A 57671-nucleotide genomic window follows, 5' to 3' on the forward strand; every position below is an offset into this window, starting at 1 on the left:
GTAGCCGCTGGCGCGCTCGAGAACGACTCGACGCTTCTTCTGGGCGTTGACCGCCCGCTTCACGCGTGCCACGTGAATACTCCTTCTCTGCTTGACGCAGTGCTTGCTGCTGCTGGCTTACCGGAGACCCGGCTGCTCAGCGAATCGCTGATGGGTGGGGGTCCCGGCTCACTTGCCGAGGAGCTTCTTGGCCTTCTTGGCGTCCGGCTTGGCGAGCTCGACGTCGTTCGCGATGGAACGCATCTTCTTGCTCGACTTGTGCTCGAGCAGGTGGCGACCGCCGGCCTGCTCACGCATGACCTTGCCGGTGCCGGTGAGGCGGAAACGCTTCTTCGCACCGCTGTGCGTCTTCATCTTCGGCATGGGGGCCGATCTCCTTCGTGTTGCGTGCGCCAGTGGACGCACGTGGTGTGTCGTGCCGGTGGCTCGAGACTGGGCTCGCGCCTCCGGCGGGTCACCGCCCGCCGATCACTCGGCGGCGGCGGTGGCCTCGTCGGTCTGCGGGGCCTGGGCCTCCGGCTGCTCGCCGGACGCGGCCGGCTCGCTCGCGGGGCGCTGGTCGTGCTGCTCGCGGGAGCGACGCTGCTCGGCCTTGGCCTCCGCCTTCTTCTTGGTCGGGCCGATCACCATGATCATGTTGCGGCCGTCCTGCTTCGGGGCCGACTCGACGAAGCCGAGCTCGGCGATGTCGTCGGCGAGACGCTCGAGCAGGCGGCGACCGAGCTCGGGACGCGACTGCTCGCGACCGCGGAACATGATCGTCACCTTGACCTTGTCGCCGGCCTTGAGGAACCGCTCGACGTGGCCCTTCTTGGTGCCGTAGTCGTGCGGGTCGATCTTCGGACGGAGCTTGATCTCCTTGATGACCGTGTTGACCTGGTTCTTGCGCGCTTCCCGTGCCTTCATGGCGGCTTCGTACTTGAACTTGCCGAAGTCCATGAGCTTGGCGACCGGCGGCTTGGCCATGGGGGCCACCTCGACGAGGTCGAGGTTCGCCTCCTCGGCCAGACGCAGCGCGTCCTCGACGCGGACGATGCCGACCTGCTCGCCGTTGGGGCCAACCAAGCGCACTTCCGGGACCCGGATGCGCTCGTTGATGCGAGGCTCGCTGATGTGGTGCTCCTAAGTTCGATGAATGGTGTGACCAGACGGGGTGGTGCCTGTCCTGCTGCGACCACAACGAGAAAAGGGCTCCCCGTGTGTGCACGAGGAGCCCAAGGGTCGCGTATGCCGGACGGTCGCCGTCGCGTCACACGGCTCGAGGCGCATGCCGCGGACGGCATCCGGTCGAGCAGACCTTGACCCGGCGACCGTGAGGTCGACGCGGGTGGAAGCGAGCTTCTCTTGCACGTCGTCACCGGCCTCCGCCGGAGCGGGAGCATGGGTGACGGCTGGTCAGTGCTCCATGCTAGCAGTCGTGACGCCGTGCTCCGAATCGGTGGCGGCGCCGCCGCTCGCCCGCCGGCCCGACCTCCGAGTGGTGCGCGACCCGATGAGGCCGGCGACGGCGACGAGGACACCGAGCGCGGACACGACGAGGAACCCCCACTGCCAGCCGCCCTGGTCGATCGCGAAGCCGGCCACGGGGGCGCCGACGGCCGAGCCGGCCGTCATGGCCGACCCGTGCCAGCCCATCATCTCTCCCCGGAACCGCTCCGGGACCTGACGGCTCAGCTGCTCGACCGTCGCCGTGATGGTCGGGGCGCACAGGAAGCCGGACACCGTGATGAGCACGGCGAAGCTCGGCACGCCGACGGCAAGGGCGACGGGGGCGGTCGTGGCCGCCAGCCCACCCAGGAGCCAGAAGACGGAGAAGGACCGGTGCCAGGCGCCGTAGAGGATGCCGCCCACGAGGGACCCGGCGCCCCAGAGCGCGAGGACCCAGCCGATCGAGCCGGTGGCCCCGAAGGAGCGCAGCGCGGCGACGATGCCCACGTCGGTGCCGCTGAGGACCAGGGTCGAGCAGGCGGCGGCGAGGTAGACCGCGGCGACCGGGACCGTGATGAAGCCGCGGACCCGCCGGCTCGGCGCGGGGTCGTCGGGAACGGCCGGGGCGGCGATGGACTCGGCCCGGGCGGCCTCGCCCTGCTCGTCCAGGGCACCGGACTCCCCCGTCGGCCCACGGTCGGCGCCGGCGTCTCCGTGACCGGGCTCCGACGTCAGGCGAGGGTTGACGACCCACAGGACGAGTCCCGCTGCGGCGGAGGCGAGCTCGCACACGAGCAGGGCCCACGCCGTGTCCCAGGACGTCGCGAGCCACACGCCGATGGCGGGACCTGCCATGAACGACAGCTCGGTCGCCGACGAGTCGAGCGAGAGGGCCGTGCGGCGCTGCTCGCTCGGCACCGACCGGATGATGACCTGGCGCAGGATCGAGAAGGTCGGCACGACGAAGAGCCCGGCGAGCGCCGCGAAGGCGACGAGCGGGGCGTAGCCCACCCACGGCGCGATCGACCAGCAGACGACCTGGACCACGAGAGAGGGACCGACGGTGCGGCGCAGGCCGATCCGGTCGAGCAGGCGGCCTCGCCACGGGCCCGAGACGGCGATGGCGACGGTCGACGCGGCGGTGACCAGGCCCGCCGCGCCGTAGCTGCGCCCGAGGGACGACACGACGTGGAGGGTGAGGATCACCCCGCCCGCCCACATGGGCACGCGGATGAGGAAGCCGAGCAGCAGCGCGTTGCGCGTGTCCCGGTTGGCCAGCACCGGCCGGTAGGCCCCCAGATCCATGGCGCCAGCCTGTCACCTCGCGCCGACGGTCCGCACGCGGGTTTGCCGGACGGGACGCGCGGGAGGTGTCGGCCGGCATACTCCCGGGGTCTTGTGACGGCTGGGCGACAGGTGAAGGGTGGGGGCATGGCAAAGACGCCCGGCAGATCAGACCTTCCTGCGGCCCCCAACCCCGCCTCGCCGCAGGACATCCGCAACGTCGTGCTGGTCGGACCCGGCGGGGCCGGAAAGACCGCACTCTTCGAGGCGCTCGTCGCGGCACGTGTCCCCGGTCAGCGCACCGGTACGGGTGACCACGTCCGCACCACGACCCTCACCGCCGCCTCGTTCGAGTCCGGCCCGGTCACCCTCAACCTCCTGGACACCCCCGGCTACCCCGACTTCGTCGGGGACCTCCGCGCCGGTCTCCGGGCCGCCGACGCCGCGGTCTTCGTCATCTCGGGCGCCGACGACATCGACCGACCCGTGTCGCTGCTGTGGCGTGAGTGCGCGGCCGTCGGCATGCCACGAGCGGTCGTCGTGACGCACCTCGACCAGCCGCGCGCCGACTTCGCCGCGACCGTCGAGACGTGTCGTCGCACGTTCGGCGACGCCCGGGCCACGCACTGGCCCGTCGTCGAGGACGGCTCGGTCACCGGGGTCGTGGGCCTGCTGACCGGCGAGACGTCCGACGAGCACGAGGACGCGAGGTCCGCCCTCATCGAGTCCGTCATCGAGGAGTCCGAGGACGCGACCCTGCTCGACCGCTACCTCGAGGGCGAGACCATCGACACCGAGTCGCTGCTCGGCGACCTGCGCACCGCCATCGCGCAGGGAACCTTCTTCCCCATCGTCCCGGTGTCACCGCTCACCGGCGCGGGCGTCGAGGAGCTGCTCGCGATGGTCGAGCAGGCCTTCCCCGACCCGACCGTGCACCCGCTCCCGGCCGTCACCTCACCCGTCGGTGGTCCCGTGTCCGGGGTGGCGTGCGACCCGTCCCAGCCACTCGTGGCCGAGGTCGTGCGCACGACGACCGACCCCTACGTCGGGCGCCTGTCGCTCGTGCGGGTCTTCTCGGGGACGCTGCGGGTCGACGAGACCGTGCACGTCTCGGGTCACCTCGGGGACTTCGTCGGGCACGAGGTCGCCGGCCACCCGGCCCACGACGACGACGAGCGCGTGGGCCCGCTCGCGTCACCTTTCGTCGACGGGCACCGCCCGCGGGGCACCGCCATCGCCGGTGACCTCGTGCTCGTGACCAAGCTGACCCGGGCCGAGACCTCCGACACCCTCTCCTCGGTCGACCGGCCCGCGGTCGTCGCCCCGTGGCTGCTGCCCGAGCCGCAGCTGCCCGTCGCGATCCGCGCCGCGACGAAGTCCGACGACGACAAGCTCGGTGGCGCCCTGCAGCGACTCGTGGCCGAGGACGTGACGATGCGCATGGAGCACTCCCACGAGACCGACCAGGTGGTCCTCTGGACGATGGGCCAGGCGCACGTCGACGACCTCATCGGCCAGCTCGCCGAGCGCTACGGCGTCACCGTGACGGCCGAGCCCTACCGGACCTCGCTGCGCGAGACCTTCGTGCGCCGGTGCTCGGTGCAGGGCCGCCACGTCAAGCAGTCGGGCGGCCACGGACAGTACGCCGTGTGCTCGATCGACATCGAGCCGCTCCCGCGGGGCGCGGGCTTCGAGTTCGTCGACAAGGTCGTCGGCGGCTCTGTGCCGCGCCAGTTCATCCCGTCCGTCGAGAAGGGCGCCCGGCTCCAGCTCGAGAAGGGGCTGCTCACCGGCCACCCGGTCGTCGACGTGCGCGTCACGCTCACCGACGGCAAGTCGCACTCCGTCGACTCGTCCGACGTGGCCTTCCAGACGGCCGCGGCGCTGGCCCTCAAGGAGGCCGCGAACGCCTCGACGATGGCACTGCTCGAGCCGATCGACCGCGTCGACATCACCATCGCCGACGAGTACCTCGGCGCGGTGATGTCGGACCTGCGTGGACGGCGGGGCCAGGTGCTCGGCACCGAGCCGGCCGACGGGATGGGCCCCGAGGGCGGCTGGACCGTCGTGCACGCCGAGGTGCCGCAGGCCGAGCTGTCGCGCTATCCCATCGACCTGCGCTCGGTGTCGCACGGCACCGGGTCGTTCGTGCGCGAGCCGCTGCGCCACGACCTGCTGCCGGCCGACAAGGCCAAGGAGCTGCTCGGGGGCTGAGCGGCGCGAGGACGTGCGAGCACGTGCGAGAACGGAGGAGGGCGGGCGCCGCAGCACCCGCCCTCCTCCGATGCGTCCGTCGGACGTCCGGGTCGTGCGCCTCAGAGGCGGACGACCATCTTGCCGACGTTCTCCCCGCGCAGGACGCCGAGGAAGGCGTCGACCGCGTGGTCGATCCCGTCGCCGAACGTCTCGCGCGATGTGAGCGTGCCCTCCGCGATCCACCCGGCCGCGCGCTGGGCGTACTCGCCGGCGAGGTCCCAGTGGTCGCCGACGAGGAAGCCCGTGATGGTGCCGCGGGTCTGGATGAGGCGCGCCAGGTTGCGCGGCCCCGGGGCCGGCTCGGTGTTGTTGTAGACCGAGATCGCGCCGCAGATCGCGATCCGGCCGCCGAGGCGCAGCGAGCCGATCGCGGCCTCGAGGTGGTCGCCGCCGACGTTGTCGAAGTAGACGTCGATGCCGTCGGGTGCCGCCTCGCGGAGCAGGTCGGAGACACGGCCGTCCTTGTAGTTGAACGCGGCGTCGAAACCGAGGTCGTGCAGGAGGTGGTCGACCTTCTCCTGGGAGCCGGCACTGCCGATGACACGGCTCGCGCCGAGCGCCTTGGCGATCTGCCCGACGACGCTGCCCACGGCGCCTGCGGCGCCGGACACGAAGACGACGTCGCCCTCCTTGATCCGGGCGACGCGCGTCAGGCCGGCGTATGCCGTGAGGCCGGTCATGCCCAGCACGCCGAGGTAGGCGGACGCCGGGGCCACCGACGTGTCGACGACGCGGACGGCGGGGCCGTCGACGACGGCCTCCTCGCGCCAGCCGAGGCCGTGCAGGACGTGGTCGCCGACGGCGACGCCGTCGGCCCGCGACTCGGTGACGACGCCGACCGCGCCGCCGTGCATGGCCTCGCCCAACGCATACGGCTCGGCGTAGGACTTGGCGTCGCTCATCCGACCCCGCATGTAGGGGTCGACCGACATGACCTCGTTGCGGACGCGGACCTGGCCGTCGGCGAGGTCGACGGGCGCGCTCTCGACGAGGGCGAAGTCGTCAGGGGTGGGCCAGCCGACGGGGCGGCTGACGAGCTGGACCTCACGGGGGTTGGTCATCGGGTCTCCTTCTGGGACAGGGGTGCTGGGTCGTTGCGTGTGGCGCCGGCGGTCAGTCGACGACGATCTCGACGGGGATGTTGCCACGCGTGGCGTTGGAGTAGGGGCACACCTGGTGTGCGGTGTCGACGAGCTCACGGGCCAGCTGGGGGTCGAGGCCCTCGGGCAGCTCGACGTGGAGGACGACCCCGAGTCCGAAGCCGGTGCCCGACGACCCGGAGAGGCTGACGTCGGCGGTCACGGCGACGTCGAAGTCCTCGACGCGGCGCTTGCGCGCGACGAGCCCGAGAGCGCTCGCGAAGCACGCGGCATACCCCGCGGCGAAGAGCTGCTCGGGATTCGTGCCGTCCCCGCTGCCGCCGAGCTCGCGGGGTGCGGCGAGCGTGACGTCGAGGCGGCCGTCGGAGGTGACGGCACGGCCCTCACGTCCGGAGGCGGTGGCCGAGGCGACGTACTGGGCGGTCTGGGTGGTGGTGCTCATCGATGCTCCTTGTATTGCCAACAATTAAATTGTGCGCAATTTGATAGTACGCTTGGGTCATGAGCCCGTCCAATCCACCGTCCGCCGCGACCGGCACCCTGAGCCTCGAGCAGCAGATCTGCTACGCCATGCACACGACCGTGCGCGCCTTCGACGCCGTCTACCGCGAGCTGCTGTCGGAGCACGGGCTCTCCTACCCGCAGTACATCGCCCTCATGGCGGTCGGCGAGCACGGGCCGCTCACCGTGAGCCGTCTCGGCGAGCACCTGCGCCTCGACTCGGGGACGCTGTCGCCGCTGCTCAAGCGGATGGAGGCAGCCGGGCTCGTGGAACGCGTCCGCGACCCCGAGGACGAGCGCCGCGTCCTCGTGTCGGCGACCGCCGCGGGCCGCGCCCGCCTCGCGGGCCTCGGCGACCTGCCGCACCAGATCGCGGTCCGCAGCGGGCTCTCGCGGCAGGAGCTGCTGGACCTGCACCGCACGCTCCGCCAGGTCACCGAACGGCTCGACACCGGGGTCTGAACGCGTCCGGGTCGACCGGCAGGGCCACCTCAGGAGGGCAGCACGATCGAGACGGCGTGGATGAGCATCCCGATGAGCCCGCCGACGAGGGTGCCGTTGATGCGGATGAACTGCAGGTCGCGACCCACCTGGAGCTCGACGCGCTCGGCCGTCTCCTTGCCGTCCCAGCGGTCGACGGTGTCGCTGATGATCCTCGTCAGCTCGGTGCCGTAGCGGTCGATCGCGTAGATCGTCGCGTCGCAGATGCGGGTGTCGATGCGCTCGCGCAACGACGCGTCGGCGAGCAGCCGCTCGGCCAGCGCCGCCACCTCGGTGACGGCGCGGGCGCGCACCGGCCCGTCCTCGTCCTCGAGGGCGGCGACGACGACGGCGCGGAGCGAGCCCCACAGCGACATCGCCGTGTCGGCCACCTGCGGGTGCGACAGGACCCGTTCCTTGAGGCGCTCGGCCTTGACCTGCGTCACCGGGTCGTGCTGGAGGTCGTCGGCGAGGTCGATGAGCAGCTTGTCGAGCGCGAGGCGCACGTCGTGCCGCGGGTCGTTGCGGATGTCGGCGAGCCACTTGAGCGCCTCGACGTGGACCTTGCGGGCCACGATGTCGTTGATCGCGTCGGGCACCCACGCCGGAGCACGCTGCGTGATGAGCGACTCGAAGACGTCCTCGTTGTCGACGAGCCAGACGCGGACCTCGTCGAGCGCGAGGTCGACGAGGCCGACGTGCGCCTCGTCGCGCACCACCTGGTCGAGCAGCCCACCGGCCAGGGAGCTGATCGGCTCCTGCGCGAGACGCGGGAGCAGGGCCTGCTCGATGACGGCGCGGACGTCCTCGTCGGGGATGCGGTGCAGCGCGTGGACCGTGACCGTGGCCACCTCGTCGACGAGCCGCTTCGCGTGACCGGGGGCAAGGGCCCACTCGGCCGCCCGCCGGGTGGGCTCGGCGTCGAGCACCCGCTCACGGATGATGTCCTCGCGCATGAAGTTCTCGCTGACGAACTCCTCGAGGCTGCGCCCGATCATCTCCTTCTTGCGCGGGATGAGGGCCGTGTGCGGGATCGGCAGGCCGAGCGGGTGCCGGAAGATCGCGGTCACGGCGAACCAGTCGGCGCAGGCGCCGACCATCGAGGCCTCGGCACCGGCGTTGACGAAGCCGAGCAGGCCGTCGTCGTGTCCGCGGGTGAGGACGTAGACGATGGCGGCGAACACGAGGAGCCCGGTGGCGACGAGCCGCATCTGCCGGAGGTCACGGCGGCGCTGGGCGTCGAGGGCCGGGTCGACGATGAAGCCAAGAGGGCCGCTGGCGCCTCCCGACCGTCCGCTCGAGCGTCCGCCCGACCGCCCGCCGGAACGGCCGGGGCCGGTCGAGGCGTCGCGGGCTGCTGCGGCGCCGCCCGTCGCGGGAGGGACCTCGGGGTCGCGCTCCCGAGTCGCCTGGGGTGTGGTGTCCACGTCCGGCACCTCCACGGGTGATGTGCTCAGCGCGCCGCTTCGAGCGCGAAGGTCAGAGCATCGATCCTCGCACGGGTCTCGCCGTCGGTCGCGATGCGCTCCCCGATCCGTGTCGCGACGGCCCCGACGAGGGCGGCGTCGAGGCCCGGCTCGAGGGTCAGCACGACCCGCAGCACGCCGGCCCCAGCCGGGTCTCCGGCCTCCAGTCGGTGGCTCGTGACCTGCGGCTCGCGCTCGACGGCCGCTCGCACGGCCGCCGCGACATGGGCGTCCCGGTGGCTGGGCTCCCACGCCCGCTCCTGCGCGAGCGCCCACAGCATGCTCGGCCGCAGCACCGTCGCGTGGGACGAGGCGACGTCGACGAGGAGCACGTGGCAGTCCTCGCTGATCGCCGCCTGCGCGGCGGCGGCCGCGCGCACCGGCACGGGCCGGGCGCCGGCGTCCCACGCGGCGAGGCTCTCGAGGGAGGTGAACATCGGCAGCGCCCGCGACCCGTCGGGGGACGTCAGCGTGACGGCGGCCATGTCGCTGCGCGTGTCGACGGCGTGCGCCCCGGAGTCGTCGACCTCCGACGCCACGGCGACGACGGGCACGAGCCAGCGCGCCTGCGCGACGTGCTCCATGACGGCGGTCTCCGCGTCGTCGCCCGGGGTCGCGTGTGCCGCCACCAGCGCCGCGACGAGCGCCGCGTCGGCCGCGCCCGGGTCGCCGGAGAAGCCGTGGGACGGGATCGACTTGCCCTCCCACGCCTGGCCGGCCGAGTCGGCGGGACGACCCTGCTCGTCGTGACGGCCCGAGCCGGGCGCCGGTGTGGTCATGCGCCCGGGCGCCCGGCGACGTCGAGGGCCTCGGGCAGCGTGAACGCGCCGCGGTAGAGGGCCGAGCCGACGATGGCCCCCTCGACCCCGTCGCCGACGAGCTCGCGGATCGTCGCGATGTCCTCGAGGGTGGAGACGCCGCCGCTGGCGACGACCGGACGGTCCGTGCGGGCACACACGTCGCGGAGCAGGTCGACGTTGGGACCCTGGAGCATGCCGTCCTTGTTGACGTCGGTGACGACGTAGCGGGCACAGCCCTCGGCGTCGAGGCGCGCCAGCGTGTCCCACAGGTCCCCGCCCTCGCGGGTCCATCCCCGGGCCGCGAGCGTCGTCCCCCGGACGTCGAGGCCGATGGCGACGCGGTCACCGTGCGTGGCGATGATCGACGCCGTCCACTCGGGGTCCTCGAGCGCGGCGGTGCCGATGTTGACGCGGCGGCAGCCGGTGGCGAGCGCCGCGTCGAGGGAGTCCGTGTCGCGGATGCCACCGGAGAGCTCGACCTGCAGGTCGAGCCGGCCGACGATCGAGGCGATGAGCTCGCGGTTGCTGCCGCGACCGAATGCTGCGTCGAGGTCCACGAGGTGGATCCACTCGGCGCCCTGCTCCTGCCAGCGCAGCGCCGCCTCCCACGGGTCGCCGAACTCGCCACCGCTGCCGGCGACACCCTGGACCAGCTGGACGGCACGGCCACCGGCGATGTCGACGGCGGGCAGCAGCTCGAGATGGGGCTGGTCGGTCATGGCGTCGTGTGCTCCTCGGGTCGTGGTGTGGCCACCCGAGTATGCCGTGGGCCACCTCCCCCGTGCCGTCCGGCCCACGTCGTGGCCGGGTCGACGGGCACCCTCGACCTCGTCGGGGTCGGGTGTCACCTCACGCTGTCGGCGGGGCGGGGTCCACCGGCTCGCCGGACGCCCCGTCAGGACGCGTGTCCGTGCCCGCCGACAGGGCTGGGGGTGCGTCGGCAGCCGCCCCTGCGCCTTCCTCTGCAGCGCTGGGTGCGGCCGCGATCTCGGCCCGGTGACGCCAGAGGACGTAGCCCAGCCCGGCGACGACGACCACGACGACGAGGGCGATGCGCACCGACCACGACAGGTCGAGCAGGGTCGTGACGACCAGCGTGCCGAGCGCCGTGCCCACCGTCGTCGGCAGGCCCGGCTGGCTGCGCCGACGCCTCGGGTAGAGCGCGCCGGACGACGTTCGCCTCGCCGACGACGTGGTCCGCCTCGTCGTGCTCCTCGTCGTCCTGGCCGTGCGCTTCCTGCCCGCACTGCTCGCCGTCTTCCTCGTCGCCACGGGTCCACTCCTCGTCGAGGCCGCGGCCGCCGGTCAGTCGGCGGACGTCGGCACGGTCACAGGTCGCGGACCCAGTTCTCGAGCAGGTGCAGCCCAGCGTCGCCGGACTTCTCGGGGTGGAACTGGGTCGCGCTCAGGGGCCCATTCTCGACGGCGGCGACGAACTTCGCACCGTGGCGCGCCCACGTGACCGCAGGCGCGACGCGGGCGAAGGCGCCGGTGGCCTCGAGCGTCCACTGCTGCACCGCGTACGAGTGGACGAAGTAGAAGCGCTCGTGCTCGACGCCGGCGAAGAGACGCGAGCCCTCGGCGACCTCGACCTCGGACCAGCCCATGTGCGGCACGACGTCGGCCGGGAGCCGCTCGACGGTGCCGGGCCACTCCGCGAGCCCCTCGAGGGGGTGGTCGGAGGGCTCGGTCGAGCCGTCGAAGAGGGCCTGCATGCCGACGCAGACCCCGAGGACGGCTCGGCCGCCGCTGATCCGCCGGCCGATGATGCGGGGACCGTGCGCCGCCGCGAGTCCGGCGATGCAGGCGTGGAAGTTGCCGACACCTGGCACGAAGAGGCCGTCGGCCTCGAGCGCCCGGACGGGGTCGGACGTCAGGGTGACCGTGGCGCCGACGCGCTCGAGGGCGCGCACCGCCGAACGGACGTTGCCGCTGCCGTAGTCGAGGACGACGACGTCGGCGCTCATCGACGACCCACCATCGTCAGAGCGCTCCCTTGGCGCTCGGGATGCCGACGACGCGCGGGTCGGGAGCGATGGCGGCCCGGAGCGCCCGCGCCACGGCCTTGAACTGCGCCTCGACGATGTGGTGCGGGTCGCGGCCGGCGAGGACGCGCACGTGCAGGCAGAGGCCCGCGTTGTAGGCGAAGGACTCGAGGACGTGACGGGTCATCGAGCCGGTGAAGTGTCCACCGATGAGGGCGTACTGCTGCCCCTCCGGCTCGCCCTCGTGCACGACGTACGGACGGCCGGCGACGTCGACGACGGCGTGGCACAGCGCCTCGTCGAGCGGGACGGTGGCGTCACCGAAGCGGGAGATCCCGGACTTGTCTCCGAGCGCCTCGCGCAGGGCCTGTCCGAGGACGATCGCGGTGTCCTCGACCGTGTGGTGCACGTCGACGTCGACGTCACCGGTGGCCTTGACCGTGAGGTCGATGAGCGAGTGCTTGCTCAGCGAGTGGAGCATGTGGTCGTAGAACGGCACACCGGTCGAGATGTCGGACGTGCCGGTGCCGTCGAGGTCGAGCCAGAGCTCGACGGAGGACTCGGACGTCGCACGGCTGATCTTCGCGGTGCGGCTGGTGGGGCTCATGCGGATGGCTCCTGCCGGTCGGCGCTGCTGGGGAGGACGTGGGTGGGAGCGAGGCGGGTCATGGCCTCGAGGAATGCCGTCGTCTCGTGGGGGTTGCCCGCCGTGACGCGCAGGTGGTGGGCGATACCCATGTCGCGGACCAGGACTCCCTCGTCGAGCAGGGCGTTCCACGTGGCCTTCTCGTCGCGGAGTCCGCCGAAGAGGACGAAGTTGCTGTCGCTGGCGACGGGCCGCGCGCCGAGCTCGGCGAGACGGTCGACGATGCGGTCGCGCTGGTGCTTGATGACCTCGACCGTGCCGAGCATGACGTCGGCGTGCTCGAGCGCGATCCGGGCGATCGTCTGCGTCGGGCTGCTCAGGTGGTAGGGCAGCCGCACGAGACGGAGCGCGTCGACGAGCTCCGGGGCCGCGACGAGGTAGCCGAGGCGGCCGCCCGCGAAGGCGAACGCCTTGCTCATCGTGCGCGTCACGACGAGCCGAGGGTGCTCGGCGAGCAGCGTGAGCGCCGATCGCGTGCCGGGGCGGGCGAACTCGGCGTAGGCCTCGTCGACGACGACGACGGCGTTCGGGGCCGCGTCGAGCACGGCACCGATGACGTCGAACGGCAGCGCCGTGCCGGTCGGGTTGTTGGGCGAACAGAGGAAGACGATCGACGGGTCGTGCTCCCGCGCCTGCTGCGCTGCCGACTCCGCGGTGAGGTCGAAGGCATCGGGATCGGTTGCCGCAGAGCGAAGCCCGTCGACCCACGTCGTGCCGTGCGTCTCGCTGATGATGGGGTGCATCGAGTAGCTCGGCGTGAAGCCGAGCGCGACCCGGCCGTGGCCGCCGAAGGCCTGCACGATGTGCGAGAGCACCTCGTTGGAGCCGTTGCCGGCCCACACCTGCTCGGGCGTCACCGACACCCCCGACTGCTTCTCGAGGTATGCCGTCAGCGCCTTGCGCAGGTCGGTGAACTCGCGGTCGGGGTAGCGGTTGAGCGAGGCCACGTCGTCGGCGAGGGCCGCGACGACGGCGTCGACGACGACCTGCGGCACCGGGTAGGAGTTCTCGTTCGTGTTGAGCCGCACCGGCACGTCCAGCTGCGGCGCGCCGTACGGGGTGCGACCCCGCAGGTCGGGACGGAGCAGCCGCTGCACCTCGTCGGCGGCGCTCGGCCGTTCGCTCACCGGGGCACCTCGTCGCCGAACCGCGCCGTCACGGCCTCGCCGTGGGCCGGGAGGTCCTCGGCCTGGGCGAGCGTCACGACGTGGCGGGCGACGTCCCGCAGCGCGGGCTCGTCGTAGTCGACGACGTGGATGCCACGCAGGAAGGACTGCACGGACAGGCCGCTCGAGTGGCACGCGCAGCCGGCGGTGGGCAGCACGTGGTTGGACCCGGCGGCGTAGTCGCCGAGGCTGACCGGGCTGTGCGGACCGACGAAGACGGCACCCGCGTTGCGCACACGGGCAGCGACGCCCGCGGCGTCGCGCGTCTGGATCTCGAGGTGCTCGGCGGCATAGGCGTTGACGACCTCGAGGCCGGCGTCGACGTCGTCGACGAGGACGATGCGCGACTGCGTGCCCTCGAGGGCCTCGGTGACGCGCTCTGCGTGCTTCGTGGCGGGCACCCGGCGCGCCAGGGCACGTCGGGTCTCCTCTGCGAGCTCCTCACTGTCGGTGACGAGCACGGAGGCCGCGAGCGGGTCGTGCTCGGCCTGGCTCACGAGGTCGGCCGCCACGTGGTCGGGGTCGGCGGAGTCGTCGGCGAGGATCGCGATCTCGGTGGGGCCGGCCTCGGCATCGATGCCGATGAGCCCCTTGAGCAGTCGCTTGGCGGCGACGACCCAGATGTTGCCCGGCCCCGTGACGAGCGACACCGGGTCGCACACGACCTGCTCACCGTCGACGTCGCCCCACTGCGGGTCGTCGTCGACGAAGCCGTGCGCGAACATCGCGACCGCCTGGGCGCCGCCGACGGCATACACCTCGTCGACGCCGAGCAGGGCGCACGCCGCGAGGATCGTCGGGTTGGGGTAGCCGGCGAACTCGCCGACGTTCTCGCGCTGCGGCGGCGAGGCGACGGCCAGCGAGCCGACCTCCGCGAGCTGGGCCGGGACGACGTTCATGATGACGCTGCTCGGGTAGACCGCGAGGCCACCGGGCACGTAGAGGCCGACGCGGTCGACGGGGACCCAGCGCTCGGTCACGGTGCCGCCGGGCACGACCTCGGTGGTCGTGTCGGTGCGGCGCTGGTCGGCGTGGACGATGCGGGCGCGACGGATCGACTCCTCGAGCGCGGCACGCAGGTCGGGGTCGAGGCGGTCGAGGGCGGACTGCAGCACGGCCCGCGGCACCCGCAGGTGGGTCGGCCGGACGCCGTCGAACCGCTCGCCGAGGTCGCGCAGTGCGGCGGCCCCGCGATGCTCGACGTCCTCGCAGATCGGCCGCACCTGCTCGAGGGCTGCCGTGACGTCGAACTCGGCTCGTGGCAGGGCCTTGCGCAGGAAGCGCACGTCGAGCGTGCGACCGCGCAGGTCGAGGGAGGACATCATGGGTCACCAGTCTAGAAGGCGTCGCGCGGGGCGCTGACCACTGTCCAGGGTGCGGAGCGAGCGGCGCAGGGACGACCGCTCGGCCTGCCGAATCTTGGACCGGCCCTGACGAAGGTCAGACCAACGACTGACCCGGCGTTCACGGGCGGTCCGCCACGCTCGTGCTGCCGCCGTCCGACCGGGCGAGAGGCGCACAAGCCCACCGACTTCCCGTCCCGACAGGAGAACCCGTGCCCGTCGTCATCCCCCGGCGTCGCATCGCAGCCGTCGTCACCGGCCTCGCCATCGCCCTCGTCCCACCGAGCGTCGCCCTCACGAGCGCCGCCGGCGCGCCGGCCACGACCCTGCCGGTCCCCCACGTCGCCGCCGTGCCGGCCCTCGCCGCGGCTTCCCCGCTGACGGTCTCCCAGGCCATCGGCTCGCAGACCGGTCAGAGCGCCACCGTCCGCGGCTACGTCGTCGGACAGCCGACCGCGACGAGCACCGTCGTGCGGTCGGGCTTCCCCAACGACTACGCGCTCGCCATCGCCGACTCCGCCTCCGAGACGTCGACGAGCCGGATGCTCTACGTCCAGATCCCGTCCGCGTTCCGGTCCTCGTGGGGCCTGCGGAGCAACCCCTCGCTCATGGGACGCCAGCTCGACGTCACGGGTGCGCTGGCCGCGTACTTCTCCCACCCGGGCATGACCTCGACGAGCGCCTTCGCGTTCAGCGGCACGTCGACGACCACGACGACGAGCCCGACGAGCACGACGACGAGCCCGAGCCCCACCGGCACGACGAGCCCCTACGACTCGACGTACTACGCATCGGCCATCGGCAAGTCCGGCTCGGCGCTGCACACCGAGCTGCACCGGATCATCTCGAGCGGCGTCACGACCCTGACCTACGACCAGGTCTGGACCGCCCTCAAGGACACCGACCAGGACCCGAACAACACGAGCAACGTCGTCGAGATCTACTCGGGACGCTCGATCGCCAAGTCCGACAACGGCGGCGGCGTCGACCAGTGGAACCGCGAGCACGTCTGGGCCAAGAGCCACGGCGACTTCGGCACCGTCAACGGCCCCGGCACCGACGTGCACCACCTGCGTCCCGAGGACGTCACGGTCAACAGCACCCGCGGCAACCTCGACTTCGACCTCGGCGGGTCGGCGGTGTCGCAGTGCACCGGCTGCCTCAGCGACGGGGACTCCTTCGAGCCGCGGAACGCCGTCAAGGGCGACGTCGCCCGGATGATCCTCTACATGGCGGTGCGCTGGGACGGCGGTGACGGCTTCGCCGACCTCGAGCCCAACAACCTCGTCGGCAACGGCACCGCGCCCTACATCGGCAAGCTCTCGGTGCTCAAGCAGTGGAACCTGCAGGACCCGCCCGACGCGTTCGAGAAGCGCCGCAACCAGGTCATCTTCGACACCTGGCAGCACAACCGGAACCCGTTCATCGACCACCCGGAGTGGGTCACGGCGATCTACGGCTCCTGACCCGCGCCACGGTGCGGCCGGGGGACGGCCGGCTCACGACGTCTGGTCGATGAGCACGGCCGTCTCCCACGCCCACTGGCGCCACAGGTCGTAGCGGCCGGAACGACCACCGTGGCCTGCGGACATCTCGGTGCGGAAGAGGATCTGCGCCGGGTCGTCGACCTCGAGGTCGGCGTGGCGCAGCGCCGCGACCCACTTGGCCGGCTCGGTGACGTAGACGCGGGTGTCGTCGAGACCGGCCGTCACGAGCAGGCTCGGGTGACGCGTCGGCCGGACGTTCTCGTAGGGGCTGTAGGACTTCATGAGGGCGTACGCCGCGGGGTCCTCGAGGGGGTTGCCCCACTCCTCCCACTCGACGACGGTGAGCGGCAGGCTCGGGTCGAGCACCGTGTTCAGCGCGTCGACGAACGGCACCTGGGCGTGGACGAAGCGGAAGCGCTCGGGCGCGAGGTTGACGACGGCCCCCATGAGCAGGCCGCCGGCCGAGCCACCCTCTGCCGCAAGACGGTCCGGGGCGACGATCCCGGTCTCGACGAGATGGTCCGCGCAGGCGATGAGGTCGGTGAAGGTGTTGGGCTTCGCCTCGAGCTTGCCGTCGTCGTACCACGACCGCCCCATCTCCGAGCCGCCGCGCACGTGCGCGATGGCGAAGACCCAGCCGCGGTCGAGCAGCGAGAGGCGCAGGACCGAGAACCACGGGTCGCTCGAGATGCCGTAGGCGCCGTACGCGTTGAGCAGGCCGGGCGCCGTGCCGTCGGCCGTGACGTCGTGGCGGTGCACGACGGAGATCGGGATGCGGGTCCCGTCGGGCGCGGTGGCCCACTCGCGTCGCTGGCGGTACTGCGCCAGGTCGACGTCGCCGCGCACGTGCTGCTGCTTGAGGAGCGTGAAGGTGCGGGCGCGCACGTCGTAGTCCTCGACGGTGCGGGGCGTGACCAGGGACTCGTGGACCACCTGGAGCGTCGGCGTGTCCGCCTCGGGGTTGACGCCGACGTGGAGCGTGCCGATGGGCTCGCCGACGGCGATGTCGTGGGCCTCCCCCAGACCGTTCGGGGCCGCAGGGTCGCGCAGCACGACCCGCACGCCCGTGCCGCCCTCCCGTCGCAGCGAGACCGCGATGAAGTCGTCGAACCCCTCTGCGCCCGTGACGTACTCGTCGTCCGTCGTGACGCCCAACGGCACCCAGTCGTCGGCCGTCGTGCTCGTCACGGGAGCGGTGGCGAGCTCGAAGTTGACCCGGTTGGCGTTGTGCGTGACGAGCAGCTGGTCGCCGAAGGGCTCGATGTCGTACTCGACGCCCTGGCGGCGCTCGGCCACGACCCTGGGCGTCCCCAAGGGATCGTCGGCGTCGAGGAGGCGGAACTCGCTCGTCGTCTTGGACCCGATGGCGATGATGACGAGCCGGTCGTCGCGCGAGGTGCCCACCCCGACGAAGAAGCGCTCGTCGGTCTCCTCGTGGACGAGCACGTCCTCCTCGGCGGGGGTGCCCACCTCATGGCGCCACACCTGGTACGGACGCCAGGCGTCGTCGACCCGCGTGTAGAAGAAGTGTCCGGCGTCGAGCGACCACGCGAACGAGCCGCCGGTGCGGCGCACGACGTCGTCGAGGACCACGCCGTCCTCGATCCTGCGCACGCGCACGTCGTAGCGCTCGTCGCCGACGACGTCGACGGCATACGCGAGCAGGTCGCCGGACGGCGACACCTCGCTCACGCCGACCGCGAAGAACTCGTGGTGCCGGCCCTCCTCGTTCTGGTCGAGGAGCACCTGCTCACCGGCCGGCGGACCTCCGTCGTCGAGGGTCGGCCGCTGCGGGTGGTCGGCGACGAGCACCCGCGCCTCGACGGCGTACTGCTCCCCCTCGACCGTGCGCGAGTAGTACCACCAGCGGTCGTGGCGCACCGGCACCGACAGGTCGGTCTCCTCGATGCGCGAGCGGAACTCCTCGAAGACCTGCTCGGCGAGCGGACGCAGGTGCTCGGTGCGCTCGGTGGCGTGGGCGTTCTCGGCCGCGAGCAGCTCGCGCACCGCGGCCGAGTCCCGGTCGGCCATCCACGCGTAGGGGTCGTCGAAGCGGTCGCCGTGGTGCTCGCGGGCGACGGGGTCGCGCCGAGCGGTCGGGGGGTGCTGCATCCGCGCAGTCTAGGTCGCGGCGCCGTGCGGCGCGGCCGGTGCCTGAGCCGACCGGGTCGAAGACCTGGTCAGACGGCGCTGGGCGTCAGCCTGACGACGGCGATCCGTCGGCTCACCTTCGCCTGGTAGGCGTCGAAGTCGAAGACCCGGTCGTTGAGCTCGACCCAGAGCTGCTCCCGCTCCGGTCCGGTGACCTCCTCGCCGCGCACCGGCACCACCCGGCCGTCGACCTCCACCGTGCCCGGCCCACCGGCCCGGAGGTTGAGCCACCAGCCCGGCTCCCAGTCGGCGCCGCCGTTGGAGGCCACGACCAGCCAGTCGCCGTCACGTGCGAGGTGGAGGAGCGGTGTCGTGCGGTGCTGCCCGCTCCGGCGCCCGGTCGTCGTCAGCATGAGCAGGTCACCACCTCGGAAGCGGCGCAGCCCGAACCGCCGCACGACGACGTTCATGACCCGGTTGACCCGCACGAACAGTGCTCGCCTCATGCCGTCACGGTAGCCGCGGGCGGACCCGTGCGGGCTGCCGGAACACGACGAACGGCCCGGGATCCGAGGATCCCGGGCCGCACGTGTCGTGGGCGGTCAGTGGATGACGATCTGACCCTTCACGGCCTGCGTGCCGGAGTCGTAGGCCACGGAGCCCGAGGCGGCCGTCACGACGAGGCGGAACGTGTCGTTCCTGCCCTTGTCGGTCACGGTGACGACGGCACGGTAGCCGGCGGTCCCGTCGACCGTGACCGGGGCCGAGAACGTCGCCGTCGTGCCCGTCACGACGAGCCAGTCGAACGTCGTCGCGGCGACGGCGAAGGACGTGCCCGCGAGGCTGTACGTGAACGACCCTGACGGGACGGTGGCCCCGCGGCCGTAGGCGACGGACAGCTCGAGGCTGCCCTTGCCGCTGTGCGACGGGTTGTCGGCCAGAGCGCCGGCCGGGGACGCGATGGTGCCACCCCCGGTGACGAAACCGGCCGCGCGGTCGTAGACGACGACGGTCGTCGTGCCCGCGCCCGCGTTGCCCCACTGGTCCGTGACGGTGACGGTCACGGTGTAGATGCCGGCCGCGGTGTACACGTGGCTGCCGCTGACGGTGCCACCGGTCACGGTGCCCGCCGAGGACTGCCCGTCACCCCAGGCGATGCTCGCCGAGTGGGTGTCGAGGCGGTCGGCGTCGGTGAACGTCGCGCTGACGCCCGCCGGGGCGCCGACCGAGACGGCCGAGGTCGGCCCGGTGACGGTGCCGACGACCGGGGCGGCGTTGGTCAGGTCGAGCCCGACGACGACCGGGTCGTGGTCCGAGACGCGGAACTGGTCGGGCGCGTACAGGCTCGTGACCTGGGCCGCTGTCTTGAACTCGGTGTTGTAGTCGAGGATCGAGGGCTCGTCGGCGTTGACGTGCCAGTCGCCGACTCCCGTCACCTGGCTGGTGATCGACGCCGAGCCGAGCGCGTGGTCCAGGTAGCCCCACTGCCCGTCGAAGGCGTAGGAGTACGCCTCGCGCCCGTTGCGCTGCTCGATGAGGTTGGTGAAGCCGGCCTTCTCGAGCGTCGTGATCGGGTCCTCCTTGGCGTAGGAGTTCATGTCGCCGAGGATGAGGACGTCGGGGTCACCCGTGCCCGTCGGGTCGCCGGCCAGCCACGTGGCGAGCAGCTGTGCCGAGCGGACGCGGACCTCGGTGCAGTTGCCCTGGCCGTCGCCGGCGTCGGGCGTGTCGCACGCGCTTCCCTTGCTCTTGAGGTGGTTCGCGACGGCGACGAACGTGCCACCGGTCGTGTTGTCGCGGAACGCCTGGGCGAGCGAGGGACGGTTGCGGGGACCGGAGTCGCCGCCGTTGACGAAGTCGACGGAGTTGAGCGCCGCGGTCGTGCCCACCGGTGTCACCGCGCCCGGCTTGTAGAGCATGCCGACCTTGATGGCGTCGTTGCCGAGGGCGTCGGTCTGACCCGTGCGCGCGTCGGCGTCGATGAAGGCCCACGTGCCGGCGCCGTCCTTCTCGTTGAGCTTGCCGACGAGGAACTGCTCGGCGCTGTCGGCGCCGTAGCCGTCGTTCTCCATCTCCATGAAGGCGACGACGTCGGCCTGCGTGCCCGAGACGGCGGCCAGCGTCTTGTGCCACTGGCGGTCGAACTCCGTGGCGGTGTTGGCGCCTCGGCAGTCCATGGCCGCGCCGGTGAGCCCGCCACGACAGTTGTTGCCGGTCGTGTCGAGGGTGTTGAAGAAGTTGAGCAGGTTCATCCCGACGACGCGGGTGTCACCGCCGACGGCCGGCGGGGTCGTCGGTCGTGGGTTGGTCGGCTGGAAGTCGACCGTCGCCGCCGGGGACACCGGGCGGATGCGGTAGGCGTTGCCGCTCGCGGCGTTGCCGCCCCACGTGTAGTTGAGGACACCGGTCAGGTCGGTGACGGTGTCGCCCCCGCGCAGCGTGTTGGCCGCGGTGAGCGGCTGGCCGCCCCGACCGAAGACGATCGGGTCGACGTTCTGGGCCTGCGTCGTGTCGTCGAGGATGATCTTGCGCAGGTTGTTGGACGCCTGGAGCGCGGCGGCGGGGGCGCCCGGGGCGACGACGTTGGTCGGCTGCTCGAGGCGGCCGCCCTCCGAGAGCGTGACCTGGCCGAAGCGGCCGAGCTGGAAGTGCTCGGTGACGGACATGTCCTGCGGCAGGGTGACGAGCATGCCCTCGTAGCGCTCGAGCGCCGTCGGGCTCGCCACGGGGAACCGCACCTCGGTCGGGGCGACCGTGCCGGTGCCGCAGACCGTGATCGCGCCGGCGCTGACCTGGGTCTGGCCCTGGTTCTCGCCCGCGTTGCCCGTCACGGTGACGAGGTCACCGAGCTTGACCGTGTTGGCGTTGCTGCCCTCGAAGACGAAGATGCCGTCGGACGTCGCGGGGTCGCCGTCGCCGTTCGGGTCCTGGATGAAGAAGCCGCGCAGCGCGGGCGACGGGCCCTCGTAGTCGCCGACCACGACGCCGCGCGTCGTGACCGAGCCGGTGACCGCAGCCGTGTCACCGCTGCCCTGGATGGTCGGGATCGAGGTCGGGGTGACCTCGCACGGGCTGACGGCGGGGACCGAGAAGCGCACGACGACCTCGCTCGCCAGGGAGTCCGGCGGGTCGATGGCGTCCTGGTCGGTGACGGCGGACGCCGAGACCGTCAGGCTGCACGCGTCGCCGAGGGCGAAGTCGGCCGACGGGTCGAGCGTGAACGTCGAGGGACCGCCCGTGACGGCCAGCGTCTTGGCTCCCGAGAGGGAGCAGGTGACGGTGAAGGCTCCGGCGGCGTTGACCGGCTCGGAGAAGGTGACCGTGGGGCTCGCGTCGACCGCGACGTTCGAGGAGCCGTCGGCCGGGGTCGTCGAGGTCACGCTCGGGGCGACGTCGGTCGCCGGACCGCCGTCGACGGTGTGGGTGCCGAGGCCGTCGAAGGTGCCAGCAGGGAAGGAGTCCCACTCAGTGGCCGGGTCGAACGCGTCAGCACTGTTCGTGTCGCCGACAGTGATGCTCGACTTGCGCCGCAGCGTGTGGTCGGCCGTCGTCACGGGAGAGGTCCCCCACGCAGTGCCCGGGTCGACGCCGACCTGGCCGATCGAGTCGACGACGGTCGATCCCTTGCGCAGCTCGATGGCGTCGTCACCGTTGAAGGTCAGGGAGCCACTCAGCTGGTCAGCCGCGAGGATCGCCGGGTCGTTCGTCGTGCTGCTGTTGCCCACGAAGAAGGCGTCACCCGGCTGCACCGTGCCGACCAGGGCAATCGTCGAGTTCGACGAACCGCCGTTGATCGAGGTGTAGAGGCTGTAGGTGCCGGTGAGCGTCACCGGAGCACTCGTCGGGTTGTAGATCTCGATGGCCTTGTTGTTTCCGGTGGCCGGTTCGACGTACTCGCTGATGAACAGCTCCGTCGGGGCCGCCGCCGAGGCCGGTGCGGCCACGACGAAGGGGGTGACGCCCACGGCGAGTGCGGCGGTGGTGACCGCGGCGACCCGGCGCAGGGCAGGACGAGAATGACGCATGGATTTCCTCCCTGGGACCGGCTCTTCCGCGCGGTCTGCGGGTCACCCTAGACCGGAGCGGTCCGTCTCGCGCGTCGAGAGGCCCACGGGATCCTGAACACCCGGTGACATCGCGCGGTCGGCCCCGAGGCAGGCCCGGGGGCGGGTCTCAGGGCGCCGGCCAACGGCCGGGCCACCGGGCGAGGCGGCGTCGCGTCACGAACCGGCGCGGCGTCCCGTCGACGGGGTCGTCGAAGGCCAGCACGGCCGCGAGCAGCTGCAGCGGGGTGCTGAAGTCCTCCGCCGGCACGTCCCGCTCCACCGGGTAGAGGGGGTCGTCGACGATGGGGATGTCGAGCCCCTGGAGCTGGCACCGCAGCTGGTGCGTGCGCCCGGTGCGCGGCGTGAGGCGGTAGAGCCCCAGGTCCGCTCCCGACCCTCCGGGACCGGACGCGGTGCCCACGAGCTCGACGAGCGTCTCGGCGTTGGGCTCGGCCCCGTCGACCTCGTGCGCCTGGTGCGTGCCGTGCTCCTTGACGAGGTGCGTGCGCCGCACGAGGGGCAGGGCGAGCCCGTCGCGGACGGGCGCGACCGCGAGATACTCCTTGTGGGCGAGCGCCTCCGCGAAGACGCGTTGGTACGGGCCACGCCACCGCTGCTCGGTCGTGAACATCAGGACGCCTGCCGTGGGTCGGTCGAGCCGGTGGGCCGGGGTGAGGCGATGCTCGCCCGTCAGGACGCGGGCACGGGCCAGGGCGCTCTGCACGACGTGCCGACCCCGCGGCATCGTCGCCATGTCGTGGGGCTTGTCGACGACGACGATCCGCTCGTCGCGGTGCAGCACGACGAGCTCTTCGGGGTGCGCGACCTCGACCGGCAGGTCGCGGTGCGCCCACACGGCCGACTGGGGCACGAACGGGGCGTCCGCCGGCACCGGCGCTCCCGAGCCGTCGACGAACTCCCCGGCCTCGAGCATCCGGTCGACCTCGTCGGGCGTGAGCCCGGGCGCGAGCCGCTCGACGAGGTGGTCGCGCAGCGACGACCAAGGGCCTGACTGCGGCATCCGGAAACGCTGGGCGTCGACACCGTGGCGCGGGGGCAGCGGGGAGGGTGGGACCGGCCCACGCGCCACGTCAGCCGGTCCTCTCAGCCGGCCCGACGCGTACGACCTCGGCCTCGGTGTCGAGGAACGTGCCGTAGGCGGCCGCGGCCGTCTCGACCTCGCGCCACCGCCGCGCCGAGAGGTCGACGAACGGCGAGACCTCGACGACCACGTGCTCCCGCTTCTGGACGCGACGCCACGTGCCGGCAACCTCGCCGTCGACGACGAGCGTCGGCTTGAACACCATGTTGCGCCCGGGCACGACCTTGACGAAGTGCTCGGGCGGCAGCGTCACCTCGCGCGACTTGTAGCCGAGGAGGAACTCGTCCCACTGGGGCAGCAGGTGCACTCCACCGGGACCGTCGGGGACCGGGCGCGCGTCCACGTGGGTGAGCCACGTCTGCCCGTCGAGCTCCGCGCGCACGATGCGGTCGCCGACGAGCGCGAGCGCCTCGCGCGTGAGTCCGAGCGGCTTGAGGAGCCAGCCGGCAAGGTCCTTCTCCGTGACGGGTCCGTGGCTCCGGACGTAGCGCTCGGCCACCGTCGCGAGTCCCTCCTCACGGGAAGGCTTGCGGGAGTGGGGAACCCACGAGTCGATGAGGACGAAGCTCGGTTGCCTGCCGATGACCGGCCCCTGGCAGATGAGACCGCTCATGCAGTGGTGGCCGATGAGGTGGTAGTTGCGCTGGTCGGTGGGGTCGATGCCGTGGGCGACGAGCAGGGCGGCGACGTCGGGACGGCTCATCGGCTCCCGCAGGTGCTCCTCGAAGAGCCGTCCGGACAGCTCGACGTCGGCCTCGGTGAGGCCGAGCTGGGCGAACCGCGTGGCCAGCGTCGTGCTGCGGGGCGCCGCGAGCAGCTCGCACATCCAGCGGGCGTCCTCGGCCGGGACCCAGTGGATCGTGCCGCGCATCGGCCACGTGCGCACGACCTCGCGGTCGACGACCGCCCGCTCGACCTGCTCGAGCGTCAGGCCCGAGCGCACCCCGAGCGACCACGCGCCGCTGCCGTAGTCCTGGGCCTGCAACGCGCCGAGCTCCCGGGCGACCGCCAGCGCCGACACGGGCCCGTCGCTGCCGAGCGCGGGCGCCAGTCCGAGCGCGGCCATCCGCGTCCGGCGCATCTGCCGGCGGTCAGCCTCGCGCATCAGCTGAGGCAGGCCGGACCGAGGAGGGCCTTGAGGTCACCGAAGAGCGCGGAGGTGGCGTTGACCCGGAGGGAGTCGTCGAGGGACATGAGCACCGAACGCCCGGGCTGGGTCAGCTTGACCTGCACCTCGGTGGCACCGGGGTGCTCCCCCAGCACGCGCTTGAGGCTCTCGGCCACGGCCGGGGTGGCCCGACCGAGCGGGAGGGTCAGCACGACCGGACCGCGCGGGCCCTCCTTGATGTCGGGGATCGTCAGCTCCTGGGCGAAGATCGAGATCGAGTCGTCGCGGGCGCTGATGCGACCCTTGACGGCGCAGACGGTGTCCTGGGCCAGCATCGTCGAGTAGGTCATGTAGGCCGAGGGGAAGAAGAGGCACTCGATGGCGCCGTCGAGATCCTCGACGGTCGCGATGGCCCACAGGTCGCCCTTCTTCGTGCGCTTGAGCTGGAGGCTCGTGATGAGCCCCGCCACGGTGACCGGGGTGCCGTCGGCCTTGGGGTCGTCGCCCATGAGCGAGGCGATCGAGGTGTCCGCGTGCGTGGCGAGGATGTGCTCGATGCCGAAGAGCGGGTGGTCGCTGACGTAGAGGCCGAGCATCTCGCGCTCGAAGGAGAGCAGGCTGGCCTTGTCCCACTCGAGCGTCGGCACGGGCGGCAGGCCGTCGAAGGCCCCCGGCCCGTCGGCGGCACCGGCGTCGGCGTCGTCGCCGAAGCTGCCGAAGAGGCTGTCCTGGCCGATGGCCTCCTGCTTCTTGACCTCGACGAGCGCGTCGATGTAGCGCTCGTGCACCTCGACCATGCCGCGACGGCTCTCGCCGAGGGAGTCGAACGCGCCGCCCTTGATGAGCGACTCGATGGTGCGCTTGTTGCAGACGACGGCCGGCACCTTCGAGAGGAAGTCCTTGAACGAGGCGAAGGCGCCCTTCTCCTCGCGGGCCTTGATGATGGCCTGCACGACGGGCAGGCCGACGTTGCGGATCGCCGCGAGCCCGAAGCGGATGTCGGTGCCGACGGCGGCGAAGTTGGCGATCGACTCGTTGACGTCGGGCGGCAGCACCTTGATGCCCATGTGCCGGCACTCGTTGAGGTAGAGCGCCGACTTGTCCTTGTCGTCGCGCACGCTCGTCAGCAGGGCCGCCATGTACTCGGCGGGGTAGTTGGCCTTGAGGTAGCCCGTCCAGTACGACACGAGGCCGTATGCCGCCGTGTGCGCCTTGTTGAACGCGTAGTCCGAGAACGGGACGAGGACGCCCCACAGCGCCGCGATCGACGCCTCGTTGAAGCCCTGGGACTTCATGCCCTCGGAGAAGGGGACGTACTCGGCGTCGAGGACCTCCTTCTTCTTCTTGCCCATGGCCCGGCGCAGCAGGTCGGCGTTGCCGAGGGTGTAGCCGGCAAGCTTCTGGGCGATCTCCATGACCTGCTCCTGGTAGATGACCAGGCCGTAGGTCATCCCGAGGATGGGGTCGAGGGCGTCGATCATCTCCTGCTGGAGCTTGCCCTTGAGCTGGGGGTCGAGCGGGACGACCTCCTGCTTGCCGTTCTTGCGCAGCGCGAAGTTCGTGTGGGCGTTGACGCCCATCGGGCCCGGTCGGTAGAGCGCGAGGGCGGCCGAGATGTCCTCGAAGTTGTCGGGCTGCATGAGGCGCAGCAGCGAGCGCATGCCGCCGCCGTCGAGCTGGAAGACGCCGAGGGTGTCGCCGCGACCGAGCAGGTCGTAGGTCGCGCGGTCGTCGAGGGTCTTGGACAGCTCGTCGAGGTCGATGTCCTCGTCGCGGTTGAGCTTGATGTTCTCGATGGCGTCGTCGAGGATCGTCAGGTTGCGCAGGCCGAGGAAGTCCATCTTGACCAGGCCGAGCGACTCGCAGCTGGGGTAGTCGAACTGCGTGATGATCTGGCCGTCCTGCAGGCGGCGCATGATCGGGATGACGTCGACGAGCGGCTCGCTCGACATGATGACGCCGGCCGCGTGCACGCCCCACTGGCGCTTGAGGCCCTCGAGGCCGAGCGCCGTCGCGACGACCTCCTGCGCCTGGGGGTCCTCGTCGTGGACGACACGGAAGTCGGCCGCCTCGTTGTAGCGCTTGGAGTCGGGCTTGAAGACGTCGGCGAGCGGCATGCCCTTGCCCATGACGTCGGGCGGCATCGCCTTGGTGAGCTTCTCACCCATCGCGAAGGGGTGGCCGAGGACGCGGCTCGCGTCCTTGAGGGCCTGCTTGGCCTTGATCGTGCCGTAGGTGACGATCTGGGCGACGCGCTCCTCGCCGTACTTCTCCGTCACGTAGCGGATGACCTCACCGCGGCGGCGCTCGTCGAAGTCGACGTCGAAGTCGGGCATCGACATGCGCTCGGGGTTGAGGAAGCGCTCGAAGATCAGGCCGTGCGGCACCGGGTCGAGGTCGGTGATGCCCATCGCGTAGGCGCACATGGAGCCGGCACCGGAGCCACGACCGGGTCCGACCCGGATGCCGTTGCGCTTGGCCCAGTTGATGAAGTCGGCGACGACGAGGAAGTAGCCCGGGTAGCCCTTGGAGACGATGACGTCCTCCTCGAAGGCCGCCTGCTTGCGGGCGTAGTCGGGCACCCCCTCGGGGAAGCGGCGCGAGAGGCCGGTCTCGACCTCCTTGATGAACCACGACGTCTCGTCCTCACCCTCGGGGCAGGGGAAGCGGGGCATGTAGCGCCCCTCGCCCTCGGTGAAGGAGACCTCGCAGCGCTCGGCGATGAGCAGGGTGTTGTCGCACGCCTCGGGCAGCTCGCGCCAGAGGTGACGCATCTCCTGGGCGGACTTGAGGTAGAAGTCGTCGGCGTCGAACTTGAACCGGTTGGGGTCCATCAGGGTCGAGCCGGACTGGACGCAGAGCAGGGCGGCGTGGGCCTTGGCGTCCTCGGCCCGCGTGTAGTGCAGGTCGTTGGTGGCCACGAGCGGCAGCTTGAGGTCGCGCGCGAGCCGGATGAGGTCCTTCTGCGTGCGCCGCTCGATGTCGAGGCCGTGGTCCATGAGCTCGACGTAGACGTTCTCGTTGCCGAAGATGTCGCGCAGCTCGCCGGCGACCTCGCGCGCCTCGTCGTACATCCCGAAGCGCAGCTTCGTCTGGATCTCGCTCGACGGGCAGCCCGTCGTGACGATGAGGCCCTTGCCGTAGGTCGAGAGCAGGTCGCGGTCGATGCGCGGCCACTTCGTGTAGACCTGGTCGAGGCTCGCGATGGAGCTCATCCGGAAGAGGTTGTGCATGCCCTGGTTGTTCTCGGCGAGCATCGTCATGTGCGTGTAGGCGCCGCTGCCCGAGATGTCGTCGCGGCCGCCGTCGCCCCAGCTGACCTTGGTGCGGTCGGTGCGGTGCGTGCCCGGCGTGATGTAGGCCTCGACCCCGATGATCGGCTTGACCCCGGTGCCCTGCGCCTTCTTCCAGAACTCGTAGGCGCCGAAGACGTAGCCGTGGTCGGTCGTCGCGAGGGCCGGCATGCCCATCCGCGCCGCCTCGCTGAAGAGGTCGCCGATCCGGGCGGCCCCGTCGAGCATGGAGTACTCCGTGTGCACGTGGAGGTGCACGAAGTTCGGGTCGTTGCGCGGGGCGGCTTCGGTCGACATCGTGGACGAGTCTAAGCCTCCGGGAGGACACTCCTCGGCGTGTCGGGACCGGGTGTCGTGGGCCCGGTGGGCCGAGACGCCGACGACCCCACCGTGCCGACCCGACGGCATACGCCACCAGCCTTCACGGTGAGGTCGAAGGTCAAGCCCTCAGAGGGTTCCGATGATGTCGAGGGCCCGCTGGAGGTCCTCCGGGTAGGGACTCTCGAAGTGGACGTACTCCCCCGTGCCAGGGTGCTCGAAGCCGAGCCCCACGGCGTGCAGCCACTGGCGGTCGAGCTTGAGCCGCGCCGCGAGCGTCGGGTCGGCGCCGTAGGTCGGGTCGCCGCAGCAGGGGTGGTGCAAGGCCGCGAAGTGGACCCGGATCTGGTGGGTGCGCCCCGTCTCGAGGTGGATGTCGAGCAGGCTCGCGTAGCGGAACGCCTCGATCACCTCGTAGTGGGTCACCGACGGCTTGCCGCTCTTCATCACGGCGAACTTGTAGTCGTGACCGGGGTGCCGGCCGATCGGGGCGTCGACGGTGCCGACGACCGGGTCGGGCAGGCCCTGGACGAGGGCGTGGTACGTCTTGTCGACCGTCCGGCTCCGGAAGGCCTGCTTGAGCCGCGAGTAGGCGGCCTCGCTCTTGGCGACGACCATGAGACCCGACGTGCCGACGTCGAGACGGCTGACGATGCCCTGGCGCTCCGGGGCTCCCGAGGTGGAGATGCGGTAGCCCGCCGCGGCGAGCCCGGACACCACGTCGGGACCGCTCCAGCCGACGCTCGGGTGCGCGGCGACCCCCACCGGCTTGTCGACGACGACGATGTCGTCGTCGTCGTGGACGATCGACATGCCCGGGACCGGCTGGGCGACGACCTGCAGGCCCGGCCGGTCCTCGGCGCGCGGCAGCGACACCTCGAGCATCGAGCCGGCCGAGAGCCGCTCTGACTTCGCGACCGCCTTGCCGTCGATGACGACGTGGCCGTCGGCGGCGAGGTCGGCGGCCTTGCTGCGCGAGACACCGAAGAGCCGCGCCACACCGGCGTCGACGCGCTCGCCCTCGAGGCCGTCCGGCACGAGCACGGTGCGCACGTCAGGCATGGTCGCCCCCGTGGCGCCGCGCCTCGTGCGTCTCGGGCGCGTCGGGCGTCCCACCGGTCTGCTGCGTCATGTCGGTCTCGCCGTTCGTGGTGGTCGCGCCGGTGGTGCGGGCGGTGGTGTCGTCGATGGTCTGTCCGGAGGCCTCGCCGGTCGTGGTCTCGCCGGTCGTGGTCTCGCCGGACTGAGGCTCGGTCGCTGTCGCGGTGGCGGCGCGACCGTGGTCGCGCCGGCCGTCGACGCCGATGCCGAGCAGCGCCAGGAGGACGACGAGGCAGGCCGCCGAGACGATCCAGATGTCGGCGACGTTGCCGATGAACCATCGGTTGTAGTCGATGAAGTCCACGACGTGGCCCTGGCCGCCACCCGGCGGGCGGACGAAACGGTCCGTGAGGTTGCCGACCGCGGCGCCGAGCAGCAGGCCGAGCGCGACGGCCCAGGCCAGCGACCCGAGCTGGCGGGCGACGACGATGATCGCGACGAGCACCGCGAGGGCGATGCCCGTCATGACCCACGTGTTGCCCGCCCCGAGCGAGAGGGCCGCTCCGGGGTTGCCGATGAGCTTGAGCCGGATGAAGTCTCCGACGAAGGGACGGGACTCGCCGTCGGCGAGCACGTCGAGGGCGACCATCTTCGTCAGCTGGTCGGTGACGAGGGCGAGGACGGCGACGACGCCGAGGACGACGAACAGTCGCCTGCGCCGGTCAGGCGTGGGACGGCTGTCGTCGGCGGGCGTCGAGCTCACGATCTCGGTCGAGGTAGTGGTGGACACGCCGTCGACCCCCGCGCGGGGGGTCGACGTGGCGTGCGTGGACGTCAGTGGCGGTCTTGCTTCTCCTGGCATGTCATGCACAGGGTCGCACGAGGACGGGCCTGAAGTCGAAGCTTGCCGATCGGGTTGCCACAGTTCTCGCAGATGCCGTAGGTGCCGGCTTCGAGCTGCTCGAGCGCGTGCTCGGCCTGGCGCAGGCTCGCGCGAGCGTTGGCGGCGACCGAGATCTCGTGCTCGCGCTCTGCCGTCTTGGCACCGGCGTCCGCCTGGTCGTCACCCGACCCGTCGCCCGAGGCGCGCAGCAGGTCGTCGAGCTCGTCCTCGGCGAGCTTGAGCTCGACGCGGTGCTGCTCGATCTCCTCGAGGAGGACGCCTCGCACCTCGCCGATCTCGTCCTCGCTCCACGGGCTCTCGTCGTCCTTGACCCGCAGCTGCTCGGCGATCTTGCGGGCGCTGGTCCGGTTCGTCGTGGTGCTCGCGGCCTTCTTGGTGGCCGTGCGGGGTCCTGCAGTGGAGCTCGTCGTCACGGATGCCTTCTTGGTTCGGGTCGCCGGGGCCTTGGCGGCGGACTTCGCGCTCGCGGCACCTGCTCGGGTGGACGTCGTGGCGGACGGCTTCTTCGCCGCCGTGGACCTGGTGGTGCTTCCAGCCGCCGGAGCGGACTTCTTGACGGGTGCGGCCTTCGTCGCGGTCTTCTTGACCGGCGCGGCCTTCGTCGCGGTCTTCTTGACGGGTGCGGCCTTCGTCGCGGTCTTCTTGACCGGCGCGGCCTTCGTCGCGGTCTTCTTGGCAGGCGCGGCCTTCGTCGCGGTCTTCTTGACCGGCGCGGCCTTCGTCGCGGTCTTCTTGACCGGCGCGGCCTTCGTCGCCGTCTTCTTGACCGGCGCGGCCTTCGTCGCCGTCTTCTTGACCGGCGCGGCCTTCGTCGCCGTCTTCTTGACCGGCGCGGCCTTCGTCGCGGACTTCTTGACCGGCGCGGCCTTCGTCGCGGACTTCTTGGCCGGCGCGGCCGTGGTCGTGGACGTCGTGGCGGCCGCGGTCTTCGTCGCGGACTTCTTCGCAGTCTTCGCCGCAGGCGCCGCCTTCCCGGCTGCGCCCGTCGTCCCGCTCGCGGTGGCCCGCTTGGCCGCGGTCGTCGCCGCTGCCGTCTTCTTCGCCGCCATCAGACCCTCCGTCGCTCAATCCGTCGACGCTGACAAGTGGGGCTGACAATAAGCCCCGCACGGGTCGCGCACAAACGCGAAACGCTTATGCGGGCGAAGTGTTCGCCCTTCGGATGCACCTCAGGCCGCCCGGGACGATGCCCGGACGGCCTGCGTGCGTCTGTTCGAGGTGGGACTCAGCCCTGGTTGCCGTCTCCGGCACCGGCGTGAGCCGGCTCCTGGACGCTCGAGTCGAGGTCGTGCAGCTGGCCCTCGATGTAGGACTTGAGGTTGCTGCGGTAGTTCTTCTCGAAGCCACGCAGCTCGGCGATCTTGCGGTCGAGCAGGCCCTTCTGCTTGTCGAGCTCCTCGAGCAGGGCCGCCTTCTTCTGCTGTGCCTCGGCGACCATGCCGGTGGCGCGCTCGCGTGCCTCGGTGAGCATCTCGTCGCGCTTGGACGTCGCCTCGGCGATCATCTGGTCGCGCTGCGAGGTGGCCTCGGCGATCATCTGGTCACGCTGGGACGCGGCTGCGGCGGAGATCTGCTCGGCTTCCTGAGTGGCCTTGTCGTGACGGCTCTGCCCGGTGTTGATGAGGTCGTCGTGGCGGGCCTGGGCCGCGGCGAGCAGCTCACGGTGACGGTTCTCGGCCTCGGAGATGAGCTCGTCGCGGCGGGTCTCGCCGGCGGCCACGTGCTCGTCGTGGAGGCGCTGGGCGAGCGCGATGACGCCCGCGGCGTCGACGTTGCCGGTCGCGGCGGCAGCAGCCGGTGCGGCAGCGGCAGCGGCAGCGGCAGGGGCGGCCGCCGGCGCCTTGGCGGCCTCCTCGCGCAGGCGGGCCGCGGTGGCCGCGGCTGCCTCGGCGTCGGCCTGGGCCTTGGCGGCCCGCTCCTCGGCGGCGCGGGCGTTCTCCTGGGCCTTGGTGAGCTTGCCCTCGGCGTCGGCGACCTGGGAGTTGAGGCCGTTGAGCTTGGCCTGCGCGTCGTTGAGCGCCTGCGAGTCGACGGCGGACTTGGCGGCTGCCTCGGCGCGGTCGGCCTCGGCCTTCGCACGGTCGATGCGCTCCTTGGCGACGCGCTCGGCGTTCTCGGCGTCGGCCTTGGCCTTGGCCGCGCGGTCGGTGGCGGCCTTGAAGGCGCGCTCCGCGTCCTGGATCTTCGCGGTGAGGCCGCCGAGCTTGGCGTCGTCACCGGGCCGGCCGACGGCCGGCATGGCCGCGGTCGCGCCGTCGGCTCGCACGGCCGACTGGTTCTTGCTCGCGCGGCAGTCGTTGAGCTGCTTCAGGTAGTCGTCACGCTGCTCGATGAGCGAACGCATCTCCGCCACGATCTCGTCCAGGAAGTCGTCAACGTCCCGCTCCTCGTAGCCACGACGGAACTGCGTGGTCTGGAAGTGCTTGTTGAGCACCTGTTCAGGCGTAAGCGCCATGTGTCACCTCGATACAGACGTAATGGTTCGGGTCAACGGTATCTAACGTTCCGGTCACGAACCAAAGCCATGCTCACCGGTCGGCGTGTGGACACCCGCGGTCCGTGCTGCGGGACGGGTGACCGCCGGTCGGTCAGAAGAAGCTCGGCACGTTGAGAGCGAGAGAGGTCAGCAACATCAGGACGAGGAAGCTGAGGTCGAGTCGTACGCCACCGAGGCTCGGTGACGGGATGACCTTGCGCAGGGCGCGCAGGGGCGGGTCGGTCACGGTGTAGACGGCCTCGGCGAGGACCAGGACGACCCCCGTGGGTCGCCACGACCGGGCCAGCACCTGCACCCAGTCGATGACGAAGCGGCCGATGAGGGCGATGAAGAAGGTGAAGACCACCACCCCGTAGATCGTCCAGAACGCGTCCATGTCGGTCAGTGTCCCTGATGTCGGGGCAGGAGTGTGAACCGGGGCCCAGGTCGATGGTCCTGTGACCCCGGTTCGCGCTCACGGCGGTGGACGGTCGGGCTCAGCTCTGGTTGAAGAATCCGCGGGTCGAGGCGGCCGGCGCCTCGGGCTCGTCGGCGGAGATCTCGACGTGGGCGGGCGAGAGGAGGAACACCTTGGAGGTGACCCGCTCGATCGTCCCGTGGAGGCCGAAGACGAGGCCGGCCGCGAAGTCGACGAGACGCTTGGCGTCGGCGTCGTCCATGTCGCTGAGGTTCATGATGACCGGCACCTGGTCGCGGAACCACTCGCCGATGTTCTTGGCCTCGTTGTACGTGCGGGGGTGGATCGTCGTGATGCGGTTGAGCGAACCGACCTCGACGTCGCGCACGACGGCGGCGACCGGCCGCTTCGTGGGCAGCTGCGTCACGGCAGCGGTGTGCTCGGTCTCGTCGTCGTAGCGGTCGGACTCGTCGTACGCGTCGTAGTCGTCGTAACGGTCGTGACGCTGGTCCTCCTCGCTCAGTCCGAGGTACACCATCGTCTTGCGCAGTGCCCCTGCCATGGCCAACTCCCAAAACGTCGGATTGTGATCGTTGACGACGTTACAGAAGTGACGGGCGTGAACCGAGGATTGCCGTGCCGACACGCAGGAGTGTCGCTCCGTGGCGCAGCCCCGCCTCGAGGTCGCCGCTCATGCCGGCGGAGATCCAGTCGGCACCGGGGTGCCGAGCACGTATGCCGTCCGCCACCTCCCGGAGGCGCGCGAACGCCGCGTCGGGGTCGGCACCCAGGGGCGCGACGGCCATGACGCCGCGCAGCTGCAGGAGCTGTTGTGCCGCAACGGCATCCGCGAGGGCCTCCGCGTCGGCGGGCAGGACGCCGCCGCGCGAGGTGTCGCCGTCGAGGCTCACCTGCAGCAGCACCTGGACGGTCCGGTCCGCGGCGTGGGCGCCCTTGGCGAGCGCGCCGACGAGCTTCGGGCGGTCGACCGACTGGACGACGTCGGCATAGCCCGCGACGTGCGCCGCCTTGTTGCTCTGGAGCTGCCCGATGAAGTGGAGGGTCAGGCCCGGCGCGCCGGCCTCCGAGAGGGCGTGTCGGACCTCGCGGAACTTCTCGGCCGCCTCCTGGTCGCGGTTCTCGCCGAAGTGCCGGACGCCGAGCTCGTGGAGCAGCAGCACGTCGGAGGCCGGGAAGTACTTCGTGACGACGACGAGGGTGACGTCGCCGGGATCGCGTCCGGCCTCGGCACAACCGCGCTCGATGCGCTCGTGCACGGCGGCGAGACTGTCGCGCAGCTGCTCCCGCCGGGCCGGGTCACCTCCCGACACCACGCCGGTCATGGACCCACCGGCCGCAGCGCGACGATGCCGGCGAAGCGGCCGGTGCGGCCGTCGCGCCGGTAGGAGTAGAGGTCACCGGTCTCGCGGGTGCATCCCGGAACCCATTGCACCGCAACGTCGGCCGCAGCAAGCTGCTCGACGACTCCGGCTGCCACGTCGATGGCCGGCGTGCCGGTCCAGGAGCGTGCAGCGGCCGCCGCCGAGGTCTCGGCGGCGGTGCGCGCCATCTCGGCGGGGACCTCGTAGCAGCGGCCGCAGACAGACGGTCCCACGGTCGCCGAGACAGCCGTCGCGCCGAGGTCACGCATCGCCGAGACGGCCCGACCGACGATCCCCGCGAGCATCCCGGGGCGGCCGGCGTGCACCGCCCCCACGACGCCGGCGCCGGCATCGTGCAGCAGCACCGGGACGCAGTCGGCGACGAGCACCCCGAGGGCGAGATCGGTTGCGCGCGTGACGATTCCGTCGACGGCAGGCGGCTCACCGACCCACGGCCCGTCGACCTGCACGACGTCGGCGCCGTGCACCTGGTTCATGAGGACGAGACGCTCTCGCGGGAGGTCGATCTCGTGGGCGACGGCGGTGCGGTTGCCCTCGACGTCAGCGGGGTCGTCGCCGACGTGCCCGCCGAGGTTGAGGCCGGCATACGGCCCGCTCCCCCGGCCGGCCGATCGGCCCGTGAAGGCGAGGTCGACCGCACGGGCGTCGCCGTCGCTGGGGGTGGTGGTGCGCCAGTAGAACACGATGACAAACCTATCCCGCGGACCCGCCGGGCCCTGCGACGGACCGCCCCGTGGCGGTCCGGCGCCGGGACGCCGACGGGCGGGAGACGCTGAACGCGTCTCCCGCCCGTCGAAGCGGATCTCGGCCTCGGGCCGCCCTCGCTCCTACTTGAGGAAGTCGGGCACGTCGAGGTCGTCGCCCTCGTCGAACGTCACCTGGCGTGGCGGCTGCTGCGCCGGCTGGGCCGCGGGGGCCGGAGCGTGGTGCTGGGGCTGCTGCGCCGGGGTCGCAGGCTGCTGGGTCGGCAGCTGCTGGGCGGGCTGCTGCTGGTGGTGCACCGGGGCCGGCTGGGCCTGCTGGGGCGCTGCCTGCTGCGGAGCGGCCTGTGGCACGCCGTTGGAGTGCTGCGGCGCCGACTGCTGCGGGGCCGGCGTGGCCGGACGCTGCTGGGCCGGCTGCGACCGGCCCATGACCTGCCCGAGGGCGCGGTCGTCGTGCCGCTGGCTGGGGCCGCCGCTGTCGAAGCCCGCAGCGATGACCGTGACCCGGACCTCGTCGCCGAGCGCGTCGTCGATGACCGCACCGAAGATGATGTTGGCCTCCGGGTGCGCGGCCTCCTGGACGAGGCGCGCGGCCTCGTTGATCTCGAAGAGGCCGAGGTCGGAGCCGCCCTGGACCGAGAGCAGCACGCCGTGGGCACCGTCGATGGACGCCTCGAGCAGCGGGCTGCTGATGGCCAGCTCGGCGGCCTGGACGGCCCGGTCCTCACCGCGCGCGGACCCGATGCCCATGAGGGCCGAGCCGGCACCCTGCATGACCGACTTGACGTCGGCGAAGTCGAGGTTGATGAGTCCGGGGGTCGTGATGAGGTCGGTGATGCCCTGGACACCGGAGAGCAGGACCTGGTCGGCCGAGCGGAAGGCGTCCATCATCGAGACGTTGCGGTCGCTGATCGACAGCAGCCGGTCGTTGGGGATGACGATCAGGGTGTCGACCTCCTCGCGGAGGCTGCCGATGCCCGACTCGGCCTGGTTGGCGCGACGGCGACCCTCGAAGGTGAACGGGCGCGTCACGACACCGATCGTCAGGGCACCGAGCTCGCGGGCGATGCGGGCCACGACGGGAGCGCCGCCGGTGCCCGTGCCGCCGCCCTCACCGGCGGTGACGAAGACCATGTCGGCCCCCTTGAGGACCTCCTCGATCTCCTCGGCATGGTCCTCGGCGGCCTTCTTGCCGACCTCGGGGTCGGCGCCGGCGCCGAGTCCGCGCGTCAGCTCGCGGCCGACGTCGAGCTTGACGTCGGCGTCGCTCATGAGCAGCGCCTGGGCATCGGTGTTGATGGCGATGAACTCGACACCCTTGAGGCCGACCTCGATCATGCGATTGATGGCATTGACGCCGCCGCCGCCGATGCCGACGACCTTGATGACGGCCAAGTAGTTCTGCGGTGCTGCTGCCACGAGAGTGGGCCTTCCTGACTGGTGGTGCCGGTGCTGCGGGTGGTCTGGGGGACGGGCGGTGCGTGGTGTGGGTGGTGCGGCTCGTTCCGAGCCTGTAGCCCTCAAACCTTAAACGTAGACATAAAGGTTACAGTTTGGTCACGAACCAGTGCCCTGACGGTATGACGAGGCACAGGGTCGATCAACCCACGGCGCGGCGTGTCGTCGCGGGGATTGCCCCAATTCCGAGGGCCGCGCCCCAAGGGCCACACCAGCACCACCGGACACTCGGGTCCCGACCGCCGGGATCACCCTCCCGCGGCCGGACTGCGGCCCCGTGGCCGGGTCCCCATGTCGGACGGCCGGCACCGCGTGGGCGTCAGCGGGTCACCGGCGACGACGGGACGCTGACGTCGATCGTCGAACCCGGTTCTGGCAGAAGGATCTTCACGAGGTCGGCCTTGCGCTTGCCGTCATCGGCGCCACCCCAGACGACCGTCTTGCGCTTCTCGCCCTTGGCCTTGACCGTGAAGGAGACCTGGTCCGCCGTCGACACCGACACTCCGGAGACCTCGGCGCGCAGGGTGGGGTCGAGCGACCCCAGCGCCGCCAGAGCCGCCTCGACCCCGGCCTTCGTGACCTGCGACGCCCCGGAGCTGACGAGCGGCACGCCGGCGGGGGCGCGGTCGACGGTGCGGAAGGCGACCCCGTCGCGGTCCACGACATCGACCTCACCCTGAGGGTTGCGGACCGCGAGCACGGCGACCCGGGGGGTCACGGTGATGACGACGGTGTCGGGCAGCCCTCGGCCCACCGTGACCGCGCTCCATGCCTTGCCGGCGAGCAGCCGCTGGGTGACGGCGTCGGTGTCGACGCGCATGAGGGGCCCGCCGAGCGGCACCCGGGCGACGGCGCGCACCTGTGCCGAGGCGGCCGCGCTCACACCGTGGACCTCGACCCGCGACGCCGTGAGCGCGTTGCTGAACCAGCCCACCCACACGAGCAGGCCGGCGAGCAGCACCACGCCCGCGAGCACCCCGGCGACGAGGCGGGGCCGTCGACGGGCGGCCGCCGCGCGTCGCTCGAAGCGCGTGCGCGACGAGGCGAGGCCGGTGCCCGCGACGCGACGACGGGCGGTGCCGTGCTCGAGCATCATGGCGTCCCTCCCCCGAGGATCCGCAGCACCTCCGGGCCGATCATGGTGACGTCGCCCGCGCCCACGGTGAGCACGAGGTCCCCGGGACGGGCGAGGGCGGCGACCCGACCGGCGACCTCCGACCACGAGGGCACGTAGTGGACCTCGACCTCGGGGCGGGCGGCGGTCACCGCATCGGCGACGAGGCGGCCGGAGACCCCGGGCACGGGATCCTCGCGTGCGGCGTAGACGTCCATGAGCACCACGACGTCCGCCGGCGACAGGCCGGCGCCGAGCTCGGCGGCGAAGTCGCGCGTGCGGCTGTAGAGGTGCGGCTGGAACACGACGACGAGCCGGCCGCTGTCACCGACGAGGGCCTTGGCGGTCTCGACGACCGCCGCGACCTTGCCCGCGTTGTGGGCGTAGTCGTCGACGACGACGACTCCTCCGGCCTCGCCCTTCGGCTCGAAACGGCGACGCGTGCCCGTGAAGGACGCCAGCCCGGACAGGACCTGCTCCGGTGCCTGACCGAGGCCGTGGACGGCGGCGGCGTACGCGGCCGCCGCGTTGAGGGCGTTGTGGCGCCCCGGCACGCCGAGGGTCATGCGTCGCTCGGTGCCCTCGTCGAGGAGGGTGACGGAGGACGTGACGCCGTCCTGCTGGTGGTCGGCCAGGACGACGTCGGACGACGGGTCGAAGCCGTACGTGACGACACGCGTCCCCGCCGCGCGGGCACGCTCCGCGAGCGCCACCGCCCCGGCGTCGTCGGCGCACGTGACGAGCAGGCCTCCGGGACGGATCGTGCCGACGAACGCGTCGTAGGCCGCCTGGACAACATTGAAGTTCGAGTAGAAGTCGAGGTGATCCGGCTGCACGTTCGTGACGATCGCGACCTCGGGACGGTAGACGACGAACGAGCCGTCGCTCTCGTCGGCCTCGACGACGAAGATGTCGTCGGAGCCGTCGTGGGCGTTGGTGCCGTGCTTGGCCAGCTCACCGCCGACGGCGAACGACGGGTCGAGTCCGCAGCCCTGCAGCGCCACCGTCAGCATCGAGGTCGTCGTCGTCTTGCCGTTGGCGCCGGCCACGGCGACCGGTCGGCGACCCTGCATGAGCGCAGCGAGCCCCTGGGCGCGGTGCAGCACGGGCACGCCCCGCTCCCGGGCGGCGACGAGCTCGACGTTGTCGTCGCGGATCGAGGAGCTCATGACGATGGCGTCCGCGCGCTCCTGGTGCCCCTCGTGGAAGCCCACCCAGACGCCGGCGCCCTCGCTCTCGAGAGCCTTGAGGACGGGCACGTCCTTGGCGTCGCTGCCCGTGACGCGGATGCCGCGCGCGAGCATGATGCGGGCGACCCCCGACATGCCGGCCCCGCCGATGGCGAGGAAGTGCACACGACCGAGCTCGTCGGCACCGGGCACGGGAGCCCGGAAGTCGAAGCGCGCCGCCGCGAACGGGTCGTCGACGGTGGGGGTGCGCGGGGTCTGGGTCACGTGCGGTTCCTGCCTTCTGCGGCCTGGTCGACCAGGTCGGCGAGCTTCTCGTCGGCGGCGGGTTCGCCCAGCGTCCGGGCGGCCGCCGCCATCCGGGACACCCTCTGGCGGTCGGTCGCGAGCCCGACCAGCACCGCGTCGACCCACGCCGGGGTGAGGTCGGCGTCGTCGACGAGCAGGCCGCCACCGGCGGCGACGACGTCGGCGGCGTTGACGCGCTGCTCGCCGTTGCCGACGGGTAGCGGGACGTAGACGGCCGGCAGGCCGACGGCCGTCAGCTCGCACACCGTGTTGGCACCGGAGCGTGCGACGACGAGGTCGGCGGCGGCATACGCCAGCTCCATCCGGTCGGCGTACGGCACCACGACGTAGGGGGCACCACCAGAGGTGGGCTCGGGGACGAACTCCTTGCCCAGGCCCGTCACGTGCAGCACCTGCACTCCCGCGCTGCTCAGCTCGGTCACGCGAGCCCGGAAGGCGTCGTTGAGGCGCTGCGCGCCGAGGGATCCTCCGGTGACGAGGACGGTGGGCCACTGTGGCTGGAGCCCGAAGTGCACGAGGGCCTCGGCACGGACGGCAGCGCGGTCGAGCGTCGCGACCTCTCGGCGCAGCGGCATGCCGATGCGCTGCGCGTGCGGCAGCGAGGTGACCGAGAAGGTCGTCGCCACGGCGCTCGCCCAGCGGGCGCCGAGACGGTTGGCCAGACCCGCACGGGCGTTCTGCTCGTGGACGACGATGGGGACGTGACGGCGCCGCGCGGCGAGGTAGGCCGGGGTGCTGACGTAGCCGCCGAAGCCGACGACGACCTCGGCGCCCGTCTCGTCGATGGCGGCACCGGCGGCGTCGACAGCCGCCTTGAGCCGGCCGGGGAGGCGGAGCAGGTCGACGCTCGGGCGACGCGGCAGCGGCACCTTGGGCACGACCCTCAGGTCGTAGCCGCGCGCGGGGACGAGGCGCGCCTCGAGCCCCTCCTGCGTGCCGAGCGCCGTGACCCGCAGATCGGGGTGGCGCCGACGGAGCGCGTCCGCGAGGGCCAGCAGCGGCGACACGTGGCCGGCACTGCCTCCCCCGGCGAGCAGGACGGAGGTGGGCGAGGACAGGGGGATCACCGGCTTCTGCGACGTTGCGGGACGGACCGCACGCGGGACGGGAGCACCGCGAGCGACCGACGGACGAGACTCGGGCGCGCGTCGAGCAGCGCCTTGCAGCCCGGCTCGTTGCGCGCGAAGGACAGCAGGATGCCGAGGGCGAGCAAGGTCGTCACGAGGGAGGACCCGCCGGCCGAGACGAGCGGGAGCGGGACCCCGATGACGGGGAAGAGCCCGATGACGGCCCCGATGTTGATGATGGCCTGGCCGAGGAGCCACGCCATGATGCCGAAGCCGGCGATGCGCACGAACCGGTCCTGGGTGCGGCTCACGAGCCGGAAGCAGGCCCACGCGAGGATGCCGAAGAGGAGCAGCACCATGAGCGTGCCCGGCAGCCCCAGCTCCTCGCCGATGATCGCGAAGATGAAGTCGTTGTGGGCCTCGGAGAGCCACTCCCACTTCTCCTTGGACGCGCCCAGGCCGACGCCCCACCACCCGCCGTCGGCGAGGGCGTAGAGACCGTGGACGGACTGGCCGCACCAGCCGTCGGGGTCGGCGTTGCACGAGGGGCTGAGCCAGTTCGCGATGCGGCTCGTGCGGTTGTTGCTGCCGGTCACCATGACCACGACCCCGAGGGCGGCGAAGCCACCCGCGATGGCGAAGACGCGCTTCGGCGCGCCCGCCACGAGCAGGACCGCGGCGACGATGACGAGCACGACCATCGCCGTGCCGAGGTCGTGCCCGGCGAGGATGAGCCCGATGACGATCGTGGCGATGGGCACGAGGTAGGGCAGCACGACGTGGAGCATGCTCGCCATGCGCGACGACTTGTTGGCGAAGATCACGGCACCGACGAGCACGAGACCGACCTTGGCGAACTCGGCCGGCTGGAACTGGATCGGCCCGATCGCGAGCCAGTTGCGGTTGCCGTTGACGGTCTTGCCGAACGGGATGACGGCCGCGAGCAGCAGCACCGACACGATCATCGTCGGGAAGGCGAGGCGCTTCCACGAGGCCACCGCGACCCGGCTCGCCGCTCCGGCCGCGGCGGCGCCGATGACGGCGAAGAGCAGCTGGCGCAGGAAGACGGTGTAGGAGGCCTCGTCGGCGAGCAGCTGCTCGACGCTCGAGGCCGAGAAGACCATGATCAGCCCGAAGACGACGAGCGTCGACGTGGCTCCGAGGATGAGGTAGTACGTCGTCAGCGGCGACTCGAGCTTGCCGATGACGGGCAGCGACCGGTGGCCCGTGTCCACAGCGGCGCCCTTGGCGCCCGGGGCGCCCGACTTCTCGTCAGCGGTGGTCGCGCTCACTCCAGCCCCCCGTGTGCCTCGAGGTGCCGCCGGACCGCCTCCTCGAAGGCGTCGCCGCGGGCTCCGTAGTTGGTGAACATGTCCATCGACGCCGCGGCCGGCGCGAGCAGCACGACGTCGCCCGGCTGGGCGAGGCGGGCAGCCTCCCTGACGACACGGTCCATGACCCCAGTGTCGGTGTCGGACACGTCGACCACCGGGACATCCGGCGCGTGTCGGGAAAGGGCCTGGGCGATCTGATCACGGTCGGCACCGATGAGCACGACGCCCCGAAGCCGGGACGCCATCTCCTCGACGAGGCTGTCGACGTCGGCTCCCTTGAGCAGGCCGCCCGCCACCCACACGACGGAGTCGAACGAGCGGATCGCCGCGGCGGCGGCGTGCGGGTTGGTGGCCTTGGAGTCGTTGACGAAGCGGACGCCCTTGACGGTCGCGAGCTCGGCGATGCGGTGCCGGTCGGGACGGAAGGCCCGCAGACCGTCGCGCACGGCGATGGGTCCGACGCCGTAGGCCCGGGCCAGCGCGGCGGCCGCCAGGGCGTTCGCGACGTAGTGCGGTGCCACCGAGGGAGCGTCACCCCGCAGGTCGGCGATCGTGCACAGCTCGGCCGCCGAGCGCTGGCGCTGCTCGACGAACGCGCGGTCGGCGAGCACGTCCTCGACGACGCCGACCATCGACGGGGCCGGGATGCCCGTCGTGAAGCCGATGGCGCGGCACCCCTCGACGACGTTGGCCTCCATGACGAGCTGCTCGGTCTGGATGTCGGCCACGTTGTAGATGCACGCGAGGTGGGTGTTCTCGTAGATCTTGCCCTTGGCCCGGAGGTACTCGGCGTAGCTGCCGTGCCAGTCGATGTGGTCGGGCGCGACGTTGAGCACGGCGGACGCGACGGCCGAGACCGACCGCTGCCAGTGCAGCTGGAAGCTCGAGAGCTCGACGGCCAGCACGTCGTAGGGCTCGGGGTGGAGCACGGCCTCGAGCAGGGGGGTGCCGACGTTGCCCGCGGACGTGGCGCGCAGGCCGGCCGCGCGGAGGATCGAGGCGAGCATGTTGACGGTCGTCGTCTTGCCGTTGGTGCCGGTGACCGTGAGCCACGGGGCGGCGCCCTCCTGGGCGCGCATGCGCCAGGCGAGCTCGACCTCCCCCCACACGGGTATGCCGGCCGTGGCCGCCGCGAGCATGAGCGGATCGTGCGGGGGCACCCCGGGCGAGGTGACGACGAGCTCGGTGCCTGCCGGCGGCTCGACGACGTGCTCGGGGCCGAGGCGGACGTCGACGTCGAGGATCTCGAGGATCGTCGCGCGCTCGCGGATCGCCTCGGTCTCGTCGCGGGAGACCGCCGTCACGCGGGCGCCGCGGTCGGCGAGGGCGTCGGCCGCGGCGAAGCCGGAGACCCCGAGACCGACGACGAGGACGTTGATGCCCGACCAGTCGGCGTCGCGGTGGGTCAGCCCCTCGCGGGGCTCGTAGAGCGGGTCGAAGCTCACTGGGACCCCACCACCCACTCGGCGTAGAAGACGCCGAGGCCGAAGGCGACGAAGAGCCCGGCGATGATCCAGAAGCGGACCACGACCGTCACCTCGTTCCACCCGACCATCTCGAAGTGGTGGTGCAGCGGCGCCATCCTCAGCACCCGTTTACCGGTGGTCTTGAACGACGCCACCTGGGCGACCACCGACAGCGTCTCGAGGACGAACATGCCGCCGAGGATGATGAGGAGCAGCTCGGTGTGGGTCGTGATGGCGAGACCGGCGAGCGCGCCACCGAGGGCGAGGGAGCCCGTGTCGCCCATGAAGATCTTGGCAGGCGTCGCGTTCCACCAGAGGAACCCGAAGCAGGCGCCCATGCCCGCGGCGGCGACGAGCGCGAGGTCGTGCGAGTCGCGCACCTCGTAGCACTTGATGCCCGGGTTGGTCTGGCAGTTCTGGTTGAAGGTCCAGATGCTGATGAGGACGTAGGCGCCGAAGACCATCGTCGAGACGCCCGTCGCGAGGCCGTCGAGGCCGTCGGTGAGGTTCACGCCGTTGGACGCGCCCGCGATCATGACGTTCGCGAAGATGACGAAGAGGATGACCCCGACGACGGTGCTGCCACCCAGCGCGAGGCTGATGTTCGTGTCGCGGACGAACGACACGAGCAGGGACGCAGGCGTGCGGTACTGCTCGTTGGGGAACTGCAGCGCGAGCCCGGCGAAGGTGACGCCGACGAGGGCCTGCCCCAGCAGCTTCTGCTTCGACCGGAGGCCGAGGCTGCGTTGCTTCGTGATCTTGATGAAGTCGTCGAGGAAGCCGACGAAGCCGAGCCCGGCCATGAGGAAGAGCACGAGCAGGCCGCTGGCCGTCGGCGGGTTGAACGTCAGCAGGTGTGCCAGGAAGTAGGCACCGAGCGTCGCCGCGAGGATGACGGCACCACCCATGGTCGGCGTGCCGCGCTTCGTGTGGTGCGACGTCGGGCCGTCGTCGCGGATGAACTGGCCGTAGCCGCGCTTGACGAGGAACTTGATGAACAGCGGGGTGCCGAACAACGAGATGAGCAGCGAGATCGATGCTGCGAGAAGGACGCCCTTCACCGCGAGACCGCCTCTCCGGAGGTCGTGGGGACGGGTGTGGTGGTGCGCGCGCCACCCTCGGAGGCGAGGCGGTCGCCGAGCCAGCGCAGTCCGCTGTCGCGGCTCGACTTGAGCAGGACGACGTCGCCGGCCCGCACGCGGGCGGCGAGCAGGTCGTGCGCTGCGTCGGTGTCGGGCACCCACTCCGAGCCCGGGACGGCATCGGCGAGCGGGCGGGCGCCCTCGCCGACGGCCACGACGTGGTCGAAACCGCGCGACACCGCATACGAGCCGACGGCCGCGTGCTCGGCGTCGCTGTCGGGACCGAGCTCGAGCATGCCGCCGAGGACGGCCCACCGCTCCCCCGTCGCGTGCATCGCGGCGACGGCGTCGAGCGCGGCCCGCATGGAGTCGGGGTTGGCGTTGTAGGCGTCGTTGACGACGACCACGCCGTCGGGCCGGTCGGTGATCTCCATCCGCCAGCGGCTCACGGCCTCGGCGGCGCCGAGCCCGGCCACGACCTGGTCGAGCGACAGCCCGAGCTCCAGCGCAGCGGCGGCGACGGCGAGAGAGTTGCCGACGTGGTGGGCACCGCTCTGGCGCAAGGAGACCCGAGCCGAGCCCTGCGGGCACACGAGGGTGTATGCCGCCCTCCCGCGCTCGTCGAGGCTGACGTCCTCTGCCCGGACGTCCGCCTCGGGCGAGAGCCCGACGAGCTGGACCCGCGACGCGAGACCGGTGGCCATGGCGGCGACGACGGGGTCGTCCGCGTTGAGGATCGACAGCCCCTCGGCGGGGACGGCCCTCGGCAGCTCGGCCTTGGCGCGGGCGATGTTCTCGCGCGACCCGAACTCGCCGATGTGCGCGGTGCCGACGTTGAGCACGATCGCGACCTGGGGCGGTGCGATGCGGGTGAGGTAGTCGATGTGTCCGATGCCCCGGGCGCCCATCTCGGCGACGAGGAAGCGGGTGGTCGGGGTGACGCGGCACACCGTGAGCGGCACGCCGATCTCGCCGTTGAGGGAGTTGACCGGTGCGACCGTCTCGGCCACCGACGACAGGACGGAGGCGAGGAGGTCCTTGACGCTGGTCTTGCCCGACGAGCCGGTGACGCCCACGACCCGCAGCTCCGGCGCGCGGTCGACGACGCCGCGGGCGAGCCGGCCGAAGGCCGCCTGGACGTCGTCGACGACGACGCACGGCACGCCCTCGACCGGACGCGAGGTGAGGGCGGCGACGGCTCCGGCCGAGACGGCGGCCGCGACGAAGTCGTGCCCGTCCGCGGTCTCGCCGAGCCGTGCGACGTAGAGGCTGCCCGGGCCGCACTCGCGGGAGTCGGTGCTCACCGGGCCGTCGACGACGACCGCCTCAGGCGTGTCGGTGCCGTGGACGGAACCGCCGGTGAGATCGCGGACCTCGCTGAGGGACAAGGCGATCACGACGTCACCCCCGACGAGGTCACGGCTGCGAGGGCGGCGCGCACGGCGTCGCGGTCGTCGAACGGGTGCTTCACTCCGTGGATCTCCTGACCCTTCTCGTGTCCCTTGCCGAGCACCACGACGGTGTCGACAGGGCGGTCCTCCCCCGTGTCGACCACCGCGAGCGCGATGGCCTCGGCGATCGCGCTGGAACGCGCGCCGCCGTCGATGATCTCGGACGCCCGCGCCGACCCGGCACCGACCTCCTCGCGAGCCCCGGCGATGACGGCCGAACGGATCTCGGCGGGGTCCTCGGAGCGCGGGTTGTCGTCCGTGACGACGACGACGTCGGCGCGGCGGGCTGCGGCAGCGCCCATCGCCGGTCGCTTGCCACGGTCACGGTCGCCCCCCGCGCCGAGCACGGCGATGAGCCGTCCCTCGGTCGAGGCACGCAGCGCGGCGAGGGCCGCGTCGACGGCGTCGGGAGTGTGGGCGAAGTCGACGACGCAGCGCGGACCCTCGGGGCCGCCGGCCGCCACGACCTCCATGCGGCCCGGGACGTCCGGTGCCACGGACATGGCGGCCTCGACCTCGGTCGGCGCGAGGCCGATCCGCAGGAGCGCGAGCGCGGCGAGGGCGGTGTTGGCGACGTTGAAGTGGCCGGGCAGGTGCGAGACGAGGCGCAGAGCACGGCCCGACGACCGCTCCCGCAGGGTGAACGCGCCACCGTCGCCCTCCTCGGCGACCCAGTCGGCGTCGCGCCCGCCCTCGGTGGTCGTCGCGAGGGTCGTCACCGGGACGGTGGTCTCGGTCGCGAGCCGTCGGCCCCAGGCGTCGTCGACGCACACGACCGCGGCGCGGGAGCGCAGCGGCGTGAAGAGGGAGGCCTTGGCCGCGAAGTAGTCGTCCATCGAGGCGTGGAAGTCGAGGTGGTCCTGCGAGAGGTTGGTGAAGAGTGCGACGTCGTAGACGACGCCGTCGACCCGGTGCAGCTCGAGGGCGTGGCTCGACACCTCCATGATGCAGGCGTCGATGCCCCGCTCGGCCATGAGTCCCAGGAGGGCGTGCAGGTCGGTCGCCTCGGGCGTCGTGCGCACCGACTCGACGCGCTCGTCACCGATACGCGTCTCGACGGTGCCGATGAGCCCCGTGCGCTGGCCGTGCGCCCGCAGCGCCGACTCGACGAGGTAGGCCGTCGTCGTCTTGCCGTTGGTGCCCGTGACACCGAGCATCGTCAGCGACTCCGAAGGCCGACCGTAGACCTGCGCCGCGACGTCGCCGAGGACGCCCCGAGGGTCCTGCGTCACGATGACGGGCACCGTGAGGTCGGCCAGCTCGGCGAGGCCGGCCGTGTCGGTGAGGACGGCGACGGCTCCGGCGGCCACGGCGTCGGCGACGAAGCGCGCGCCGTGCACGTTGAAGCCCGGCAGGGCCGCATACAGGTCGCCCGGGAGCACGGCTCGGCTGTCGAGCGTGACCCCTGTCACGACGGCGTCGACGCCGGCTCCGGAGGCCACCTCGGCCCGGATCCGGGTCGTCAGGTCGCGGAGGTGCACACCCGACGTGGCGGGTCGAAGGGGGGAAGGTGACACGTCATCCCAACTTACAGGCCATCCCGCTTCGCCCGCGCATTGCTGATGACCTCGGGGTCGTCGGACGACAGGGGCTTGTCGGCCCAGACGTGGTAGTCGAGGGTCGACTTCGGGCTGGGCGGTGCGCCGGTGCGCTCGAGCAGGTAGGACATCACCTGGTTGAAGACGGGTCCGGCGAGCGCGCCTCCGAACATGCCGGCGCTGGGCTTCTGGATGAAGACGGCGACGACGTACTTCGGCGCCTCGGCCGGGGCGAAACCGATGAACGAGGCGGTGAAGCCGTTGTAGCGCCCCAGCTTCTCGTCGTAGCGGTCGGCCGTGCCGGTCTTGCCGGCGACGCGGTAGCCCTTGATGCGGGCCGCGCTCGCGGTGCCGTTCTCGCCCGTGACCTCCTCCATCATCCGCGACAGCTTCACCGCGGTGTCCTCGGTCACGACCCGGCTCGGCGTCGTCGGCGTCGACGGGATGAGGGTGCCGCTCTCGTTGACGGTGCCCTCGACGAGCGACGGCGGCACGCGGACACCCTTGTTGGCGATGGTCTGGAAGACGCCGGCCTGCTGGATCGCCGTCACGGCGTAGCCCTGGCCGAAGAGGATCGTGTAGCGGCGCGTCGAGACCCAGTCCTTGGCGCCGGCGAGCAGGCCCGCCGACTCCCCGGGGAAGCCGACGGGAGTCTTGGAGCCGATGCCGAACTTGCGGTAGTACGCCTCCATGATGGCCGGTGAGACCCGCTCGCCGATGAGCATGGTGCCCATGTTGGACGACTTGGCGAGCACGCCGGTGGCCGTCATGTTCTCGACGCCGTGCGGCTCGTTGTCCTTGAACGACGTGCCGGCCCGAGGCAGGCGCGAGGGCACGATGACGCCGGTGTCGGGGGTGATGACGCCCTGCTCGAGGGCGGCCGCCATCGTCATGAGCTTGCCGGTCGAGCCGGGCTCGAACGCGTCGTTGAAGGCGTAGTTGCCGAGCGAGGCCTTCGTGGCGTCGCCGAGGTCGTTGGGGTCGAACGTCGGGTAGCTCGCGGCGGCCCGCACCTTGCCCGTGGCCACCTCGATGACGACTGCAGTGCCGGACTCGGCCCCCACGCCGGTCACCTGCTTGGCGAGGGCGTTCTGGGCGTACCACTGGAGGTCGGCGTCGATCGTCAGCTTGACGTCGCGCCCGTTGGCGACGGGTGTGTCGACGCGCTGCGAGCCGGGGATGATGTAGCCGTCGCGGGCCCGCTCGGCGACGCTGACGCCGGGGGTGCCCTTGAGCGCCTTGTCGAGCATCTGCTCGACGCCGCCGGCACCGCTCTGGTCCGAGGGGCGCACGAAGCCGACGAGCTGGCCCAGGGCCATGGATGTCGGGTAGATCCGCTGGGCCGTGCGCTCACCGGTGATGCCGGGGATGCCCAGCGCCCGGATCTCACGGTAGATCGCGGGGTTGACCTCCTTCTTCACCACGACGTAGCGCGTGTTGGAGCGCGTGAAGAGCTTCGTCAGCGCCGACGGCGTCATGTCGAGCAGGGGCGCGAGGTCGGCGGCGGCCCGGGTGACCCCGACCTCCTGCCGCACCCCGTCGATCTTGACGGTGTAGCCCGGGATGATCTTCGGGTCGGCGGCGATGGTGAACCGCTCGACCGAGTCGGCGAGGACCTGCCCGTTCGTGTCGAGGATCTGGCCGCGCATGGCCGGCGTCGTCGTCTTGACCGACCGCTTGAAGAGCGCGGCCTCCTGGGTGGCCGAGGCGTCGAAGGCCTGGATGCGCAGCAGCTGCCCGGCGAAGATCGTGAAGACGAAGAGGATGGCGACGAAGATCACGCGCGCCCGACGACGCGGGTTGGCGCGCGAGATCTTGAGCGGACGACGGGGCCCGCGCGGACCCCGCGGACCTCGTGGACCTCGTGGTCCGCGTGCCGCAGCGGCCCGCTGCTGGGCCGGCCCGCGACCGCGGCTCGGCGCCGCCTGGGTCCGGGGAGCGTTCGTACGCGTGGTGGCTCGTGCGCTGCCGCCCGACGTGCCGCTGCGGCTGCGGGCCGGCGCGGCGCCCCGACCCGCCGGGGTCGCGCGCGCCGACGAGCTCGCGCGTGCGCCGGCGGCCGCGCCCGACTTCTGGCCGGACTTCGGGCTGGGCTTCTGGCCGGGCTTCGGGCTGGGCTTCTGACCCGTGGAGCGCGCGGGAGCGCCCTGCCGGACGGCGGCCGGCTGACCGGACCGAGTCGGGGTGGCTCGACCTTGGCTCGTGCGCGCCTGGCCCACGCGGGTCGTACCCGTCGCGGAGGAGGCGCGACGGTTGTCCGCTGCGGGCGCAGGACCGCGACCGGTCCGTCGTGGATCGGTCGCTCGGTTCTGCGTCACGGGATCACCTCACCGTCGTCTGCTGGGCCTGCCCTGCCTGGCCCGCCGCGTTCCCGCCCGTGGCCCGGCCGGACGCTCCGGGCGTCGTGCCCAGTGTGGGCGCTGCGGGGGTCTCCGGCTCGGCACCCGGCGTCGTCGGCGTGGCGGCCTGGGCCGGCTTGGCGGAGGCCGCCTTGCTGGCCTTCGTCGCCGAGGAAAGGACCTTCTTGACCTTGGCCGTCACCGCGGGAGGCGTCGGGCTCGTGACGATCGGGAAGGCGTTGTTCTTCGTCGCGGGCTCGGGCTCACCCGACACCGTGCCCGTGGAGAGGTCGATGTAGCCGCGGGTGTTCATCCGCACCATGCCGATCTCGGCGGCGCTGCGGGCGAGGGCGCCCGTGGCCGAGGCACGGTCGATGTCCTCCTGGAGGTTGCCGGCTGTGTCGCTGAGGCGCGCCGACTCGCGCTGGAGGTCGCCGAGCGCGAGCGATCCCTGCGCGAGGGCCGTGTTGAGCAGGAGCAGGGCGATGAGCCCGGCGGTGAGCAGGCCGATGCAGATCGTGGCGAAGGCGCCGTTGCCGGTGCGCGTGATGCTGCTCGGGATGACCCGGAGGGGCGTGGGGGCTGGGCCGCGTCGCGGCGCGCGGAGCGGCCGGGCCGTGGCGGTCATCTGGCTCATCGGGTGGGTCCCTTCCTGGTCCTGCTGGCTGAGGTGTGCGTGGAGGTGTCGCGCACGCGCTCTGCGACGCGAAGTCGGGCCGAGGCGGCCCGTGGGTTCGTGGTGACCTCGTCGTCCCCGGGCGCCTCGGCGCCGCGGGTGACGAGCGAGAGGTATGCCGCGTGCTCGGCGAGCTCCACCGGCAGCCCTGCGGGGGTGCTCGAGGTGGCGCCCGCGGCGAAGGCCCGCTTCGTCGCGCGGTCCTCGAGCGAGTGGTAGGACAGGACCGCGATCCGGCCGCCGACGGCGAGGACGTCGATCGCCTCGTCGATGGCGCGGCGCCAGACCTCGAGCTCGTCGTTGACCTCGATCCGCAATGCCTGGAAGGTGCGCTTGGCCGGGTGGCCGCTCTGGCGCTGGGAGGCCGCCGGGATGACGCGTCGCAGCATGTCGACGAGACGACCGGACGAGGTGTACGGCTCGACGGCGCGGTCCTGCACGACGGCCCGGGCGATCTTGCGCGCGTAGCGCTCCTCGCCGTAGTCGCGCAGGATGCGGGTGAGGTCCTCGACGGAGTAGGTGTTGAGCACGTCGGCGGCGGTCATGCCCGTGGACTGGTCCATCCGCATGTCTAGCGGCGCGTCGACCCGGTAGGCGAAGCCACGGTCGGCCTCGTCGAGCTGGAGCGAGCTGACGCCGAGGTCGAAGAGGATGCCGTCGACGGCCGGCACGTCGAGGTCGGCGACGACGTCCTTGATGTCGTCGTACACGGCGTGGACCGGACGGAAGCGGTCACCGAACCGGGCGAGCCGCTCCCCCGCGAGGGCGAGCGCCTCACGGTCGCGGTCGATCCCGACGACGACGCACTCCGGGAAGCGCTCGAGCACGCCCTCCGCGTGGCCGCCCATGCCGAGCGTGCCGTCGACGTGCACGGCGCCCGGACGCTCCAGGGCGGGCGTGAGCAGCTCGAGGATCCGGTCGCGCATGACGGGGACGTGACGCTCCTGCGCCTGTCCTCGATCGCTCATGGTGCGTCCCTCTCACGCTCGTGCTGCTGGGCCCGTTGTGGTGCGCCTGTGGTGCACGGGGCTGGTGTGACTCGTGTGACCTGGCGGCGGATAGGCATCCGCCTTGGCTGGTGGTGGTGGTGGCCGGTCGGCCGCAGTGGCAGCGATCAGGTGGAGGGAGCTGATCGGGTGCCGGGGGGTGTGGTCGTGTGGTGCCGGTCTGCTGGTGCCCGTCGACCTGGGGGCTGGTCCCCATCCGCTGCCTCGCCCGGGACGGGGGAAGTCGTCCCGGGAGTGGAGCGGCTGGAGGCCGGCGCTCAGGTGCTGGTCGGTGGTGTCGGGTGGTCCGGGTGGCAGGTCTCGCCGGCGGGTCTCGTGGCGGTGTCGGTGGCGGTGGTCGTCCGGACTCAGAAGAGCCCGGGGATCACCTCCTCCGCCGTGTCGGCGAAGCTCTGCTCGGTCTGCTCGAGGTAGGCGTTCCACACCGCGCTGTCCCAGACCTCGAGGCGGGCGCCCGCGCCGATGACCGTGACCTCGCGGTCGAGGCCGGCGTACTGGCGCAGGTTGGCCGGGATGGTGAACCGGCCCTGCTTGTCGGGGATCTCGTCGGACGCACCGGAGAGGAAGACGCGCATGTAGTCGCGGGCGACCTTGCTCGTCGTGGGGGCCTGGCGCATCTGCTCGGCGACCTTGACGAACTCGTCCATCGGGTAGATGAACAGGCTGCGTTCCTGGCCGCGCGTGACGACGAGCCCGCCGGCCATCCGCTCGCGGTACTTCGCGGGCAGGAAGAGCCGGCCCTTCTCGTCGAGCCGGGGCGTGTGCGTCCCGAGAAACATGGTCCGCCACCTCCCCTTTGTCGACCCGAAGGCGTCCCCATTCCTTACCTTGGAGCCCCACGATACTCCACTTTGCTCCACCGTCAACGAACCTTGCCCTTTCTTGGAGCGGCGAGTCCCGTGTTTTCGCAGGTCAGCAGGGGTGGAGCGAAGTGGAGGGGTTGGGGCGCCGCCGCGCGACGGCGGCCCGTGCGACGGTCACGGTGACGCCCGACCAGGGCGGACGGCATACGGCCACGAGCCTCGGCTCGTGCTCAGCGGCGGCCACGGCGTCACGTCGAACCGCTCGGAACCGCACGGAACCGAACCGAACGGCCACCCCGGACGTTGGAGGTGGAGGAAAGTGGAGGTGGTCCCGGGAGCGCTCCCGGGAGCGTCCACCACGAGCCCTCGGGCAAGGTCTCCATCCGGTCACGACCGGGGCAGCCCTACCGGTGTCGAGGGTCCATGGGAGAAGATCACCTGACGGGTCGCGCAGCCCGCCACGAGCAGTGCTGCGCCACGACATGGGGACGACGACGGAGGACAGTGTGACGACGACGGACACGGGGCTCGGGACCACGGCATCACCGGGCTCGGGGACGGGCTCGACCGCGAGCCCCACCACGGGCGCGGCCGACCTCGGCCTCATCCATGACGTGGCAGAGCGCCTCATGGGCGCCATGACGAGCGTCATCGAGGGCAAGCCGGACGTCGTCCGCACGACCGTGACCGTCCTCTTCGCCGGCGGTCACCTGCTCATCGAGGACGTCCCCGGCGTCGGCAAGACGATGCTCGCCAAGACCCTGGCGCGCTCGATCGACGCCACGGTGCGCCGCATCCAGTTCACGCCCGACCTGCTGCCGAGCGACGTCACGGGCGTCAGCATCTTCAACCAGGACGCCCGGCGCTTCGAGTTCCGACCCGGCGCCATCTTCGCCAACGTCGTCGTCGGCGACGAGATCAACCGCGCCTCCCCGAAGACGCAGTCGGCCCTGCTCGAGTCGATGGAGGAGCGCCAGGTCACGGTCGACGGGACGACGTACACCCTGCAGGCCCCGTTCATCGTCATGGCCACCCAGAACCCCATCGAGATGGAGGGCACCTACCCCCTCCCCGAGGCCCAGCGCGACCGCTTCATGGCCCGCATCTCGATGGGCTACCCCGCACCCAGCGCCGAGCTCGACCTGCTCGAGACGCACGGCTCGAGCTCACCGCTCGACGCCCTGACACCGGTGACCGACGCCGAGACGATCAACCGCGTCGTGCACGCCGTCAGCCAGGTCCACGCGAGCCCCGCGATCCGCCAGTACATCGTCGACCTCGTGACCCGATCCCGGTCGACGACCGCGCTGCGGCTCGGCGCGTCGCCGCGTGCCGCCCTGCACCTGCTGCGCGCGTCCCGGGCCTTCGCCGCGCTCGAGGGGCGTGACCACGTGATCCCCGACGACGTTCAGGTGCTGGCCGGACCGGTCCTCGCCCACCGGCTCATGCCGTCCAGCGAGACCCAGCTCGCCCGCCGCACCACCGCCGAGGTGGTCACCGACCTGCTGCGCCAGGTGCCGGTGCCGCCCGCAGCCCGCTGAGCGGGGGCGCGCGCCCATGCGCTCGCTGCGCAGCGTCCTGACGACGAGGGGCCGGGCCTTCATGGGCTCGGGTGCCGTCCTCGTCCTCGCCGGGGTCATCTTCGGCTTCCGCGACCTCACCCGGTTCGGGGTGCTCCTCGTCGCGCTCCCCCTCATCTCCGCCGTGCTCGTGCGCACCCGCAAGACGCGCATGCGCATCGAGCGGCACACCCACCCCGAGCGCATCAGCGTCGGGCAGGACGCACACGTCACGCTCTCGTTCGAGAACGTCTCGACGAACACCACGCCGATCTTCCTCGCCGAGGAGCGGCTCGACTACGTCCTCGGCGACCGGCCGCGCTTCGTCGTGGGCCGGATCCCCCCCGGCCGCGTCCGCGCCATCGACTACGCCGTCCGCTCCCACCTGCGCGGACGCCACCACCTCGGGCCGCTCGGCGTCCAGGTGCAGGACCCGTTCGGTCTCGCCAACCGCAACGCCGTGCTCGAGGGCACGGCCGACCTCGTCGTGCTGCCGGCGGTGCACCCGCTGTCGTCGAACCGGCGGCCGAGCGCGGGCGTCGGCTCCGAGGGCGAGCAGGCCCACCTCATCGCCCTGCACGGAGAGGACGACGTCACGATCCGCGAGTACCGCGACGGCGACGACCTGCGCCGCATCCACTGGCCCGCGACCGCGCGCACCGGCGATCTCATGGTGCGCCAGGAGGACCGTCCGGCGCAGCGTCGCGCCGTCGTCCTCATCGACCCGCGGCCCTCGGCACACGGGGGGACGGGCGTGAGCAGCTCGTTCGAGTGGGCGATCACCGCGGCCGCCTCCATCGCCGTGCACCTGTGCGACTCGGGGTACGCCGTCCACCTCGTCTGCGCCGAGACGGTCGAGACGTCTCGCGCGGCCGAGACGATGACGCCCGAGGAGATCCTCGACGTGCTCGCCGTGGCGACACCGCGCGACGACACCGGCGAGGACGAGATCCTGCGCGCCGGACAGGCGCTCGCCGCGGCCGGAGGCTTCCTCGTCGCCATCGTCGGGCCGTCGGGACGCGACATCACCTCCCGCGTGGCGAGCCTGCGCCAGCCGGGCACGACGGGCCTCGCGCTCGTCCTCGATGCCCGAAGCTTCGGCACGACCGATGCCGACGAGGCCGAGCCGCACGTCGACACGCTGCGCCTCGCCGGGTGGCGAGCCGTGTCCGTCCAGCGCGACGAGGACGTCGCGCACGTCTGGGCCGTGCTGACGGCCGCCACCGTGGGAGGCAGCCGATGACCCGCCGTCGCTGGAGGATCACCGTCCTCGCCGCGCTCGCGACCCTGGCTGCGGTCTACCCGATCACGAGCCTCTTCGTCGAGACGACGTGGCTGCCGCAGGCGGCTTTCGTCATCGCCCTCGTCGCCGGACTCGGCCTCGTCGGCCGCGGACTCACCCGCTCGCGCGGCCTCGTCGTGCTCCTCCAGGTGCTCGTCACGGCCTACGTCATCCTCGCCCGCTACACCGGCGAGACGTTCACCCTGCTCGTGCCGACCCCGGCGACGCTCGAGGCCGCCAACACTCTCGGGCTGCAGGCGCTCGAGACGATCAACCGCTACTCGGCGCCCGCGCCACTCAACGACGGCATCACGTTCTGCCTCGTCGTCGCCGTCGCCCTCGTCGCCATCGCCGTCGACGCGATGGCGGCCACGTGGCGCAGCCCCGCGGCCGCGGGACTGCCACTGCTGACGGCATACCTCATCACGGCGGCCAACGGCGACGCGGCCCTCGCGCTGCGCTACTTCGTCGTGCCCGTCGTGCTGTGGCTCGTCATGCTGCACACGACCGCCCGAGCCCAGTTCGGCCGCTGGGGCACCGCCAGCGCGGCCGACCACAGCGAGATCGACGAGGCCGCGCACGACCGTGACGCCCTGCGCTCGTTCACGGCAGGGGCGCTCAAGCTCGGGGCCGTCGGTGTCGTCGTCGCGCTCGTCGTGCCGGCCGTCATCCCGCACTTCCCTCCGCGCTACCTCACCGAGGGGCTCGGCCGCTCGGGCGGCGGCGGCGGCGAGGGGTCCGTGGGGTTCAACGACACGCTGGACCTCTCGCGCAGCCTCAACAACCAGGACCAGTCGCCCGTCCTCACCTACACGACGACCGCCTTCACGCGGTCTCCCCTGCGGGTGCTCGCGACGTCGTACTACTCCCGCGGGCAGTGGAGCGTCGCCGGCGCCACCGGCGACCGTCCCGACAGCCCGGCGCCCCTCCCGCCTCCGGACAAGCGGCGTGACTACGAGATCACCGTCACGGACAACACGCTCGCCGCTCCCCGTGTCGCCGCGCCCTACCCCGTCGTCGCCGTCGCGATGGAGGGCACGCCGTGGAGCATCGACCCCGTCACGCGCGACGTCCGCGTCGACCGTGCCGTGAGCAGCTACCGCGTGACCTACGCCGACCTCGCCCCGTCACCGCCGCAGCTGCGGGAGTCGGGAGCGCCGGACTCTCCCGACATCACCGACGACGACCTCACCATCCCCGACCGCTCACGTGACCTCATCCAGCAGTGGTCCGACGAGGTCACCCGCGGCGAGGACAACCCCCTCGACAGGGCCATCGCGATCCAGAACCACCTGCGCGACACCAGCCGCTACACGTACTCGCTCGACCTCGGCGAGCAGCTGCGCGACAGCCAGGGGCGCCTGCTCGAGCCGATCCAGAACTTCTACCAGACCCGGCGCGGCTACTGCGTGCAGTTCGCGACGGCGATGATCATGCTCGCTCGGGCCCAGGGCATCCCGGCCCGCATGGCGATCGGCTTCCTGCCGGGACAGCTCTCGGGCGAGCGCTACATCGTCCGCGCCAGCGACGCCCACGCGTGGCCCGAGCTCTACTTCCAGGGCTACGGCTGGCTGCGCTTCGAGCCGACCCCGGGTGCCCGCGCGGGCTCACCGCCGCCGTATGCCGTCCTCGGCGCGGACGGCGGGGCGACCGGTGGTGGCCGCGAGGTCAGCGAGACGAACACCGCGAGCGGCGGGTCCACCGCCACGCGCTCGACCACGACGGCCACGAACGCACCCGTGCAGCCCGAGACGTCGTTCCTCGACTCGGTCGGGCAGGCGTTCACGCTGCGCAACGTCGTGCTCGCCCTGGCGGTGCTCGTCGGGCTGCTGGCCGCCTTCGCGATGCCCATCACGGCGTGGCTGCTGCGGCTGCGCCGCCGACGCGCAGCCGTGACCCAGCAGGACCTCATCGAGGCGGAGTGGGACGACCTCACCTCGCACTTCGGTGACCTCGGGCTCAGTGCGCCCGAGGGCGTCACCCTGCGCCAGCTGCGCGAGCGCTACGTCGCCGACGGGCACCTCGACGAGGAGAACGCCACCGCCATGCGACGGGTCACGGCCACCCTCGAGAAGTCCCGCTACGACCTGCCCGAGCGCACGACCCCGCAGGAGGCCTTCCGGCTGCACGACGACATCCGGTCGATCCGGCGTCAGGTCGGCCGCACCCGGGCCTGGCAGACCCGGGCACGGTCCTTCTTCTGGCCCGAGGCGGGCGTGTCGTTCTGGCGCTCGCTCCCGGACCGCCTGCTCCCCCGGCGCCGCTGACCCCGGCACACGGCAGCCTGCAGAGCACGGACGCGAAGGAGCCCACGACGACGTGTCGTGGGCTCCTTCGGTGCCGGACCGGCCGGCGCGGCGCGACCTCAGTCGAGGTAGTCGCGCAGCACCTGGCTGCGGCTCGGGTGACGCAGCTTGCTCATCGTCTTGGACTCGATCTGGCGGATGCGCTCGCGCGTCACGCCGTAGACCTTGCCGATCTCGTCGAGCGTCTTCGGCTGGCCGTCGGTCAGGCCGAAGCGCATCGAGACGACGCCGGCCTCGCGCTCGGACAACGTGTCGAGCACCGAGTGCAGCTGCTCCTGCAGGAGCGTGAAGCTCACGGCGTCGGCCGGGACGACCGCCTCGGAGTCCTCGATGAGATCACCGAACTCGCTGTCGCCGTCCTCGCCGAGGGGGGTGTGCAGGGAGATGGGCTCGCGGCCGTACTTCTGGACCTCGACCACCTTCTCAGGGGTCATGTCGAGCTCCTTGGCGAGCTCCTCCGGGGTGGGCTCGCGGCCCAGGTCCTGGAGCATCTGACGCTGCACGCGGGCGAGCTTGTTGATGACCTCGACCATGTGCACCGGGATGCGGATGGTGCGAGCCTGGTCGGCCATCGCGCGGGTGATCGCCTGGCGGATCCACCACGTCGCGTAGGTCGAGAACTTGTAGCCCTTGGTGTAGTCGAACTTCTCGACCGCACGGATGAGGCCGAGGTTGCCCTCCTGGATGAGGTCGAGGAAGAGCATGCCGCGACCGGTGTAGCGCTTGGCGAGCGAGACGACGAGTCGCAGGTTGGCCTCGAGCAGGTGGTTCTTGGCCTTCTTGCCGTCCTGGGCGATCCACCACAGCTCGCGCTTGAGCTTCATGTCGATCTTGTCGCCGGAGTTGA

49 protein-coding genes (2 of these 49 only partly in view) are annotated in these 57671 nt (G+C 71.8%); 7 read left to right on the forward strand and 42 right to left on the reverse strand.

The window, feature by feature from the left end; genetic code table 11:
- The 4 genes from rplT to ACSQ2D_RS12725 form a co-directional block, all read right to left on the reverse strand.
- Nucleotides 1–72, reverse strand: partial view of a 50S ribosomal protein L20 gene (gene rplT / locus ACSQ2D_RS12710; protein WP_435986302.1) — the start only. It extends 330 nt beyond the left edge of the window; only the first 72 of its 402 coding nucleotides appear in the window; it begins with the start codon at nucleotides 70–72; its stop codon lies off the left edge, out of view.
- A 96-nt stretch (nucleotides 73–168) separates the two neighbouring features.
- The gene (gene rpmI / locus ACSQ2D_RS12715; protein WP_020144695.1) at nucleotides 169–363 is read right to left on the reverse strand and encodes a 50S ribosomal protein L35; all 195 of its coding nucleotides are present in this window, start codon (nucleotides 361–363) and stop codon (nucleotides 169–171) included.
- A 105-nt stretch (nucleotides 364–468) separates the two neighbouring features.
- Nucleotides 469–1071 carry a translation initiation factor IF-3 gene (gene infC / locus ACSQ2D_RS12720; protein ID WP_435986303.1) on the reverse strand — a complete coding sequence of 201 codons (603 nt, stop codon included), beginning with the start codon at nucleotides 1069–1071 and terminating at the stop codon, nucleotides 469–471.
- Nucleotides 1072–1395: 324 nt separating this feature from the next.
- Nucleotides 1396–2733, reverse strand: coding sequence for an MFS transporter (locus ACSQ2D_RS12725; protein WP_435986304.1), 1338 nt, complete (start codon nucleotides 2731–2733; stop codon nucleotides 1396–1398).
- A 126-nt stretch (nucleotides 2734–2859) separates the two neighbouring features.
- Here ACSQ2D_RS12725 and ACSQ2D_RS12730 point away from each other — a divergent pair, with 126 nt between their 5' ends.
- Nucleotides 2860–4926, forward strand: a complete 2067-nt coding sequence (locus ACSQ2D_RS12730) for an elongation factor G-like protein EF-G2 (RefSeq protein WP_435986305.1) — start codon at nucleotides 2860–2862, stop codon at nucleotides 4924–4926.
- A gap of 101 nt (nucleotides 4927–5027) precedes the next feature.
- Here ACSQ2D_RS12730 and ACSQ2D_RS12735 read toward each other — a convergent pair whose 3' ends face one another.
- On the reverse strand, nucleotides 5028–6029 hold the full coding sequence (locus ACSQ2D_RS12735) for an NADP-dependent oxidoreductase (protein WP_435986306.1): 1002 nt from the start codon (nucleotides 6027–6029) through the stop codon (nucleotides 5028–5030).
- Between the two features lie 52 nt (nucleotides 6030–6081).
- Complete coding sequence (locus ACSQ2D_RS12740) at nucleotides 6082–6510, reverse strand: organic hydroperoxide resistance protein (protein WP_435986307.1); 429 nt, start codon at nucleotides 6508–6510, stop codon at nucleotides 6082–6084.
- Nucleotides 6511–6569: 59 nt separating this feature from the next.
- Here ACSQ2D_RS12740 and ACSQ2D_RS12745 point away from each other — a divergent pair, with 59 nt between their 5' ends.
- Nucleotides 6570–7031 carry a MarR family winged helix-turn-helix transcriptional regulator gene (locus tag ACSQ2D_RS12745; protein WP_435986308.1) on the forward strand — a complete coding sequence of 154 codons (462 nt, stop codon included), beginning with the start codon at nucleotides 6570–6572 and terminating at the stop codon, nucleotides 7029–7031.
- 29 nt (nucleotides 7032–7060) lie between these two features.
- Here ACSQ2D_RS12745 and ACSQ2D_RS12750 read toward each other — a convergent pair whose 3' ends face one another.
- The 8 genes from ACSQ2D_RS12750 to hisD form a co-directional block, all read right to left on the reverse strand.
- Entirely contained in the window at nucleotides 7061–8476 is a 1416-nt protein-coding gene (locus ACSQ2D_RS12750) for a DUF445 domain-containing protein (RefSeq protein ID WP_435986309.1), read from the reverse strand.
- Between the two features lie 26 nt (nucleotides 8477–8502).
- Nucleotides 8503–9294: an SseB family protein gene (locus ACSQ2D_RS12755; RefSeq protein WP_435986310.1), complete on the reverse strand. Its 792-nt coding sequence runs from the start codon at nucleotides 9292–9294 to the stop codon at nucleotides 8503–8505.
- A complete protein-coding gene (priA, locus tag ACSQ2D_RS12760; RefSeq protein ID WP_435986311.1) occupies nucleotides 9291–10034 on the reverse strand; it encodes a bifunctional 1-(5-phosphoribosyl)-5-((5-phosphoribosylamino)methylideneamino)imidazole-4-carboxamide isomerase/phosphoribosylanthranilate isomerase PriA in 744 nt (247 codons plus the stop codon). Before priA ends, ACSQ2D_RS12755 begins: the two co-directional genes overlap by 4 nt.
- Before the next feature lie 130 nt (nucleotides 10035–10164).
- Complete coding sequence (locus ACSQ2D_RS12765; protein WP_435986312.1) at nucleotides 10165–10587, reverse strand: hypothetical protein; 423 nt, start codon at nucleotides 10585–10587, stop codon at nucleotides 10165–10167.
- A 56-nt stretch (nucleotides 10588–10643) separates the two neighbouring features.
- Nucleotides 10644–11282, reverse strand: coding sequence for an imidazole glycerol phosphate synthase subunit HisH (hisH, locus tag ACSQ2D_RS12770; RefSeq protein ID WP_435986313.1), 639 nt, complete (start codon nucleotides 11280–11282; stop codon nucleotides 10644–10646).
- 16 nt (nucleotides 11283–11298) lie between these two features.
- Nucleotides 11299–11907 carry an imidazoleglycerol-phosphate dehydratase HisB gene (hisB, locus tag ACSQ2D_RS12775; RefSeq protein WP_435986314.1) on the reverse strand — a complete coding sequence of 203 codons (609 nt, stop codon included), beginning with the start codon at nucleotides 11905–11907 and terminating at the stop codon, nucleotides 11299–11301.
- The gene (locus tag ACSQ2D_RS12780; protein WP_435986315.1) at nucleotides 11904–13073 is read right to left on the reverse strand and encodes a histidinol-phosphate transaminase; all 1170 of its coding nucleotides are present in this window, start codon (nucleotides 13071–13073) and stop codon (nucleotides 11904–11906) included. Before ACSQ2D_RS12780 ends, hisB begins: the two co-directional genes overlap by 4 nt.
- Entirely contained in the window at nucleotides 13070–14437 is a 1368-nt protein-coding gene (gene hisD, locus ACSQ2D_RS12785; RefSeq protein WP_435986316.1) for a histidinol dehydrogenase, read from the reverse strand. The genes ACSQ2D_RS12780 and hisD overlap by 4 nt, the downstream gene beginning before the upstream one ends.
- A gap of 230 nt (nucleotides 14438–14667) precedes the next feature.
- On the opposite strand from hisD, the gene ACSQ2D_RS12790 reads away from it, so the two are divergent.
- A complete protein-coding gene (locus ACSQ2D_RS12790) occupies nucleotides 14668–15921 on the forward strand; it encodes an endonuclease (protein ID WP_435986317.1) in 1254 nt (417 codons plus the stop codon).
- Nucleotides 15922–15954: 33 nt separating this feature from the next.
- Here ACSQ2D_RS12790 and ACSQ2D_RS12795 read toward each other — a convergent pair whose 3' ends face one another.
- The 24 genes from ACSQ2D_RS12795 to ACSQ2D_RS12910 form a co-directional block, all read right to left on the reverse strand.
- Nucleotides 15955–18054, reverse strand: a complete 2100-nt coding sequence (locus tag ACSQ2D_RS12795; protein WP_435986318.1) for a S9 family peptidase — start codon at nucleotides 18052–18054, stop codon at nucleotides 15955–15957.
- Nucleotides 18055–18122: 68 nt separating this feature from the next.
- Nucleotides 18123–18539, reverse strand: coding sequence for a nitroreductase/quinone reductase family protein (locus ACSQ2D_RS12800; RefSeq protein ID WP_435986319.1), 417 nt, complete (start codon nucleotides 18537–18539; stop codon nucleotides 18123–18125).
- 96 nt (nucleotides 18540–18635) lie between these two features.
- Nucleotides 18636–22058 (reverse strand): ExeM/NucH family extracellular endonuclease, encoded by a 3423-nt coding sequence (locus ACSQ2D_RS12805; RefSeq protein ID WP_435986320.1) that lies wholly within the window; start codon nucleotides 22056–22058, stop codon nucleotides 18636–18638.
- Between the two features lie 148 nt (nucleotides 22059–22206).
- Nucleotides 22207–23100, reverse strand: a complete 894-nt coding sequence (locus tag ACSQ2D_RS12810) for a pseudouridine synthase (RefSeq protein ID WP_435986321.1) — start codon at nucleotides 23098–23100, stop codon at nucleotides 22207–22209.
- A 70-nt stretch (nucleotides 23101–23170) separates the two neighbouring features.
- Nucleotides 23171–24286 (reverse strand): winged helix DNA-binding domain-containing protein, encoded by a 1116-nt coding sequence (locus tag ACSQ2D_RS12815; protein ID WP_435986322.1) that lies wholly within the window; start codon nucleotides 24284–24286, stop codon nucleotides 23171–23173.
- Complete coding sequence (gene dnaE, locus ACSQ2D_RS12820) at nucleotides 24286–27879, reverse strand: DNA polymerase III subunit alpha (RefSeq protein WP_435986323.1); 3594 nt, start codon at nucleotides 27877–27879, stop codon at nucleotides 24286–24288. Before dnaE ends, ACSQ2D_RS12815 begins: the two co-directional genes overlap by 1 nt.
- A 150-nt stretch (nucleotides 27880–28029) precedes the next feature.
- Entirely contained in the window at nucleotides 28030–28962 is a 933-nt protein-coding gene (locus tag ACSQ2D_RS12825) for an RluA family pseudouridine synthase (protein ID WP_435986324.1), read from the reverse strand.
- Nucleotides 28955–29731, reverse strand: coding sequence for a signal peptidase II (gene lspA / locus ACSQ2D_RS12830; RefSeq protein WP_435986325.1), 777 nt, complete (start codon nucleotides 29729–29731; stop codon nucleotides 28955–28957). The genes ACSQ2D_RS12825 and lspA overlap by 8 nt, the downstream gene beginning before the upstream one ends.
- A 44-nt stretch (nucleotides 29732–29775) precedes the next feature.
- A complete protein-coding gene (locus tag ACSQ2D_RS12835; protein WP_435986326.1) occupies nucleotides 29776–30894 on the reverse strand; it encodes a TraR/DksA C4-type zinc finger protein in 1119 nt (372 codons plus the stop codon).
- 176 nt (nucleotides 30895–31070) lie between these two features.
- Complete coding sequence (locus ACSQ2D_RS12840; protein WP_435986327.1) at nucleotides 31071–32300, reverse strand: DivIVA domain-containing protein; 1230 nt, start codon at nucleotides 32298–32300, stop codon at nucleotides 31071–31073.
- A gap of 133 nt (nucleotides 32301–32433) precedes the next feature.
- The gene (locus ACSQ2D_RS12845) at nucleotides 32434–32718 is read right to left on the reverse strand and encodes a YggT family protein (RefSeq protein ID WP_020144665.1); all 285 of its coding nucleotides are present in this window, start codon (nucleotides 32716–32718) and stop codon (nucleotides 32434–32436) included.
- 100 nt (nucleotides 32719–32818) lie between these two features.
- The gene (locus ACSQ2D_RS12850) at nucleotides 32819–33301 is read right to left on the reverse strand and encodes a cell division protein SepF (protein WP_435986328.1); all 483 of its coding nucleotides are present in this window, start codon (nucleotides 33299–33301) and stop codon (nucleotides 32819–32821) included.
- 40 nt (nucleotides 33302–33341) lie between these two features.
- Nucleotides 33342–34082 (reverse strand): YggS family pyridoxal phosphate-dependent enzyme, encoded by a 741-nt coding sequence (locus ACSQ2D_RS12855; RefSeq protein WP_435986329.1) that lies wholly within the window; start codon nucleotides 34080–34082, stop codon nucleotides 33342–33344.
- Nucleotides 34079–34825, reverse strand: a complete 747-nt coding sequence (locus ACSQ2D_RS12860; protein ID WP_435986330.1) for a polyphenol oxidase family protein — start codon at nucleotides 34823–34825, stop codon at nucleotides 34079–34081. Before ACSQ2D_RS12860 ends, ACSQ2D_RS12855 begins: the two co-directional genes overlap by 4 nt.
- A 144-nt stretch (nucleotides 34826–34969) precedes the next feature.
- Nucleotides 34970–36265, reverse strand: coding sequence for a cell division protein FtsZ (ftsZ, locus tag ACSQ2D_RS12865; RefSeq protein WP_435986331.1), 1296 nt, complete (start codon nucleotides 36263–36265; stop codon nucleotides 34970–34972).
- A gap of 358 nt (nucleotides 36266–36623) precedes the next feature.
- Nucleotides 36624–37400 carry a cell division protein FtsQ/DivIB gene (locus ACSQ2D_RS12870; RefSeq protein WP_435986332.1) on the reverse strand — a complete coding sequence of 259 codons (777 nt, stop codon included), beginning with the start codon at nucleotides 37398–37400 and terminating at the stop codon, nucleotides 36624–36626.
- Nucleotides 37397–38872 (reverse strand): UDP-N-acetylmuramate--L-alanine ligase, encoded by a 1476-nt coding sequence (gene murC / locus ACSQ2D_RS12875; protein ID WP_435986333.1) that lies wholly within the window; start codon nucleotides 38870–38872, stop codon nucleotides 37397–37399. Before murC ends, ACSQ2D_RS12870 begins: the two co-directional genes overlap by 4 nt.
- A complete protein-coding gene (gene murG, locus ACSQ2D_RS12880; protein WP_435986334.1) occupies nucleotides 38869–39981 on the reverse strand; it encodes an undecaprenyldiphospho-muramoylpentapeptide beta-N-acetylglucosaminyltransferase in 1113 nt (370 codons plus the stop codon). Before murG ends, murC begins: the two co-directional genes overlap by 4 nt.
- Nucleotides 39978–41273 (reverse strand): putative lipid II flippase FtsW, encoded by a 1296-nt coding sequence (gene ftsW, locus ACSQ2D_RS12885; protein WP_435986335.1) that lies wholly within the window; start codon nucleotides 41271–41273, stop codon nucleotides 39978–39980. Before ftsW ends, murG begins: the two co-directional genes overlap by 4 nt.
- Entirely contained in the window at nucleotides 41270–42760 is a 1491-nt protein-coding gene (murD, locus tag ACSQ2D_RS12890) for a UDP-N-acetylmuramoyl-L-alanine--D-glutamate ligase (RefSeq protein ID WP_435986336.1), read from the reverse strand. Before murD ends, ftsW begins: the two co-directional genes overlap by 4 nt.
- Nucleotides 42757–43842, reverse strand: a complete 1086-nt coding sequence (mraY, locus tag ACSQ2D_RS12895; RefSeq protein ID WP_435986337.1) for a phospho-N-acetylmuramoyl-pentapeptide-transferase — start codon at nucleotides 43840–43842, stop codon at nucleotides 42757–42759. The genes murD and mraY overlap by 4 nt, the downstream gene beginning before the upstream one ends.
- On the reverse strand, nucleotides 43839–45260 hold the full coding sequence (locus ACSQ2D_RS12900) for a UDP-N-acetylmuramoyl-tripeptide--D-alanyl-D-alanine ligase (protein ID WP_435986338.1): 1422 nt from the start codon (nucleotides 45258–45260) through the stop codon (nucleotides 43839–43841). The genes mraY and ACSQ2D_RS12900 overlap by 4 nt, the downstream gene beginning before the upstream one ends.
- Complete coding sequence (locus ACSQ2D_RS12905; protein WP_435986339.1) at nucleotides 45257–46831, reverse strand: UDP-N-acetylmuramoyl-L-alanyl-D-glutamate--2,6-diaminopimelate ligase; 1575 nt, start codon at nucleotides 46829–46831, stop codon at nucleotides 45257–45259. The genes ACSQ2D_RS12900 and ACSQ2D_RS12905 overlap by 4 nt, the downstream gene beginning before the upstream one ends.
- An 11-nt stretch (nucleotides 46832–46842) precedes the next feature.
- Entirely contained in the window at nucleotides 46843–48633 is a 1791-nt protein-coding gene (locus tag ACSQ2D_RS12910) for a peptidoglycan D,D-transpeptidase FtsI family protein (RefSeq protein WP_435986340.1), read from the reverse strand.
- A gap of 169 nt (nucleotides 48634–48802) precedes the next feature.
- Between ACSQ2D_RS12910 and ACSQ2D_RS12915 the strand changes: the two genes are divergently transcribed.
- Nucleotides 48803–48976: a hypothetical protein gene (locus tag ACSQ2D_RS12915; RefSeq protein WP_435986341.1), complete on the forward strand. Its 174-nt coding sequence runs from the start codon at nucleotides 48803–48805 to the stop codon at nucleotides 48974–48976.
- Nucleotides 48977–49174: 198 nt separating this feature from the next.
- On the opposite strand, the gene ACSQ2D_RS12920 is transcribed toward ACSQ2D_RS12915, so the two are convergent.
- The 3 genes from ACSQ2D_RS12920 to mraZ form a co-directional block, all read right to left on the reverse strand.
- Entirely contained in the window at nucleotides 49175–49828 is a 654-nt protein-coding gene (locus tag ACSQ2D_RS12920; protein ID WP_435986342.1) for a hypothetical protein, read from the reverse strand.
- Nucleotides 49825–50835: a 16S rRNA (cytosine(1402)-N(4))-methyltransferase RsmH gene (gene rsmH / locus ACSQ2D_RS12925; protein WP_435986343.1), complete on the reverse strand. Its 1011-nt coding sequence runs from the start codon at nucleotides 50833–50835 to the stop codon at nucleotides 49825–49827. Before rsmH ends, ACSQ2D_RS12920 begins: the two co-directional genes overlap by 4 nt.
- A 386-nt stretch (nucleotides 50836–51221) precedes the next feature.
- Nucleotides 51222–51653 (reverse strand): division/cell wall cluster transcriptional repressor MraZ, encoded by a 432-nt coding sequence (mraZ, locus tag ACSQ2D_RS12930; protein ID WP_435986344.1) that lies wholly within the window; start codon nucleotides 51651–51653, stop codon nucleotides 51222–51224.
- Nucleotides 51654–52159: 506 nt separating this feature from the next.
- On the opposite strand from mraZ, the gene ACSQ2D_RS12935 reads away from it, so the two are divergent.
- From ACSQ2D_RS12935 to ACSQ2D_RS12945, 3 genes are read left to right on the forward strand one after another with little or no spacing between them, the layout of a single operon-like run.
- A complete protein-coding gene (locus ACSQ2D_RS12935; RefSeq protein ID WP_435986345.1) occupies nucleotides 52160–53218 on the forward strand; it encodes an AAA family ATPase in 1059 nt (352 codons plus the stop codon).
- Nucleotides 53219–53234: 16 nt separating this feature from the next.
- Nucleotides 53235–54479 carry a DUF58 domain-containing protein gene (locus ACSQ2D_RS12940; protein WP_435986346.1) on the forward strand — a complete coding sequence of 415 codons (1245 nt, stop codon included), beginning with the start codon at nucleotides 53235–53237 and terminating at the stop codon, nucleotides 54477–54479.
- Nucleotides 54476–56785 carry a transglutaminaseTgpA domain-containing protein gene (locus ACSQ2D_RS12945; RefSeq protein WP_435986347.1) on the forward strand — a complete coding sequence of 770 codons (2310 nt, stop codon included), beginning with the start codon at nucleotides 54476–54478 and terminating at the stop codon, nucleotides 56783–56785. The genes ACSQ2D_RS12940 and ACSQ2D_RS12945 overlap by 4 nt, the downstream gene beginning before the upstream one ends.
- Before the next feature lie 98 nt (nucleotides 56786–56883).
- On the opposite strand, the gene ACSQ2D_RS12950 is transcribed toward ACSQ2D_RS12945, so the two are convergent.
- Nucleotides 56884–57671, reverse strand: partial view of an RNA polymerase sigma factor gene (locus tag ACSQ2D_RS12950; protein WP_435986348.1) — the end only. The gene runs 847 nt beyond the window's last position; the window shows 788 of its 1635 coding nt (coding positions 848–1635); the start codon falls outside the window, past its right edge; it ends in the stop codon at nucleotides 56884–56886.

The sequence above is a fragment of the Terrabacter sp. LjRoot27 genome, from assembly GCF_964254175.1.
Classification (GTDB): Bacteria; Actinomycetota; Actinomycetes; order Actinomycetales; family Dermatophilaceae; genus Terrabacter.

Excerpts from the sequence above, each read along its gene's own strand:
- ACSQ2D_RS12800 (WP_435986319.1), bottom strand. The coding sequence starts at position 18,539 with ATGAGGCGAGCACTGTTCGTGCGGGTCAACCGGGTCATGAACGTCGTC.
- hisD (WP_435986316.1), bottom strand. The coding sequence starts at position 14,437 with ATGATGTCCTCCCTCGACCTGCGCGGTCGCACGCTCGACGTGCGCTTC.
- ACSQ2D_RS12840 (WP_435986327.1), bottom strand. The coding sequence starts at position 32,300 with ATGGCGCTTACGCCTGAACAGGTGCTCAACAAGCACTTCCAGACCACG.
- ACSQ2D_RS12795 (WP_435986318.1), bottom strand. The coding sequence starts at position 18,054 with ATGCAGCACCCCCCGACCGCTCGGCGCGACCCCGTCGCCCGCGAGCAC.
- hisB (WP_435986314.1), bottom strand. The coding sequence starts at position 11,907 with ATGAGCCCCACCAGCCGCACCGCGAAGATCAGCCGTGCGACGTCCGAG.
- ACSQ2D_RS12730 (WP_435986305.1), top strand. The coding sequence starts at position 2,860 with ATGGCAAAGACGCCCGGCAGATCAGACCTTCCTGCGGCCCCCAACCCC.
- rpmI (WP_020144695.1), bottom strand. The coding sequence starts at position 363 with ATGCCGAAGATGAAGACGCACAGCGGTGCGAAGAAGCGTTTCCGCCTC.
- ACSQ2D_RS12740 (WP_435986307.1), bottom strand. The coding sequence starts at position 6,510 with ATGAGCACCACCACCCAGACCGCCCAGTACGTCGCCTCGGCCACCGCC.
- ACSQ2D_RS12850 (WP_435986328.1), bottom strand. The coding sequence starts at position 33,301 with ATGGCAGGGGCACTGCGCAAGACGATGGTGTACCTCGGACTGAGCGAG.
- priA (WP_435986311.1), bottom strand. The coding sequence starts at position 10,034 with ATGACCGACCAGCCCCATCTCGAGCTGCTGCCCGCCGTCGACATCGCC.
- ACSQ2D_RS12870 (WP_435986332.1), bottom strand. The coding sequence starts at position 37,400 with ATGATGCTCGAGCACGGCACCGCCCGTCGTCGCGTCGCGGGCACCGGC.
- ACSQ2D_RS12940 (WP_435986346.1), top strand. The coding sequence starts at position 53,235 with ATGCGCTCGCTGCGCAGCGTCCTGACGACGAGGGGCCGGGCCTTCATG.
- ACSQ2D_RS12845 (WP_020144665.1), bottom strand. The coding sequence starts at position 32,718 with ATGGACGCGTTCTGGACGATCTACGGGGTGGTGGTCTTCACCTTCTTC.
- rsmH (WP_435986343.1), bottom strand. The coding sequence starts at position 50,835 with ATGAGCGATCGAGGACAGGCGCAGGAGCGTCACGTCCCCGTCATGCGC.
- ACSQ2D_RS12755 (WP_435986310.1), bottom strand. The coding sequence starts at position 9,294 with ATGACCACACCGGCGCCCGGCTCGGGCCGTCACGACGAGCAGGGTCGT.
- ACSQ2D_RS12825 (WP_435986324.1), bottom strand. The coding sequence starts at position 28,962 with ATGCCTGACGTGCGCACCGTGCTCGTGCCGGACGGCCTCGAGGGCGAG.
- ACSQ2D_RS12735 (WP_435986306.1), bottom strand. The coding sequence starts at position 6,029 with ATGACCAACCCCCGTGAGGTCCAGCTCGTCAGCCGCCCCGTCGGCTGG.
- ACSQ2D_RS12920 (WP_435986342.1), bottom strand. The coding sequence starts at position 49,828 with ATGAGCCAGATGACCGCCACGGCCCGGCCGCTCCGCGCGCCGCGACGC.
- hisH (WP_435986313.1), bottom strand. The coding sequence starts at position 11,282 with ATGAGCGCCGACGTCGTCGTCCTCGACTACGGCAGCGGCAACGTCCGT.
- ACSQ2D_RS12745 (WP_435986308.1), top strand. The coding sequence starts at position 6,570 with ATGAGCCCGTCCAATCCACCGTCCGCCGCGACCGGCACCCTGAGCCTC.
- ACSQ2D_RS12805 (WP_435986320.1), bottom strand. The coding sequence starts at position 22,058 with ATGCGTCATTCTCGTCCTGCCCTGCGCCGGGTCGCCGCGGTCACCACC.
- ACSQ2D_RS12810 (WP_435986321.1), bottom strand. The coding sequence starts at position 23,100 with ATGCCGCAGTCAGGCCCTTGGTCGTCGCTGCGCGACCACCTCGTCGAG.
- ACSQ2D_RS12945 (WP_435986347.1), top strand. The coding sequence starts at position 54,476 with ATGACCCGCCGTCGCTGGAGGATCACCGTCCTCGCCGCGCTCGCGACC.
- ACSQ2D_RS12935 (WP_435986345.1), top strand. The coding sequence starts at position 52,160 with ATGGGGACGACGACGGAGGACAGTGTGACGACGACGGACACGGGGCTC.
- ACSQ2D_RS12855 (WP_435986329.1), bottom strand. The coding sequence starts at position 34,082 with ATGACCGGCGTGGTGTCGGGAGGTGACCCGGCCCGGCGGGAGCAGCTG.
- dnaE (WP_435986323.1), bottom strand. The coding sequence starts at position 27,879 with ATGTCGACCGAAGCCGCCCCGCGCAACGACCCGAACTTCGTGCACCTC.
- ACSQ2D_RS12835 (WP_435986326.1), bottom strand. The coding sequence starts at position 30,894 with ATGGCGGCGAAGAAGACGGCAGCGGCGACGACCGCGGCCAAGCGGGCC.
- mraZ (WP_435986344.1), bottom strand. The coding sequence starts at position 51,653 with ATGTTTCTCGGGACGCACACGCCCCGGCTCGACGAGAAGGGCCGGCTC.
- ACSQ2D_RS12815 (WP_435986322.1), bottom strand. The coding sequence starts at position 24,286 with ATGCGCGAGGCTGACCGCCGGCAGATGCGCCGGACGCGGATGGCCGCG.
- ACSQ2D_RS12725 (WP_435986304.1), bottom strand. The coding sequence starts at position 2,733 with ATGGATCTGGGGGCCTACCGGCCGGTGCTGGCCAACCGGGACACGCGC.